General features: G+C 62.8%; 66 protein-coding genes (1 of these 66 cut by a window edge). 43 read left to right on the plus strand and 23 right to left on the minus strand.

Features of this window, described 5'->3' with window-relative positions:
• Nucleotides 1-380 (minus strand): thiolase family protein (locus AC5RTT_RS06260; protein WP_494144483.1); only part of this gene is annotated, 380 nt, incomplete at its 3' end.
• A 410-nt stretch (nt 381-790) separates the two neighbouring features.
• Between AC5RTT_RS06260 and AC5RTT_RS06265 the strand changes: the two genes are divergently transcribed.
• The 9 genes from AC5RTT_RS06265 to AC5RTT_RS06305 all read left to right on the plus strand — a co-directional run bounded on the left by AC5RTT_RS06265 (nt 791) and on the right by AC5RTT_RS06305 (nt 14,461).
• The gene (locus AC5RTT_RS06265; protein WP_494144484.1) at nt 791-1,069 is read left to right on the plus strand and encodes a hypothetical protein; all 279 of its coding nucleotides are present in this window, start codon (nt 791-793) and stop codon (nt 1,067-1,069) included.
• Nucleotides 1,070-1,377: 308 nt separating this feature from the next.
• Entirely contained in the window at nt 1,378-4,887 is a 3,510-nt protein-coding gene (gene rpoB / locus AC5RTT_RS06270) for a DNA-directed RNA polymerase subunit beta (protein ID WP_133345782.1), read from the plus strand.
• A 98-nt stretch (nt 4,888-4,985) separates the two neighbouring features.
• Complete coding sequence (locus tag AC5RTT_RS06275; protein ID WP_494144485.1) at nt 4,986-8,885, plus strand: DNA-directed RNA polymerase subunit beta'; 3,900 nt, start codon at nt 4,986-4,988, stop codon at nt 8,883-8,885.
• 376 nt (nt 8,886-9,261) lie between these two features.
• Nucleotides 9,262-9,636: a 30S ribosomal protein S12 gene (gene rpsL, locus AC5RTT_RS06280; RefSeq protein WP_009358312.1), complete on the plus strand. Its 375-nt coding sequence runs from the start codon at nt 9,262-9,264 to the stop codon at nt 9,634-9,636.
• A gap of 1 nt (nt 9,637) precedes the next feature.
• The gene (rpsG, locus tag AC5RTT_RS06285) at nt 9,638-10,108 is read left to right on the plus strand and encodes a 30S ribosomal protein S7 (protein ID WP_003803829.1); all 471 of its coding nucleotides are present in this window, start codon (nt 9,638-9,640) and stop codon (nt 10,106-10,108) included.
• 69 nt (nt 10,109-10,177) lie between these two features.
• A complete protein-coding gene (gene fusA / locus AC5RTT_RS06290; RefSeq protein ID WP_494144486.1) occupies nt 10,178-12,292 on the plus strand; it encodes an elongation factor G in 2,115 nt (704 codons plus the stop codon).
• A gap of 247 nt (nt 12,293-12,539) precedes the next feature.
• Nucleotides 12,540-13,730 (plus strand): elongation factor Tu, encoded by a 1,191-nt coding sequence (gene tuf, locus AC5RTT_RS06295; protein ID WP_009358310.1) that lies wholly within the window; start codon nt 12,540-12,542, stop codon nt 13,728-13,730.
• Between the two features lie 330 nt (nt 13,731-14,060).
• A complete protein-coding gene (locus AC5RTT_RS06300; RefSeq protein ID WP_494144487.1) occupies nt 14,061-14,306 on the plus strand; it encodes a hypothetical protein in 246 nt (81 codons plus the stop codon).
• Between the two features lie 29 nt (nt 14,307-14,335).
• The gene (locus AC5RTT_RS06305) at nt 14,336-14,461 is read left to right on the plus strand and encodes a hypothetical protein (RefSeq protein ID WP_494144488.1); all 126 of its coding nucleotides are present in this window, start codon (nt 14,336-14,338) and stop codon (nt 14,459-14,461) included.
• 51 nt (nt 14,462-14,512) lie between these two features.
• Here the strand turns inward: AC5RTT_RS06305 and AC5RTT_RS06310 are convergent, their stop codons facing one another.
• Nucleotides 14,513-15,952 (minus strand): GH1 family beta-glucosidase, encoded by a 1,440-nt coding sequence (locus AC5RTT_RS06310; protein ID WP_494144523.1) that lies wholly within the window; start codon nt 15,950-15,952, stop codon nt 14,513-14,515.
• 402 nt (nt 15,953-16,354) lie between these two features.
• Between AC5RTT_RS06310 and rpsJ the strand changes: the two genes are divergently transcribed.
• The 23 genes from rpsJ to map all read left to right on the plus strand — a co-directional run bounded on the left by rpsJ (nt 16,355) and on the right by map (nt 29,484).
• Nucleotides 16,355-16,663, plus strand: a complete 309-nt coding sequence (gene rpsJ / locus AC5RTT_RS06315; RefSeq protein WP_003803825.1) for a 30S ribosomal protein S10 — start codon at nt 16,355-16,357, stop codon at nt 16,661-16,663.
• Between the two features lie 17 nt (nt 16,664-16,680).
• Complete coding sequence (gene rplC / locus AC5RTT_RS06320) at nt 16,681-17,331, plus strand: 50S ribosomal protein L3 (protein ID WP_133345790.1); 651 nt, start codon at nt 16,681-16,683, stop codon at nt 17,329-17,331.
• A gap of 4 nt (nt 17,332-17,335) precedes the next feature.
• Complete coding sequence (gene rplD / locus AC5RTT_RS06325) at nt 17,336-17,956, plus strand: 50S ribosomal protein L4 (protein WP_133345792.1); 621 nt, start codon at nt 17,336-17,338, stop codon at nt 17,954-17,956.
• The gene (gene rplW / locus AC5RTT_RS06330; protein ID WP_009358306.1) at nt 17,953-18,258 is read left to right on the plus strand and encodes a 50S ribosomal protein L23; all 306 of its coding nucleotides are present in this window, start codon (nt 17,953-17,955) and stop codon (nt 18,256-18,258) included. The genes rplD and rplW overlap by 4 nt, the downstream gene beginning before the upstream one ends.
• A 29-nt stretch (nt 18,259-18,287) precedes the next feature.
• Nucleotides 18,288-19,127 (plus strand): 50S ribosomal protein L2, encoded by an 840-nt coding sequence (rplB, locus tag AC5RTT_RS06335; protein ID WP_009358305.1) that lies wholly within the window; start codon nt 18,288-18,290, stop codon nt 19,125-19,127.
• A 12-nt stretch (nt 19,128-19,139) separates the two neighbouring features.
• Nucleotides 19,140-19,421 carry a 30S ribosomal protein S19 gene (gene rpsS, locus AC5RTT_RS06340; protein ID WP_003803803.1) on the plus strand — a complete coding sequence of 94 codons (282 nt, stop codon included), beginning with the start codon at nt 19,140-19,142 and terminating at the stop codon, nt 19,419-19,421.
• Nucleotides 19,422-19,459: 38 nt separating this feature from the next.
• Complete coding sequence (gene rplV, locus AC5RTT_RS06345) at nt 19,460-19,825, plus strand: 50S ribosomal protein L22 (protein ID WP_009358304.1); 366 nt, start codon at nt 19,460-19,462, stop codon at nt 19,823-19,825.
• On the plus strand, nt 19,826-20,659 hold the full coding sequence (gene rpsC, locus AC5RTT_RS06350) for a 30S ribosomal protein S3 (RefSeq protein WP_009358303.1): 834 nt from the start codon (nt 19,826-19,828) through the stop codon (nt 20,657-20,659).
• Entirely contained in the window at nt 20,660-21,076 is a 417-nt protein-coding gene (gene rplP, locus AC5RTT_RS06355; protein ID WP_009358302.1) for a 50S ribosomal protein L16, read from the plus strand.
• Nucleotides 21,077-21,078: 2 nt separating this feature from the next.
• The gene (gene rpmC, locus AC5RTT_RS06360) at nt 21,079-21,408 is read left to right on the plus strand and encodes a 50S ribosomal protein L29 (protein WP_009358301.1); all 330 of its coding nucleotides are present in this window, start codon (nt 21,079-21,081) and stop codon (nt 21,406-21,408) included.
• Nucleotides 21,405-21,710, plus strand: a complete 306-nt coding sequence (gene rpsQ, locus AC5RTT_RS06365; protein WP_009358300.1) for a 30S ribosomal protein S17 — start codon at nt 21,405-21,407, stop codon at nt 21,708-21,710. The genes rpmC and rpsQ overlap by 4 nt, the downstream gene beginning before the upstream one ends.
• Nucleotides 21,711-22,349: 639 nt before the next feature.
• Complete coding sequence (rplN, locus tag AC5RTT_RS06370; protein ID WP_009358299.1) at nt 22,350-22,718, plus strand: 50S ribosomal protein L14; 369 nt, start codon at nt 22,350-22,352, stop codon at nt 22,716-22,718.
• 3 nt (nt 22,719-22,721) lie between these two features.
• Nucleotides 22,722-23,084, plus strand: coding sequence for a 50S ribosomal protein L24 (rplX, locus tag AC5RTT_RS06375; protein WP_009358298.1), 363 nt, complete (start codon nt 22,722-22,724; stop codon nt 23,082-23,084).
• Complete coding sequence (rplE, locus tag AC5RTT_RS06380; protein WP_009358297.1) at nt 23,084-23,665, plus strand: 50S ribosomal protein L5; 582 nt, start codon at nt 23,084-23,086, stop codon at nt 23,663-23,665. The genes rplX and rplE overlap by 1 nt, the downstream gene beginning before the upstream one ends.
• Before the next feature lie 80 nt (nt 23,666-23,745).
• The gene (rpsH, locus tag AC5RTT_RS06385) at nt 23,746-24,144 is read left to right on the plus strand and encodes a 30S ribosomal protein S8 (protein ID WP_043454616.1); all 399 of its coding nucleotides are present in this window, start codon (nt 23,746-23,748) and stop codon (nt 24,142-24,144) included.
• 18 nt (nt 24,145-24,162) lie between these two features.
• Nucleotides 24,163-24,699, plus strand: coding sequence for a 50S ribosomal protein L6 (rplF, locus tag AC5RTT_RS06390; RefSeq protein ID WP_494144489.1), 537 nt, complete (start codon nt 24,163-24,165; stop codon nt 24,697-24,699).
• A gap of 2 nt (nt 24,700-24,701) precedes the next feature.
• Entirely contained in the window at nt 24,702-25,085 is a 384-nt protein-coding gene (gene rplR / locus AC5RTT_RS06395) for a 50S ribosomal protein L18 (RefSeq protein WP_133345794.1), read from the plus strand.
• Nucleotides 25,082-25,798 carry a 30S ribosomal protein S5 gene (rpsE, locus tag AC5RTT_RS06400; RefSeq protein WP_133345796.1) on the plus strand — a complete coding sequence of 239 codons (717 nt, stop codon included), beginning with the start codon at nt 25,082-25,084 and terminating at the stop codon, nt 25,796-25,798. Before rplR ends, rpsE begins: the two co-directional genes overlap by 4 nt.
• A gap of 2 nt (nt 25,799-25,800) precedes the next feature.
• On the plus strand, nt 25,801-26,007 hold the full coding sequence (gene rpmD / locus AC5RTT_RS06405) for a 50S ribosomal protein L30 (RefSeq protein ID WP_009358731.1): 207 nt from the start codon (nt 25,801-25,803) through the stop codon (nt 26,005-26,007).
• A complete protein-coding gene (gene rplO / locus AC5RTT_RS06410; RefSeq protein ID WP_009358730.1) occupies nt 26,008-26,484 on the plus strand; it encodes a 50S ribosomal protein L15 in 477 nt (158 codons plus the stop codon). It abuts the gene before it with no gap.
• A 216-nt stretch (nt 26,485-26,700) separates the two neighbouring features.
• Complete coding sequence (secY, locus tag AC5RTT_RS06415) at nt 26,701-28,011, plus strand: preprotein translocase subunit SecY (protein ID WP_494050996.1); 1,311 nt, start codon at nt 26,701-26,703, stop codon at nt 28,009-28,011.
• A gap of 5 nt (nt 28,012-28,016) precedes the next feature.
• Complete coding sequence (locus AC5RTT_RS06420; RefSeq protein WP_494009004.1) at nt 28,017-28,586, plus strand: adenylate kinase; 570 nt, start codon at nt 28,017-28,019, stop codon at nt 28,584-28,586.
• Between the two features lie 70 nt (nt 28,587-28,656).
• The gene (map, locus tag AC5RTT_RS06425; protein ID WP_494144490.1) at nt 28,657-29,484 is read left to right on the plus strand and encodes a type I methionyl aminopeptidase; all 828 of its coding nucleotides are present in this window, start codon (nt 28,657-28,659) and stop codon (nt 29,482-29,484) included.
• Here the strand turns inward: map and AC5RTT_RS06430 are convergent.
• Both AC5RTT_RS06430 and AC5RTT_RS06435 read right to left on the minus strand, forming a co-directional pair.
• The gene (locus tag AC5RTT_RS06430) at nt 29,481-29,729 is read right to left on the minus strand and encodes a helix-turn-helix domain-containing protein (RefSeq protein WP_494144491.1); all 249 of its coding nucleotides are present in this window, start codon (nt 29,727-29,729) and stop codon (nt 29,481-29,483) included. The two genes, map and AC5RTT_RS06430, sit on opposite strands and share 4 nt — an antisense overlap.
• Nucleotides 29,729-30,172 (minus strand): DUF2975 domain-containing protein, encoded by a 444-nt coding sequence (locus tag AC5RTT_RS06435; RefSeq protein WP_494144492.1) that lies wholly within the window; start codon nt 30,170-30,172, stop codon nt 29,729-29,731. Before AC5RTT_RS06435 ends, AC5RTT_RS06430 begins: the two co-directional genes overlap by 1 nt.
• Nucleotides 30,173-30,280: 108 nt before the next feature.
• Between AC5RTT_RS06435 and AC5RTT_RS06440 the strand changes: the two genes are divergently transcribed.
• The 8 genes from AC5RTT_RS06440 to AC5RTT_RS06475 all read left to right on the plus strand — a co-directional run bounded on the left by AC5RTT_RS06440 (nt 30,281) and on the right by AC5RTT_RS06475 (nt 35,510).
• On the plus strand, nt 30,281-31,207 hold the full coding sequence (locus AC5RTT_RS06440) for a P1 family peptidase (protein ID WP_494144493.1): 927 nt from the start codon (nt 30,281-30,283) through the stop codon (nt 31,205-31,207).
• A gap of 177 nt (nt 31,208-31,384) precedes the next feature.
• The gene (infA, locus tag AC5RTT_RS06445) at nt 31,385-31,606 is read left to right on the plus strand and encodes a translation initiation factor IF-1 (protein WP_009358723.1); all 222 of its coding nucleotides are present in this window, start codon (nt 31,385-31,387) and stop codon (nt 31,604-31,606) included.
• Nucleotides 31,607-31,675: 69 nt separating this feature from the next.
• Complete coding sequence (rpmJ, locus tag AC5RTT_RS06450) at nt 31,676-31,789, plus strand: 50S ribosomal protein L36 (protein WP_009358722.1); 114 nt, start codon at nt 31,676-31,678, stop codon at nt 31,787-31,789.
• Nucleotides 31,790-31,972: 183 nt separating this feature from the next.
• Nucleotides 31,973-32,347: a 30S ribosomal protein S13 gene (rpsM, locus tag AC5RTT_RS06455; protein ID WP_003803743.1), complete on the plus strand. Its 375-nt coding sequence runs from the start codon at nt 31,973-31,975 to the stop codon at nt 32,345-32,347.
• A 54-nt stretch (nt 32,348-32,401) separates the two neighbouring features.
• Nucleotides 32,402-32,803 carry a 30S ribosomal protein S11 gene (gene rpsK / locus AC5RTT_RS06460; protein WP_018760435.1) on the plus strand — a complete coding sequence of 134 codons (402 nt, stop codon included), beginning with the start codon at nt 32,402-32,404 and terminating at the stop codon, nt 32,801-32,803.
• Nucleotides 32,804-32,932: 129 nt separating this feature from the next.
• Nucleotides 32,933-33,943, plus strand: a complete 1,011-nt coding sequence (locus tag AC5RTT_RS06465) for a DNA-directed RNA polymerase subunit alpha (protein ID WP_009358719.1) — start codon at nt 32,933-32,935, stop codon at nt 33,941-33,943.
• A gap of 68 nt (nt 33,944-34,011) precedes the next feature.
• Nucleotides 34,012-34,587: a 50S ribosomal protein L17 gene (gene rplQ / locus AC5RTT_RS06470; RefSeq protein ID WP_494008921.1), complete on the plus strand. Its 576-nt coding sequence runs from the start codon at nt 34,012-34,014 to the stop codon at nt 34,585-34,587.
• Nucleotides 34,588-34,619: 32 nt separating this feature from the next.
• Nucleotides 34,620-35,510, plus strand: coding sequence for a tRNA pseudouridine synthase A (locus AC5RTT_RS06475; RefSeq protein ID WP_494144494.1), 891 nt, complete (start codon nt 34,620-34,622; stop codon nt 35,508-35,510).
• Between the two features lie 7 nt (nt 35,511-35,517).
• On the opposite strand, the gene AC5RTT_RS06480 is transcribed toward AC5RTT_RS06475, so the two are convergent.
• On the minus strand, nt 35,518-37,185 hold the full coding sequence (locus AC5RTT_RS06480; protein ID WP_494144495.1) for a sensor histidine kinase: 1,668 nt from the start codon (nt 37,183-37,185) through the stop codon (nt 35,518-35,520).
• Between the two features lie 256 nt (nt 37,186-37,441).
• Here AC5RTT_RS06480 and AC5RTT_RS06485 point away from each other — a divergent pair, with 256 nt between their 5' ends.
• On the plus strand, nt 37,442-38,236 hold the full coding sequence (locus AC5RTT_RS06485; RefSeq protein WP_494144496.1) for a response regulator transcription factor: 795 nt from the start codon (nt 37,442-37,444) through the stop codon (nt 38,234-38,236).
• Here the strand turns inward: AC5RTT_RS06485 and AC5RTT_RS06490 are convergent.
• From AC5RTT_RS06490 to AC5RTT_RS06575, 18 genes are all read right to left on the minus strand, one after another.
• Nucleotides 38,233-38,697, minus strand: coding sequence for an Hpt domain-containing protein (locus AC5RTT_RS06490; protein ID WP_494144497.1), 465 nt, complete (start codon nt 38,695-38,697; stop codon nt 38,233-38,235). The two genes, AC5RTT_RS06485 and AC5RTT_RS06490, sit on opposite strands and share 4 nt — an antisense overlap.
• Before the next feature lie 92 nt (nt 38,698-38,789).
• Complete coding sequence (locus AC5RTT_RS06495; protein ID WP_494144498.1) at nt 38,790-39,674, minus strand: type II secretion system F family protein; 885 nt, start codon at nt 39,672-39,674, stop codon at nt 38,790-38,792.
• A gap of 6 nt (nt 39,675-39,680) precedes the next feature.
• A complete protein-coding gene (locus tag AC5RTT_RS06500; RefSeq protein ID WP_494144499.1) occupies nt 39,681-40,613 on the minus strand; it encodes a type II secretion system F family protein in 933 nt (310 codons plus the stop codon).
• A 9-nt stretch (nt 40,614-40,622) separates the two neighbouring features.
• Nucleotides 40,623-42,125: a TadA family conjugal transfer-associated ATPase gene (locus AC5RTT_RS06505; RefSeq protein ID WP_494144500.1), complete on the minus strand. Its 1,503-nt coding sequence runs from the start codon at nt 42,123-42,125 to the stop codon at nt 40,623-40,625.
• Nucleotides 42,125-43,321, minus strand: coding sequence for a CpaE/TadZ family protein (locus AC5RTT_RS06510; RefSeq protein ID WP_494144501.1), 1,197 nt, complete (start codon nt 43,319-43,321; stop codon nt 42,125-42,127). Before AC5RTT_RS06510 ends, AC5RTT_RS06505 begins: the two co-directional genes overlap by 1 nt.
• Nucleotides 43,318-44,073, minus strand: coding sequence for a Flp pilus assembly protein CpaB (cpaB, locus tag AC5RTT_RS06515; RefSeq protein ID WP_494144502.1), 756 nt, complete (start codon nt 44,071-44,073; stop codon nt 43,318-43,320). The genes AC5RTT_RS06510 and cpaB (AC5RTT_RS06515) overlap by 4 nt, the downstream gene beginning before the upstream one ends.
• Nucleotides 44,074-44,103: 30 nt before the next feature.
• Nucleotides 44,104-45,144, minus strand: coding sequence for a pilus assembly protein TadG-related protein (locus AC5RTT_RS06520; protein WP_494144503.1), 1,041 nt, complete (start codon nt 45,142-45,144; stop codon nt 44,104-44,106).
• Nucleotides 45,132-45,506 carry a TadE/TadG family type IV pilus assembly protein gene (locus AC5RTT_RS06525; protein ID WP_494144504.1) on the minus strand — a complete coding sequence of 125 codons (375 nt, stop codon included), beginning with the start codon at nt 45,504-45,506 and terminating at the stop codon, nt 45,132-45,134. Before AC5RTT_RS06525 ends, AC5RTT_RS06520 begins: the two co-directional genes overlap by 13 nt.
• 92 nt (nt 45,507-45,598) lie before the next feature.
• Complete coding sequence (locus tag AC5RTT_RS06530) at nt 45,599-45,805, minus strand: Flp family type IVb pilin (protein WP_494144505.1); 207 nt, start codon at nt 45,803-45,805, stop codon at nt 45,599-45,601.
• Between the two features lie 268 nt (nt 45,806-46,073).
• Complete coding sequence (locus AC5RTT_RS06535) at nt 46,074-46,952, minus strand: type II secretion system F family protein (protein WP_494144506.1); 879 nt, start codon at nt 46,950-46,952, stop codon at nt 46,074-46,076.
• 9 nt (nt 46,953-46,961) lie between these two features.
• Nucleotides 46,962-47,903, minus strand: coding sequence for a type II secretion system F family protein (locus tag AC5RTT_RS06540; RefSeq protein ID WP_494144507.1), 942 nt, complete (start codon nt 47,901-47,903; stop codon nt 46,962-46,964).
• 2 nt (nt 47,904-47,905) lie between these two features.
• Entirely contained in the window at nt 47,906-49,372 is a 1,467-nt protein-coding gene (locus AC5RTT_RS06545; RefSeq protein ID WP_494144508.1) for a TadA family conjugal transfer-associated ATPase, read from the minus strand.
• Nucleotides 49,369-50,568 (minus strand): CpaE/TadZ family protein, encoded by a 1,200-nt coding sequence (locus AC5RTT_RS06550; RefSeq protein WP_494144509.1) that lies wholly within the window; start codon nt 50,566-50,568, stop codon nt 49,369-49,371. Before AC5RTT_RS06550 ends, AC5RTT_RS06545 begins: the two co-directional genes overlap by 4 nt.
• Nucleotides 50,568-51,233, minus strand: a complete 666-nt coding sequence (gene cpaB / locus AC5RTT_RS06555; RefSeq protein ID WP_494144510.1) for a Flp pilus assembly protein CpaB — start codon at nt 51,231-51,233, stop codon at nt 50,568-50,570. The genes AC5RTT_RS06550 and cpaB (AC5RTT_RS06555) overlap by 1 nt, the downstream gene beginning before the upstream one ends.
• A gap of 166 nt (nt 51,234-51,399) precedes the next feature.
• Nucleotides 51,400-52,449 (minus strand): pilus assembly protein TadG-related protein, encoded by a 1,050-nt coding sequence (locus AC5RTT_RS06560; protein WP_494144511.1) that lies wholly within the window; start codon nt 52,447-52,449, stop codon nt 51,400-51,402.
• Complete coding sequence (locus AC5RTT_RS06565) at nt 52,437-52,844, minus strand: TadE/TadG family type IV pilus assembly protein (protein WP_494144512.1); 408 nt, start codon at nt 52,842-52,844, stop codon at nt 52,437-52,439. Before AC5RTT_RS06565 ends, AC5RTT_RS06560 begins: the two co-directional genes overlap by 13 nt.
• 124 nt (nt 52,845-52,968) lie before the next feature.
• Entirely contained in the window at nt 52,969-53,175 is a 207-nt protein-coding gene (locus tag AC5RTT_RS06570; RefSeq protein ID WP_494144513.1) for a Flp family type IVb pilin, read from the minus strand.
• A gap of 280 nt (nt 53,176-53,455) precedes the next feature.
• Nucleotides 53,456-53,929 carry a prepilin peptidase gene (locus AC5RTT_RS06575; RefSeq protein WP_494144514.1) on the minus strand — a complete coding sequence of 158 codons (474 nt, stop codon included), beginning with the start codon at nt 53,927-53,929 and terminating at the stop codon, nt 53,456-53,458.
• 486 nt (nt 53,930-54,415) lie between these two features.
• On the opposite strand from AC5RTT_RS06575, the gene rplM reads away from it, so the two are divergent.
• Complete coding sequence (gene rplM / locus AC5RTT_RS06580) at nt 54,416-54,859, plus strand: 50S ribosomal protein L13 (RefSeq protein WP_009358699.1); 444 nt, start codon at nt 54,416-54,418, stop codon at nt 54,857-54,859.
• A 38-nt stretch (nt 54,860-54,897) separates the two neighbouring features.
• Nucleotides 54,898-55,360, plus strand: the 5' portion of a protein-coding gene (rpsI, locus tag AC5RTT_RS06585; RefSeq protein WP_494144515.1) for a 30S ribosomal protein S9. The gene runs 41 nt beyond the window's last position; 463 of the gene's 504 nt are visible here — the first part of the coding sequence; the start codon lies at nt 54,898-54,900; its stop codon lies off the right edge, out of view.

Here is a 55,360-nt window from a genome sequence, read left to right on the forward strand (position 1 = left end):
GCCCGGGTCATCGACTCCTGGCCGCCGGCCACCACCACGGCGGCCTCGCCGGCCCGGATCATCCGGGCGGCGTCAATGACTGCCGTCAGCCCTGAGAGGCATACCTTATTGACCGTCACTGCCGGAACGTTCCAGCCGATGCCGGCACCGATGGAGCTCTGCCGGGCGGGATTCTGGCCGGCACCCGCCTGCAGGACCTGGCCCATGATCACCACTTCGACATCGCCCACATCCACCCCGCTGGCATCCAGCGCGGCCCGGATCGCGTGCGCGCCGAGGTCCACCGCGGAGAAGCTCGCCAGCTGGCCGTTGATGCGGCCGGTGGGAGTACGCGCTGCCCCGAGGATAACAACGTCATTGCTGTCATGAGAGTTGGCCATGGTTGTCTCTTCCACTCTGATTCGATGTAAGCCACCAAGGCTATCGTGACCCTGGTCACCTAACTATTCAACGCCGGGGCCGCTATGTGCATTCCGGTCTTTGCGTTTTGCGGCGGGGGAGGAGCCCCCATCGGTTCGGGATGCACGACGGCGGCGGCCTGCGTAGGGTGGGCGCCGGACAGGTTTTTGCCGGTGAGCACCGCCCCGGACGCGGGGGCGGACGGAGAAGTCACGAGAAGAAGACCCTGGTCCTTGTGGGCGCTGCCGGCCTGGCGGCGTTGACCGGCTGCTCCGTCTCATCCCCGGGCACCTTCCGGTGCGTCGCCGTCGGAATCCCCCGCGCAGTCTGCCGGCGGGATCGAACCGGCGCCATCGGCTTCCGGCGCTGCAGCCGGAGGTGCGAGGGAGGCGTGCGAGCGTTTCAACTCCCTGTTTGCCAGTATGGAGCCGTCCCGGCCGACGACCCCGGCGGCTATGAGGAAATCTACCTGCAGGCGGAGGATGCCACGGACACAGTGGCGGGGGACCTTCGGGGCCTGTTCGCTTCCCTCAGCCTTCTGGCTATCGACCATCCGTCGGCCGCCGAATCGGGCAGCGCGCCGGCCCAGGAATCCAAGGACGCCGTGCGTGACGCGGTGTTCGCGAACTCCGGAACCTGCACGGCGGAAGGGGTCACCCTCCGGCTCTGAATGGTCCAGGGGAGGTATCCGGCACCCCTAAAAACAAGTGCTTGCATTCCGGCCGGATGTGGGGTAGACACGTAGGATATTTTGCCGTATCGTAGATATTTGCGTCTTCCCTGTTTACCTTCAGCCTTCATATAGCGGTGGGCTTTGCCTGGCAGCTGACAATCAACGTGCCGTAACAACGTCACAGCATAGTCGGTGCAGGCCCCGGGTCATATAGCGGAACCGGATGGTAGCGCTGCGGACTCTGTCTGCAGGGTGCACAGCGGGGGAGATCTGAAAACGCCTGAAGGTCTGTGGAAGGATCCCTCTTGGTCGCCTCGAGCACCTCTAATAACGAAACCGCTAACACCGCCGACAGCACTGATGGTGCCACTCGCCGGCTTTCATTCGCAAAGATTCACGAACCTCTTGACGTTCCGAATCTGCTTGCCCTGCAGACGGACAGCTTTGACTGGCTGGTCGGCAACGAACGCTGGCAGGCACGCGTAGCAAAGGCTGTCGAAGAAAACGATCTCAGCGTCGCCACCACGTCCGGCCTCTCGGACATCTTCGAAGAAATCTCCCCGATCGAGGACTTCCAGGGCACCATGTCCCTGAGCTTCTCCGATCCGGAGTTCGCCGACCCCAAGTACACCATGGCCGAGTGCAAGGACCGGGACGCAACGTACTCGGCTCCGCTGTACGTCAAGGCCGAGTTCATGAACAACAACACGGGCGAAATCAAGCAGCAGACCGTGTTCATGGGCGACTTCCCGCTGATGACCGAGAAGGGCACCTTCGTGGTCAACGGCACCGAGCGTGTCGTCGTCTCCCAGCTGGTCCGTTCCCCGGGCGCCTACTTCGAGCGCGCCGCTGACAAGACCAGCGACAAGGACATCTTCACTGCCAAGATCATCCCGTCCCGCGGTGCATGGTTCGAGCTCGAAATCGACAAGCGCGACCAGGTCGGCGTCCGCCTCGACCGCAAGCGCAAGCAGTCCGTCACGGTCCTGCTGAAGGCCCTCGGCTGGACCGAAGGCCAGATCCTCGAAGAGTTCGGCCAGTACGACTCCATGCGCGCCACCCTGGAGAAGGACGCCACCGAGACCCGCGAAGACGCGCTGCTGGACATCTACCGCAAGCTGCGTCCGGGCGAGCCGCCCACTGTCGAGGCTGCCCAGTCCCTGCTGGACAACCTGTACTTCAACTCCAAGCGCTACGATCTGGCCAAGGTCGGCCGCTACAAGATCAACCGCAAGCTGGGCATCGACCGTTCCCTTGGCGACAAGGAAGCCTCGGTCCTGCACGTTGAAGACATCGTCGCCATGATCAAGTTCCTCGTCGCGCTGCACGCCGGCGAGAAGACCATCAAGGGCGTCCGCGACGGCCAGGAAGTTGACCTGCGCGTCGAGATCGACGACATCGACCACTTCGGCAACCGCCGCATCCGCGCCGTCGGCGAGCTCATCGAGAACCAGGTCCGCACCGGCCTGTCCCGTATGGAGCGCGTTGTCCGCGAGCGTATGACCACCCAGGACGTCGAGGCCATCACGCCGCAGACCCTGATCAACATCCGCCCCGTGGTTGCAGCCATCAAGGAGTTCTTCGGAACCTCCCAGCTGTCGCAGTTCATGGACCAGAACAACCCGCTCTCGGGCCTGACCCACAAGCGCCGCCTGTCGGCCCTTGGCCCCGGTGGTTTGTCCCGTGACCGTGCCGGCATGGAAGTCCGTGACGTGCACCCGTCCCACTACGGACGTATGTGCCCCATCGAAACCCCTGAAGGCCCGAATATTGGTCTGATCGGTTCGCTGGCATCCTACGGACGCATCAACCCGTTCGGCTTCATCGAGACCCCGTACCGCAAGGTCAAGGACGGCGTCGTGTCCGACGACGTCCAGTACCTGACGGCCGACGACGAGGCCGAGGTGCTGATCGCCCAGGCCAACGCGCCGCTGGACGAGAACAAGCGCTTCGCCGAAGAGACCGTCCTGGTCCGTGCCCGTGGTGGTGGAGGCGAGCCCGTCCTGGTCCCGGCTGAAGACGTCGAGTTCATGGACGTTTCCCCGCGCCAGATGGTGTCCGTGGCTACGGCCCTGATCCCGTTCCTCGAGCACGACGACGCCAACCGCGCACTCATGGGTGCCAACATGCAGCGCCAGGCCGTGCCGCTGGTCCGTTCCGAGGCCCCGTTCGTGGGCACCGGCATGGAGCGCGCGGCTGCCGTGGACGCCGGTGACGTGGTCATCGCCAAGAAGGCCGGTGTGGTCACCGAGGTCTCCGCCGAGCTCGTCATCATGCTTAACGACGACGGCACGGAAACCAACTACCGCATCAACAAGTTCGCCCGCTCCAACCAGGGCAACTGCTACAACCACCGTGTCCTGGTGAACGAAGGCCAGCGCCTCGAGGTCGGCGGCATCATCGCCGACGGCCCGGCAACGGACCAGGGTGAGCTTGCCCTCGGCAAGAACCTGCTCGTGGCATTCATGTCCTGGGAAGGCCACAACTTCGAGGACGCCATCATCCTCTCGCAGCGCATCGTTGCCGAGGACGTCCTTTCCTCCATCCACATCGAGGAGCACGAGATCGATGCCCGCGACACCAAGCTTGGTGCCGAGGAAATCACCCGTGACATCCCCAACGTGTCCGAGGAAGTCCTGGCAGGCCTGGACGAGCGCGGCATCATCCACATCGGTGCCGAGGTGGAAGCCGGCGACATCCTGGTCGGAAAGGTCACCCCGAAGGGTGAAACCGAGCTGACCCCGGAGGAGCGCCTGCTGCGCGCCATCTTCGGTGAGAAGTCCCGCGAAGTGCGCGACACCTCCCTGAAGGTGCCCCACGGCGAGTCCGGCACCGTCATCGGCGTCCGCGTCTTCGACCGCGACAATGACGACGAGCTGCCCCCGGGCGTCAACCAGCTGGTCCGCGTCTACGTGGCTGCCAAGCGCAAGATCACCGACGGCGACAAGCTCGCCGGCCGCCACGGCAACAAGGGCGTCATCTCCAAGATCCTCCCGGTCGAGGACATGCCCTTCCTTGCCGACGGTACGCCCGTTGATATCGTCCTGAACCCGCTGGGTGTTCCGGGCCGTATGAACGTCGGCCAGGTGCTCGAGACGCACCTTGGCTGGGTCGCCAAGACCGGCTGGAAGATCGAAGGCGAGCCCGAGTGGGTCAAGCAGCTGCCCAACCTGCCGCGCGAGAGTGGCCCCACCACCGTTGCCACGCCGGTGTTCGACGGCGCCCGTGAAGAGGAAATCACGGGCCTGCTGGACTCCACCAACGTGACCCGCGACGGTGAGCGCCTGATCAATTCGTCCGGCAAGACCCGCCTGTTCGACGGCCGCTCCGGCGAGCCGTTCCCGGATCCGATCTCGGTCGGCTACATGTACATCCTGAAGCTCCACCACCTGGTGGACGACAAGATCCACGCCCGCTCCACCGGCCCGTACTCCATGATCACGCAGCAGCCGCTGGGTGGTAAGGCACAGTTCGGTGGCCAGCGCTTCGGTGAGATGGAAGTGTGGGCGCTTGAAGCCTACGGCGCCGCCTACACGCTCCAGGAACTCCTCACGATCAAGTCCGATGACATTCACGGCCGCGTGAAGGTCTACGAAGCGATCGTCAAGGGCGAGAACATCCCGGAGCCGGGTGTTCCCGAGTCCTTCAAGGTGTTGATCAAGGAAATGCAGTCGCTGTGCCTGAACGTGGAAGTCCTCTCCACGGACGGAACCACAATTGAAATGCGTGACTCTGATGACGCAGTCTTCACGGCTGCGGAGGAACTGGGCATCGATCTGTCTCGTGCAGAGCCCAGCTCCGTAGAAGAGGTCTAAGGAGTCCGACGACGGCGGGCCCCGTCCGCCGTCGTCCTCCTTCCTTCTCCCGCACCCAAGACTTCAGAATTTAGAGAACAAGAGAGAACAGGGACCATATGTCCAGCGAATCCTCCTTCGGCCTCATGCAGATCGGCCTCGCCACCGCGGAAGACATCCGTGGCTGGTCTTACGGCGAGGTTAAGAAGCCGGAAACCATCAATTACCGCACGCTCAAGCCCGAGAAGGACGGCCTCTTCTGCGAGAAGATCTTCGGCCCGTCCCGCGACTGGGAATGCTACTGCGGCAAGTACAAGCGCGTGCGCTTCAAGGGCATCATCTGTGAGCGCTGTGGCGTCGAAGTCACCCGCGCCAAGGTCCGCCGCGAGCGCATGGGCCACATCGAGCTGGCCGCACCGGTCACGCACATCTGGTACTTCAAGGGTGTTCCGTCCCGCCTGGGCTACCTCCTTGACCTGGCACCGAAGGACCTCGAAAAGGTCATCTACTTCGCTGCATACATGATCACCAGCGTTGACGAGGCTGCCCGCCACGAGGAACTGCCCAACCTGCAGGTTGAGCACGACATCGAGAAGAAGCAGCTGATCGACAACCGCGATTCCGATATCGCGGCGATTGCCCGCGACCTCGAAGGCGAAATCGCCCGCCTGGAGGCCGAAGGCGCCAAGGCTGCCGACAAGAAGAAGGCACGCGACTCCGCCGACCGCCAGATGGCGAACGTGCGTAAGCGCGCCGACGCCGACATCGAGCGCCTCGAGCAGGTCTGGGACCGCTTCAAGAACCTGAAGGTCGCCGACCTCGAAGGTGACGAGGGCCTGTACCGCGAACTGCGCGACCGCTACGGCATGTACTTCGAAGGCTCCATGGGTGCCGAAGCCATCAAGAAGCGCCTTGAGAGCTTCGACATGCAGGCCGAGTCCGACCTGCTCCGCGATGTCATCGCCAACGGCAAGGGCCAGCGCAAGACCCGCGCCCTCAAGCGCCTCAAGGTGGTCAACGCGTTCCTGACCACCAACAACAGTCCGCTTGGCATGGTCCTCGACGCCGTCCCGGTGATCCCGCCGGAACTGCGCCCCATGGTCCAGCTGGACGGTGGCCGCTTCGCGACCTCCGACCTCAACGACCTGTACCGCCGCGTGATCAACCGCAACAACCGCCTCAAGCGCCTGCTTGACCTGGGCGCCCCGGAGATCATCGTCAACAACGAGAAGCGCATGCTTCAGGAAGCTGTTGACAGCCTCTTCGACAACGGCCGCCGCGGCCGTCCGGTCACGGGTCCGGGCAACCGTCCGCTGAAGTCCCTGAGCGACATGCTCAAGGGCAAGCAGGGCCGTTTCCGCCAGAACCTCCTCGGCAAGCGCGTCGACTACTCCGGCCGTTCGGTCATCGTCGTCGGCCCGCAGCTGAAGCTGCACCAGTGCGGCCTGCCCAAGCAGATGGCGCTGGAGCTTTTCAAGCCGTTCGTGATGAAGCGCCTGGTTGACCTCAACCACGCCCAGAACATCAAGTCGGCCAAGCGCATGGTGGAGCGTTACCGTCCGCAGGTCTGGGACGTGCTCGAAGAGATCATCACCGAACACCCGGTGCTGCTCAACCGTGCACCTACCCTGCACCGCCTGGGTATCCAGGCGTTCGAGCCGCAGCTTGTTGAAGGCAAGGCCATCCAGCTGCACCCGCTGGTTTGTGGCGCGTTCAACGCCGACTTCGACGGCGACCAGATGGCAGTCCACCTGCCGCTGAGCCCCGAAGCCCAGGCTGAGGCCCGCATCCTGATGCTGTCCTCGAACAACATCCTGAAGCCCTCGGACGGACGTCCGGTCACCCTGCCTTCGCAGGATATGATCATCGGCCTCTACCACCTGACCACCAAGCGGAAGGGTTCGGCCGGCGAAGGCCGCATCTTCGGTTCGGTCTCCGAGGCCATCATGGCGTTCGACGCCCGCGAGCTGCACCTGAACTCGCAGGTCAAGATCCGCCTCGAAGGCTTCGTGCCGTACTCCGGCTGGGAAGCCCCCGAGGGCTGGGAGCCGGGCCAGCCCGCGCTTGTCCAGACCTCCCTGGGCCAGGTGCTCTTCAACGAGACCCTGCCTGAGGACTACCCGTGGGTTGAGGCTGTTGCCGACAAGGGCGAGCTGTCCCGCATCGTCAACGACCTCGCCGAGCGCTACCCGAAGGTCGTCACGGCTGCCACGCTGGACAACCTGAAGGATGCCGGATTCTACTGGGCCACCCGTTCGGGCGTCACCGTCGCCATCTCCGACATCGAGGTCCCGGCTGCCAAGCCGGAAATCCTTGCCGGGTACGAGGAGCGGGCCGCCAAGATCCAGGGCCAGTACGACAAGGGCCTGATCGACGACGACGAGCGCCGCCAGGAACTGATCGAGATCTGGAACAAGGCAACCAACGAGATCGCTTCGGTGATGCGTGAGAGCCTGTCCCCGATGAACACCATCAACCGCATGGTGTCCTCCGGTGCACGTGGTAACTGGATGCAGGTCCGCCAGATCGCGGGTATCCGTGGCCTGGTGGCCAACCCGAAGGGTGAGATCATCCCGCGCCCCATCAAGTCCTCCTACCGTGAGGGCCTGTCGGTGCTGGAATACTTCATCGCCACGCACGGTGCCCGAAAGGGCCTCGCCGATACCGCTCTGCGTACCGCCAACTCGGGTTACCTGACCCGTCGTCTGGTGGACGTGTCCCAGGACGTCATCGTCCGCGAAGAGGACTGCGGCACCGAGCGCGGCCTGGTCACGCCCATCGCCGTCGCCGATTCCAACGGCGAGCTGGTGCTGGACGAGAACGTGGAGAACAGCGCCTACGCACGTACGCTGGCTGTCGACGTCGTGGACTCCGAGGGCAAGGTCCTCGCCGCGGCCGGCACCGACTGCGGCGACGTCGTCATCGACGAGCTGTTCAAGGCAGGCATCACCGAGGTCAAGGTCCGCTCCGTGCTCACCTGTGAGTCCAGCGTCGGCACCTGCGCCCTGTGCTACGGCCGTTCGCTGGCCACCGGCAAGACCGTGGACATCGGCGAGGCCGTGGGCATCATCGCCGCACAGTCCATCGGTGAGCCCGGTACCCAGCTGACCATGCGTACGTTCCACACCGGTGGTGCAGTCTCCGCCAGCGGTGGCGACGACATCACCCAGGGTCTGCCCCGTATCCAGGAGCTCTTCGAAGCCCGTACTCCGAAGGGTGTTGCGCCGATTGCCGAGGCAGCCGGCCGCATCACCATCGAAGAGTCCGAGCGCCAGATGCGTCTGGTCATCACCCCGGATGACGGAACCGAAGAGATCGCGTACCCGGTCCTGCGCCGTTCACGCCTGCTGATCGAAGACGGCGACCACGTCACCGTCGGCCAGAAGCTGATCAACGGTCCTGTGGATCCCAAGCAGGTCCTGCGCATCATGGGTCCCCGTGCCGCTCAGAAGTTCCTGGTGGACGAGGTCCAGGGCGTGTACCGCAGCCAGGGCATCGGTATCCACGACAAGCACGTCGAGGTTATCGTCCGCCAGATGCTGCGCCGCGTCACGGTCATCGAGTCCGGCGAGTCGGACCTGCTCCCCGGCGAACTCGCCGAGCGCAGCCGCTTCGAGGACGCCAACCGCCGCGTTGTATCCGAGGGCAAGACTCCGGCATCCGGACGTCCCGAGCTCATGGGTATCACCAAGGCGTCGCTGGCCACCGAGTCCTGGTTGTCTGCGGCTTCCTTCCAGGAGACCACCCGCGTCCTGACGCAGGCGGCCATGGAAGGCAAGAGCGATCCGCTGCTTGGCCTCAAGGAAAACGTCATCATCGGTAAGCTGATCCCGGCCGGCACGGGCCTCCCGCGCTACACCGAGGTCACCGTCGAGCCCACTGAAGAAGCGAAGGCCAACCTGTTCACAGGCCCCAGCGCGTTCAGTGACTTCTCGTACGACTCCCTGGGCGGCGACGGAGCTCCTGAGTTCCACGCCATCCCGCTGGATGACTACGACCTGGGCAACGACTTCCGGTAGTCGCTGCCCGTGAAGGGATGGTCCCGCACCGCACGGTGCGGGACCATCCCCGTTTAACGGACCGATTAAGGCATGGAGGCCGTCCATGCTAGACTTGTTACCAATTGTTATTGTGGCAGTGGATGAGTGCGCCGGCCCCAGCTGAAAGGCTGAGCCAGAGCGACGTTTCCGGTTTGCAGGGTTCTTGTGCAACGTATGCCACATTTTCGCATGCCTAGGGACATTTTGACGCGAGTCGGGTCATGGGCATGGGATCCGACTATTAAGGCTTCGCCTTCGCCGCCTTCGGAGATTCCTCCAAGGGCCCGGGCGGCGGGGCAACGCAACAAGAGAGCGGCCGGAAGCGGCTGTTCCGGATAAAACGGAGAACACGAGAGTGCCTACGATTAACCAGCTGGTCCGCAAGGGCCGCACGCCTAAGGTCTCAAAGACCAAGGCTCCCGCGCTTAAGGGCAGCCCGATGCGCCGCGGTGTTTGCACCCGCGTCTACACCACCACCCCCAAGAAGCCGAACTCGGCTCTGCGTAAGGTGGCACGTGTGCGCCTCAACGGCGGCGTGGAAGTAACCGCCTACATCCCCGGTGTTGGCCACAACCTGCAGGAGCACTCCATTGTGCTCGTTCGCGGTGGTCGTGTTAAGGACCTCCCGGGTGTCCGCTACAAGATCGTCCGTGGCGCCCTCGATACCCAGGGCGTGAAGAACCGTAAGCAGGCCCGCAGCCGCTACGGCGCAAAGATGGAGAAGAAGTAATATGCCTCGCAAGGGTCCGGCCCCCAAGCGGCCGCTCGTTTCGGATCCGGTTTACGGCTCCCCGCTGGTAACCCAGCTCATCAACAAGGTGCTTGTTGACGGCAAGAAGTCCACGGCAGAGCGCATCGTCTACGGTGCCCTCGAAGGCGCACGCGCCAAGTCCGGCGGCGACCCCGTTGCAGCCCTGAAGAAGGCCATGGACAACGTCAAGCCTTCCCTCGAGGTCCGCTCCCGCCGTGTCGGTGGCGCAACGTACCAGGTTCCGGTTGAGGTTAAGCCGGGCCGCTCCACCGCACTCGCCCTGCGGTGGCTGGTGGGCTACTCCAAGGCCCGCCGTGAGAAGACCATGACCGAGCGCCTTCAGAACGAAATCCTGGATGCCTCCAACGGTCTCGGTGCCGCTGTGAAGCGTCGCGAAGACACCCACAAGATGGCCGAGTCCAACAAGGCCTTCGCACACTACCGCTGGTAATACTCCCCGGACGCCGCCGGCTCAAAAGAGCCGGCGGCGAACGCGTAGTCCATCCCAAAAGGAGACCCCGTGGCACAGGACGTGCTTACCGACCTTAGTAAGGTCCGCAACATCGGCATCATGGCCCACATTGATGCCGGCAAGACCACCACAACCGAGCGCATCCTGTTCTACACGGGTGTGAACCACAAGATCGGCGAAACGCACGACGGCGCTTCGACCACTGACTGGATGGAACAGGAAAAGGAACGCGGCATCACCATCACGTCTGCCGCCGTGACCTGCTTCTGGGAGAACAACCAGATCAACATCATCGACACCCCCGGCCACGTTGACTTCACCGTTGAGGTAGAGCGCTCTTTGCGCGTCCTCGACGGCGCCGTTGCCGTCTTCGATGGCAAGGAAGGCGTTGAGCCGCAGTCCGAGACCGTGTGGCGCCAGGCTGACAAGTACAACGTCCCGCGTATCTGCTTCGTCAACAAGATGGACAAGCTGGGTGCTGACTTCTACTTCACCGTAGACACCATCATCAGCCGCCTCGGTGCCAAGCCGCTGGTCATGCAGCTGCCCATCGGTGCCGAGAACGACTTCATCGGCGTCGTGGACCTGCTCTACATGCGTGCACTGGTGTGGCCCGGCGATGCCAAGGGTGACGTGACCATGGGCGCGAAGTACGAGATCCGTGAGATCCCGGCTGACCTCCAGGAAAAGGCTGAAGAGTACCGCGCGAACCTGGTTGAGACCGTCGCGGAGTCCTCCGAGGAACTCATGGAGAAGTACCTCGAAGGTGAAGAGATCACGATCGACGAGCTCAAGGCCGGCATCCGCAAGATGACGATCAACTCCGAGCTCTACCCGATCTTCTGCGGTTCCGCGTTCAAGAACCGTGGCGTTCAGCCGATGCTCGATGCAGTTGTCGATTACCTGCCGAACCCGCTCGACGTCCCCCCGATGGTCGGCCACGACCCTCGCGACGAAGAGAAGGAACTGACCCGCAAGCCTTCCGCCGAAGAGCCGTTCTCCGCACTGGCCTTCAAGATTGCTGCGCACCCCTTCTTCGGCCAACTCACCTTCATCCGCGTGTACTCCGGTCACGTGGAAGCAGGTGCCCAGGTGGTCAACTCCACCAAGGGCAAGAAGGAGCGCATCGGCAAGCTGTTCCAGATGCACGCCAACAAGGAAATGCCTGTTGAGGGCGCTACCGCCGGCCACATCTACGCAGCCATCGGTTTGAAGGACACCACCACGGGTGACACCCTGTGCGATGCAAACCACCAGATCGTGCTCGAGTCCATGAGCTTCCCTGAGCCCGTGATCTCTGTCGCCATCGAGCCGAACACCAAGGGTGACCAGGAGAAGCTGTCCACCGCCATCCAGAAGCTCTCCGCTGAGGACCCCACCTTCCAGGTGTCCCTCAACGAAGACACCGGCCAGACCATCATCGCCGGCATGGGCGAGCTCCACCTGGACATCCTGGTGGACCGCATGCGCCGCGAGTTCAAGGTCGAGGCAAACGTGGGCAAGCCCCAGGTCGCCTACCGCGAAACCATCAAGCGGGCCGTGGAACGCCACGACTACACGCACAAGAAGCAGACCGGTGGTTCGGGCCAGTTCGCAAAGATCCAGATTGCGATCGAGCCGCTGGACACCGCCGAGGGCGAGCTGTACGAGTTCGAGAACAAGGTCACCGGTGGCCGCGTTCCCCGCGAGTACATCCCGTCTGTTGACGCGGGTATCCAGGATGCGCTGAACGACGGCGTCCTGGCCGGTTACCCGGTTGTGGGCATCAAGGCCACCCTGGTTGACGGCGCGTACCACGACGTTGACTCCTCGGAAATGGCGTTCAAGATCGCTGGCCGTATGGCTTTCAAGGAAGCTGCACGGAAGGCGAACCCTGTCCTGCTCGAACCGCTGATGGATGTTGAAGTCCGCACCCCTGAGGAATACATGGGTGAAGTTATCGGTGACCTCAACTCCCGCCGTGGCCAGATGCAGTCCATGGAGGATGCACAGGGTGTCAAGGTTGTTCGTGCGCACGTTCCGCTGTCCGGCATGTTCGGCTACATCGGCGACCTGCGTTCGAAGACCCAGGGCCGTGCTGTGTACTCCATGACGTTCAACAGCTACGCCGAGGTCCCGAAGGCTGTTGCCGACGAGATCATCCAGAAGAGCCGCGGCGAGTAGTCCTCACGGATTCTCAAAGCGAACATCCCGGGTGCGCGGGCCGGAAACGGAAAGCGCAGCCAGTACAGGTGGCCGGCTTGGTCCCGGCCGGGTCCGGCCACCTGTACGAACAGGCTCAAGGGACTAGTATTAGTTCCTGAATCTGCAATTTCACCAATCCAAAGCCCCCAAGTAGACTTGCCTGAGTTTCTGCCGCGAGAAGCGCGGTTAGAGGGCAAGCCATTTGAAATCGTTCTAGGAGGAACCTGTGGCAAAGGCAAAGTTCGAGCGGACTAAGCCGCACGTCAACATCGGCACCATCGGTCACGTTGACCACGGTAAGACGACGCTGACGGCCGCCATTTCCAAGGTGCTGTACGACAAGTACCCGGATCTCAACGAGAAGCGCGACTTCGCGTCGATCGACTCTGCTCCCGAAGAGCGTCAGCGCGGTATTACCATCAACATCTCCCACGTGGAGTACCAGACCGAGAAGCGTCACTACGCACACGTTGACGCCCCCGGTCACGCTGACTACATCAAGAACATGATCACCGGTGCTGCCCAGATGGACGGCGCAATCCTCGTGGTTGCTGCTACCGACGGCCCCATGGCACAGACCCGCGAGCACGTTCTGCTCGCCCGCCAGGTTGGTGTTCCCTACCTGCTGGTCGCGCTGAACAAGGCTGACATGGTTGAGGACGAGGAACTCCTCGACCTCGTTGAAATGGAAGTTCGTGAGCTCCTGAGCTCGCAGGGCTTCGATGGCGACGACGCTCCGGTTGTTCGCGTTTCCGGCCTGAAGGCCCTGGAAGGCGATCCCGAGTGGGTCAAGTCCGTTGAGGACCTGATGGCTGCTGTGGACGAGTCCGTTCCGGACCCCGTTCGTGACCGCGACAAGCCGTTCCTGATGCCGATCGAAGACGTCTTCACCATCACCGGTCGTGGAACCGTTGTTACGGGCCGCGCCGAGCGTGGAACCCTCGCCATCAACTCCGAGGTCGAGATCGTCGGCATCCGCCCGGTCCAGAAGACCACGGTTACCGGTATCGAGATGTTCCACAAGCAGCTCGACGAAGCATGGGCCGGCGAGAACTGTGGCCTCCTGCTCCGCGGTCTGAAGCGCGACGACGTCGAGCGTGGCCAGGTTGTCGTCAAGCCGGGTTCCATCACCCCGCACACCGACTTCGAGGCCAACGTCTACATCCTCTCCAAGGACGAAGGCGGACGCCACAACCCGTTCTACTCGAACTACCGCCCGCAGTTCTACTTCCGTACGACGGACGTTACCGGCGTTATCACCCTGCCCGAGGGCACGGAAATGGTTATGCCCGGCGACAACACTGAGATGACCGTTGCGCTCATCCAGCCCATCGCTATGGAAGAGGGCCTCGGCTTCGCTATCCGCGAAGGCGGCCGCACCGTTGGTTCGGGACGCGTCACCAAGATCATCAAGTAGTCCTTGCTGATCAACGGGTCATCGGGGCACCGTCCCGCATAATCCACAGAAAGCCCCGCTGCCATGTGCAGCGGGGCTTTCTCTTGCTCGCATTAATCCAATCATTGGATAATTTGCAGTACAGCCCTGTACCCTCTTCCGCCTGGACGCGGGGGGCCTGCCGGAGCCCTTCTGGGCAGCCCAGTGGTACGTGGTGCTGGGAGCCTTGCTCGCCGCCTTGGGGTACCTGGCAGGACAGCACGGGCGTGGCCGGGCATATGCAACGGCATCGGCTGTCCTGCTCACCCTGTCCGGCGCCGGCGTGGGTACGAGCGGGGCTGGGGCCAGCAGTTGTGGCTCCTCCTCCTGCTGGCCGCGCTGCTGGTGGCAGGCCTGGTCCTTGCGGACCGGTTCTTTGTCCGGCGGGGCGCCGGCGGCGTTGCTGCCTGCATCCTATGGGCAATGCGGGAGTACACCTTCGCGCTGCTGGCGATGGTCGCCGTCGGACAGATTGCCTTTGCGGTGTGGCGCCTCAGCCGCAGCGCGGGCACTGAATCGGCTGGCGGGCAGGACGGCCCCGCACAGAAGCTCCCCTGATACTGTGGCAGCATCGAGAGGAGATCATCATGGGATGGCTTATTTTCCTGATCATCGTGGTCGCGGTGGTGGCAGGCGTGTTCTGGGCCAAGAGGCACTTCCGCCACGAGATCGACCGCGCCAAGCGGATCAACCGGGCAAACAGGAACCAGTAGCAGGCCGCTCTGCCGGCCTCGGCTGATAAGGAAATACCGTGCGGGCCCGGGCTACTGGCCGGCCGGGGTTTTCCGCGCCCGCGAAAGGGCCTGGTACCAGTAGAAGGACTGTTTCGGGGTCCTCTGCTGCGTCTCAAAGTCAACGTGGACCAACCCGAACCGTTGGGAGTAGCCGGCAGCCCACTCAAAGTTGTCCATCAGTGTCCACACGTAATAGCCCCGCAGGTCAACGCCTGAAGCCATGCCGCCCGGGGCGGTTGCATCGAGGGCAGCGCGCAGGTGGGTGGCCAGGTATTGCACCCGCTCCTCGTCCTGGAGGGTGCCCTCAACCTTGTCCGGCTCCGGAAAACTCGCACCGCCTTCCGTGATGTAGACAGGCGGGAGGGCGTCCCCGTACCGGTCCTGGAGTTCCTTGAGCAGGATGCCCAGATGTTCGGGGGCCACGGGCCAGCCGAATCCGGTGTGGTTAAGTTCCGGATAGCCCACCTCGTGATACGGCAGGGTGACAACTGCTTCGTCCGGTTCGGCAGGGATGGGGGTCACACCGCGGCCGATGGCCACCTTGACCGGGAAGTAGTAGTTCAGTCCGTAGAAGTCCAGCGGCTGGTGGATGGTGCGCAGGTCGGCGTCGGAGATGCGGCCAATTGAGCGCAGCCACGGCCGGGCGTACAGGGGAAGGTGCGGGTAGCGGCCCAGCAGGACAGGGTCGGCGTAGATCCGGTTCATCAGTAGGTCGTACATCCGGGCCACCATTCGGTCGCCGATGCTCCGGCTGGCGGGCCGGACGGGGGCATGGAGGTTGGTCACCCCAACGCCGCCGGTTACGCCGGCAGCCCGGAGTGCCTGTACGCCCAGCCCGTGCGCCAGCAGCTGGTGGTGGATGGAGGGGAGGGCATCGAACATCAGCGCGTGGCCAGGGGCATGGACGCCCAGGGCATAGCCGTTCAGAGTTACCGAGAGGGGCTCGTTGAGCGTGACCCACTGGGCCACGCGGTCGCCGTAGCGCCCGGCGGCTGCAGCGGCGTACTCGCCAAAGCGTTCGGCGGTCTCCCGGTTGAGCCAGCCGCCGCTGTGCTCAAGGGGCAGGGGTGTGTCCCAGTGGTAGAGCGTGGCCATGGGGGAGACGCCGGCCTCCAGCAGCTGGTCGATCAGCCGGTCGTAGAAGTCCAGTCCTTCCGGGTTGAAACTGCCCCGGCCGTCCGGCTGGATCCGCGGCCACGACAGCGAGAAGCGGTAGGAATCCACGCCCAGGTCCTGCAGCAGCGCCACATCCTCCGGCAACCTGTTGTAATGGTCGCAGGCCATGGCAGGGGAGTGGCCGTCCACAATGGCGCCGGGCTTCTCCGCGAACGCGTCCCAGCCGGAGGGCCCCCGGCCCCCTTCACCGAGGGCGCCTTCAATTTGGAAGGCGGCCGCCGCCACGCCAAGGGTGAACGACGGCGGCATCCGGCCGGCCAGTTCCGTCACCGATTCAGTGCTTTCCAGCGTCATGTCCTTATCATCCATTCGGATGCAGCCAAGGGCAATGATCCCGCCATGCCCCGGCCCCACGAGGGACGATTCGCATCTGCCGGGGATTTCCGGCATACTAGATGAGTTGTTCAAGCGCTTCTTCGCGTCCCGATCCGGATAATGCCGGATGCAGGGTCCAGGTTGAAGACCAAACATAACCCACCCCAATGGAATTGCGGATTTGTATGCGTGTTGAGCGCGACACGCCCGACCGCGGGGGTCGGTTACGCCGGCAAGGTGAGGAACCCGGATTCATCCGGATTCAGTTTGTGCGGCGGGTGGTAGTTACGACTTCAAATGCTTCGGCAGCCACATACAACAGGAAAGTGAACAGGGCAGCCCTAAACCGGGGAAGCACAGACTGAAAGAGAGTCAGGCGACATGGCGGGACAAAAAATCCGCATCCGGCTGAAGTCATACGACCACGAGGTCATTGACGTTTCAGCACGGAAGATCGTTGAGACGGTCACGCGCGCAGGCGCAACGGTAGTGGGCCCCGTGCCGCTGCCGACGGAGAAGAACGTGTACTGCGTTATCCGCTCTCCGCACAAGTACAAGGACAGCCGCGAGCACTTCGAAATGCGCACGCACAAGCGTCTTATCGACATCATCGATCCCACGCCGAAGGCTGTTGACTCGCTCATGCGTCTCGACCTGCCGGCTGACGTGAACATCGAAATCAAGCTGTAGGGAGGTGCTGAGAAACTATGACCGCAACCCGTAACGTAAAGGGCCTGCTGGGCACGAAGCTCGGCATGACCCAGGTCTGGGACGAGAACAACAAGCTCATCCCCGTCACTGTGGTCCAGGCAGATTCGAACGTCATCACCCAGCTGCGCAACGCAGAAGCTGATGGCTACGTCGCCGTTCAGATCGGCTACGGCCAGATCGATCCCCGCAAGGTCACCAAGCCGCTGGCTGGTCACTTTGAAAAGGCAGGCGTCACGCCTCGCCGTCACGTCGTCGAACTTCGTACCGCAGATGCTGCCGAGTACGAGCTGGGCCAGGAGCTCTCCGTAGAGCTCTTCGAAGCCGGCCAGAAGATCGACGTCGTAGGCACCACCAAGGGTAAGGGCTTCGCCGGTGTTATGAAGCGTCACGGCTTCCACGGCGTTGGAGCTTCCCACGGTGCCCACAAGAACCACCGTAAGCCCGGTTCAATCGGTGGTGCATCCACCCCGAGCCGCGTCTTCAAGGGCATGAAAATGGCCGGCCGCATGGGCGCCGTTCGTCACACCACGCTGAACCTGACGGTTCACGCGGTTGACGTCGAGAAGTCGCTGCTCCTGATCAAGGGTGCCGTTCCCGGCGCCCGCGGCCAGGTCGTACTCGTACGCACCGCCGTGAAGGGAGCCTAGTTCAATGGCTAACACTGTCCAGGTTGACCTGCCTGCAGAGATCTTCGACGTCCAGACCAACGTGCCGCTGCTGCACCAGGTTGTCGTTGCCCAGCTCGCTGCTGCTCGCCAGGGTACCCACAAGACCAAGACCCGCGCTGAAGTTTCCGGTGCAGGACGCAAGCCGTTCAAGCAGAAGGGTACCGGCCGCGCCCGCCAGGGTTCGATCCGTGCTCCGCACATGACCGGCGGTGGCATTGTCCACGGTCCCACCCCGCGTGACTACAGCCAGCGCACCCCCAAGAAGATGATTGCTGCTGCCCTGCGCGGCGCACTGTCTGACCGGGCCCGCAACGGACGCATCCACGTTGTCTCCGAGCTGGTTGCAGGCGACAAGCCTTCGGCCAAGACCGCACTGGCAACGCTCCGCGGTGTTTCCGACCGCAAGAACCTGCTGGTCGTCATCGAGCGCGCCAACGACGTTGCTGCACTGTCCGTGCGCAACCTCGCCGGTGTTCACGTTCTGTACGCAGACCAGCTGAACACCTACGACGTTCTCGTGTCTGATGACGTTGTCTTCACCAAGGCTGCCTACGACGCATTCGTTGCCGCCAAGGCAGCTAAGAACGAGGAGGATGCCAAGTGAGCGCAGCCACCATCAAGGATCCCCGCGACGTCGTGCTTGCACCCGTCGTGTCGGAAAAGAGCTACGGCCTGATCGACGAGGGCAAGTACACCTTCCTGGTGGACCCCCGGTCGAACAAGACCGAGATCAAGCTGGCCGTGGAGAAGATCTTCTCCGTCAAGGTCGAATCGATCAACACCATCAACCGTGCCGGTAAGCGCAAGCGCACCAAATTCGGATGGGGTACCCGCAAGAACACCAAGCGTGCGATTGTCACCCTCAAAGAAGGCACCATCGACATCTTCGGCGGTCCGCTCTCGTAGCGGAGACCACTTTAACGAGGAAATAAATTATGGGAATCCGTAAATACAAGCCGACTACCCCGGGCCGTCGTGGCTCGAGCGTAGCGGACTTCATCGAAATCACGCGGTCGACGCCGGAAAAGTCGTTGGTACGTCCGCTGCCCAAGAAGGGCGGCCGTAACAACACCGGTAAGATCACCACCCGTCACAAGGGTGGCGGACACAAGCGCCAGTACCGTCTGATCGACTTCCGTCGCCACGACAAGGACGGCGTTGACGCCCGCGTAGCCGAAATTGAGTACGATCCGAACCGTACGGCCCGCATCGCGCTCCTGCACTACGTTGATGGCACCAAGCGTTACATCATCGCCCCGAACAAGCTGTCCCAGGGTGACTTCGTGGAAGCAGGTGCCAACGCTGACATCAAGCCCGGCAACAACCTGCCCCTGCGCAACATCCCCGTGGGTACCGTTATCCACGCAGTTGAACTGCGTCCTGGTGGCGGCGCCAAGATGGGCCGCTCCGCCGGTGCATCCATCCAGCTCGTTGCCAAGGAAGGCCGCTTCGCCCAGCTGCGCCTGCCTTCCGGCGAAATCCGCAACGTTGACGTGCGCTGCCGCGCAACCGTCGGCGAGGTCGGCAACGCCGAGCAGTCGAACATCAACTGGGGCAAGGCCGGGCGTATGCGGTGGAAGGGCGTTCGCCCGACCGTCCGTGGTGTCGCCATGAACCCGGTTGACCACCCGCACGGTGGTGGTGAAGGTAAGACCTCCGGTGGTCGTAACCCCGTCAACCCGAACGGTCAGCGGGAAGGCCGCACCCGGCGCCCCAACAAAGAGAGCGACAAGCTTATTGTGCGTCGCCGTCGTACTGGCAAGAACAAGCGATAGGAGCCTGGACACATGCCACGCAGCCTGAAAAAAGGTCCTTTCGTTGACCAGCACCTCTTTGTGAAGGTAGCCAGGGAAAACGAAAAGGGCACCAAGAACGTCATCAAGACCTGGTCCCGCCGTTCGATGATCATCCCCGACATGCTCGGACACACGATCGCCGTACACGACGGACGCAAGCACATCCCGGTGTTTGTCACTGAGTCGATGGTCGGGCACAAGCTCGGCGAATTCGCTCCCACGCGGACTTTCCGCGGCCATGTCAAGGACGACCGTAAGGGCAAGCGCCGCTAGGCGCCTGCGCTTACGTCATAGACGAGAGAAGGAAAGCAATGGAAGCCAAGGCAATTGCGCGCCACATCCGCGTAACGCCTATGAAGGCCCGGCGCGTCGTCAACCTTGTTCGTGGATTGCAAGCGAATGAGGCTCTGGCAATTCTGAAGTTTGCCCCGCAGGCAGCTTCGGAGCCGGTATTCAAGGTAGTACAGTCGGCAATCTCCAACGCCCGGGTCCTCGCGGACCGCGACGGCGTGGCGTTTGACGAAGGTGACCTCATCATCAGCGAAGCGTTTGTTGATGAAGGCCCGACCATGAAGCGGTTCCAGCCGCGCGCCCAGGGTCGTGCATTTCAGATCAAGAAGCGCACCAGCCACATCACCGTGGTAGTCGCTACCCCGGAGAAAGAGGAGGCTCGCTAAGTGGGACAGAAAGTAAACCCGCACGGGTTCCGACTCGGCATCACCACCGATCACGTATCGCACTGGTTCGCTGACAGCACCAAGGCCGGCCAGCGGTACAAGGACTTCGTTCGCGAAGACATCCGCATCCGCCAGCTCATGTCCACGGGCATGGAGCGCGCCGGTATCGCGAAGGTCGAGATCGAGCGCACCCGTGACCGCGTCCGCGTGGACATCCACACGGCCCGTCCCGGCATCGTCATCGGCCGCCGTGGAGCTGAAGCAGACCGCATCCGCGGCGAGCTCGAAAAGCTCACCGGCAAGCAGGTCCAGCTGAACATCCTCGAGGTCAAGAACCCCGAGATGGAAGCCCAGCTTGTTGCCCAGGGCGTTGCAGAGCAGCTGACTTCCCGTGTGGCATTCCGCCGCGCCATGAAGAAGGCCATGCAGTCCGCGCAGCGTGCCGGTGCCAAGGGCATCCGTATCGCCTGCTCGGGTCGACTGGGTGGCGCTGAAATGTCCCGCTCGGAGTTCTACCGCGAAGGCCGTGTGCCCCTGCACACCCTCCGCGCGAACATCGACTACGGCTTCTACGAAGCCAAGACCACCTTCGGCCGCATCGGTGTGAAGGTCTGGATCTACAAGGGTGACGTCACCGCCAAGGAACTGGCCGCCCAGGCTGCTTCCGCCCCGTCCCGCGGCCGCTCCGGCGACCGTCCGGGCCGTCCGGGTGGCGCTGACCGTGGCGATCGCCGCCGTCGCAACGACCGTCCGGCCGCTGACGCAGCTCCTGCTGCCGAAGCACCGGCAGGTGAGGCTGCACCCGCTGCAGCAGTAGAAGGAGGACAGGCTTAAATGCTTATCCCACGTCGAGTCAAGCACCGTAAGCAGCACCACCCGGGTCGTTCCGGCGCTGCCACGGGCGGCACCAAGGTCTCGTTCGGTGAGTACGGCATCCAGGCCCTGAGCCCGGCATACGTCACCAACCGTCAGATCGAGTCCGCTCGTATCGCGATGACCCGCCACATCAAGCGTGGCGGTAAGGTCTGGATCAACATCTACCCGGACCGTCCCCTGACCAAGAAGCCTGCCGAAACCCGCATGGGTTCCGGTAAGGGTTCGCCGGAATGGTGGGTCGCCAACGTCAAGCCGGGCCGGGTTCTCTTCGAACTCGCCGGTGTCAATGAAGAGGTAGCTCGCGAGGCCCTGCGCCTGGCAATCCACAAGCTGCCGTTGAAGGCACGCATCGTGCGTCGCGAGGGTGGTGAATAGAAATGGCAGTAGGATCCAAGGATCTGGCTCCCGCAAAGCTGGACGGTTTCGACAACGAGCGTCTCGTTGAAGAACTCCGCAAGGCCAAGGAAGAGCTGTTCAACCTGCGTTTCCAGTCCGCCACCGGTCAGCTGGAGAACCACGGTCGCCTGCGCGCGGTAAAGAAGGACATCGCCCGCATCTACACCGTTCTCCGTGAGCGCGAGCTGGGCATCCGTGCCGAGGTTGCCGCACCGGTTGTGGAAGCCAAGGAAGAGAAGAAGTCCAAGAAGGCTGCAACCAAGAAGGCCGAGAAGGCTGAAACGGTTGAGACCGAGGAGGATGCCAAGTGAGTGAAAAGGACCAGAACGTGACGGAAACTGCTACCGCAGCCACGGCTGAGCAGCGCGGTTACCGCAAGACGCGTCGCGGCTACGTGGTCTCGGACAAGATGGAGAAGACCATCGTTGTCCAGGTTGAGGACCGCGTGAAGCACGCCCTGTACGGCAAGGTCATCCGCCGTACCTCCAAGGTCAAGGCACACGATGAGAACAACACCGCCGGCATCGGCGACCTGGTTGTCATCGCCGAGACCCGTCCGCTGTCCGCCACCAAGAACTGGCGGCTCGTGGAAATCCTCGAGAAGGCCAAGTAGCACCTGCTGCTTCGCTGTTGCAGCCCCTGCTCCCACCGGGAGCGGGGGCTGCCTCGTTTAACGCAACCCTGCGTCACGCGGTGCACGCTTCTGGTGGGCTTACGACCGCGGTGCCGCGGCTTTCCGGGGGAGCGGCACCTTCGGCGGGCCGAAAGGCTGCCGTGCGTGGTGCCGTCGTGCACCGGAACGCCCTTCACTCACGGCGCCTGGACCCAAACGCCCGCTCACTTCTGGCTGCTTTCGAGCCGACGCTCTCTCACTCTTTTCAAGCGAGTGAGAGGGCGTTGGAAGAATGCGCACTATAAGTGGGAGAGCGTTGGTGGTGGCGTCGTGTTGCTTGCGGGGGAGCGGCCTGGGGTGATATGGGGAACGGGCCAATCTGTGCTAAGATTTTGAGTTTGTATGGCGCCTTTCGTGCGCCGTTCACCAAACTCGTAAACAAGCGTGCCACAGCATAGTGCCCCTGTGCGCCCGGGATCCTTCCCGGACAGATGGGAGCAACTGCTTCTGGCACGGGCGTTTAGGCCTGGTCTGGCAAAATCCAGGCAGGTCAAGAGACACCCCGATCAACCGTTCCGCAAGGCTCATTCCGTAGGAAGATTTTCGGTCTGAGAACCGGCGCGACGCAAGGAGTAAATAGTGATTCAGCAGGAGTCGCGACTCAAGGTCGCCGACAACACGGGTGCTAAGGAAATCCTTACCATTCGCGTTCTCGGTGGATCCGGCCGTCGCTACGCAGGCATCGGTGACGTCATTGTCGCCACCGTCAAGGATGCAATCCCGGGCGGCAACGTAAAGAAGGGCGATGTTGTCAAGGCAGTCATCGTCCGTACCAAGAAGGAACGCCGCCGTGCGGATGGTTCCTACATCAAGTTTGACGAGAACGCAGCTGTGATCCTGAAGGGCGACGGTGACCCCCGCGGTACCCGTATCTTCGGACCGGTTGGTCGTGAACTCCGTGACAAGAAGTTCATGAAGATCGTTTCTCTGGCTCCGGAGGTGCTCTAGTCCATGGCTGCAAAGATCAAGAAGGGTGACCTGGTCCAGGTCATCACTGGCGCCAAGGCTGAGCGCGGCGGCGACCGCGGCAAGCAGGGCAAGGTCCTGCGCGTGTTCACCGACACCAACCGCGTGTTGGTTGAAGGCATCAACCGCGTCACCAAGCACACCAAGGTCGGTCAGTCGCAGCGCGGCACCAAGACCGGTGGCATCGAGGTTGTTGAAGCCCCGATCCACATCTCCAACGTGGCGCTGGTTGACCCGTCGACCAAGAAGCCGACCCGCGTGGGCTTCCGCCTCGACACCGTAGAGAAGGACGGCGTCAAGAAGACCGTCCGCATCCGCGTGTCCAAGAGCACCGGGAAGGACATCTAATGACTGAGACTCTCGAGACTCCGGCAACGAAGATCGTTCCTCGTCTGAAGACCAAGTACGCAGAATCCATCAAGGCCCAGCTCCAGGATGAATTCAAGTACGCGAACGTGAACCAGGTTCCCCGCCTCGTCAAGGTCGTTGTGAACATGGGTGTTGGAGATGCCGCTAAGGACTCCAAGCTGATCGACGGCGCCGTCCGCGACCTCACCCAGATCACCGGCCAGAAGCCGCAGGTTACCAAGGCCCGCAAGTCGATCGCACAGTTCAAGCTGCGCGAAGGCATGCCCATCGGCGCACACGCTACCCTGCGTGGCGACCGCATGTGGGAATTCGTGGACCGTCTGGTCACGCTGGCTCTGCCCCGTATCCGCGACTTCCGCGGCCTCAGCGGCAAGCAGTTCGATGGCAACGGCAACTACACCTTCGGTCTGACCGAGCAGGTTATGTTCCACGAAATCGACCAGGACAAGATCGACCGCGTCCGCGGTATGGACATCACGGTTGTGACCACTGCCAAGACCGACGACGAAGGCCGCGCGCTGCTCAAGGCGCTTGGTTTCCCGTTCAAGACCGAAGCTTAATTACTACGTAAAAGGTCCGGCCGCCGGCTTCATCAGAGGCAGACGGCGGAAACCGTTACGAGGAAGGGCAAGAGCCCACCATGACAATGACAGATCCTGTCGCAGACATGCTTACGCGCCTGCGTAACGCAAACTCCGCATACCACGACACCGTGTCTATGCCTTACAGCAAGCTCAAGGCTCGCGTTGCCGACATCCTCAAGGCCGAAGGCTTCATCGCCGGCTGGAAGGAAGAGGACGCTGAGGTCGGCAAGAAGCTGACCCTCGAGCTCAAGTTCGGTCCGAACCGCGAGCGTTCAATCGCCGGTGTTCGCCGCATCTCCAAGCCGGGTCTCCGCGTTTACGCGAAGTCCACCAACCTGCCGCACGTGCTGGGTGGCCTGGGTATCGCAATCCTGTCCACCTCTTCCGGCCTCCTGACTGACAAGCAGGCCGGCAAGAAGGGCGTGGGCGGCGAAGTCCTCGCGTACGTCTGGTAACGGGAAAGGAAGAGAATAATGTCACGTATTGGACGTCTCCCCATCACCGTTCCTGCCGGCGTTGAGGTCAAGGTTGACGGCTCTGTCGTCAGCGTCAAGGGTTCCAAGGGGGAACTGAGCCACACTGTGGTCAGCCCCATCGAGGTTGCCCTGGAAGACAACACCCTGACCGTCACCCGCCCGAACGACGAGCGCGCCTCCCGTTCGCTCCACGGCCTGACCCGCACCCTGATCGCCAACATGATCCAGGGCGTCACCGCAGGCTACGAGAAGAAGCTTGAAATCGTCGGTACCGGTTACCGCGTTCAGGCCAAGGGATCTGACCTGGAGTTCGCTCTGGGCTTCAGCCACCCGGTCAACGTGTCGGCTCCGGCCGGCATCACCTTTGCAGTAGAGGGACCGACCAAGCTCTCTGTCTCAGGCATCAACAAGCAGCAGGTCGGCGAAGTTGCTGCCAACATCCGCAAGCTGCGGAAGCCTGACCCGTACAAGGGCAAGGGCATCCGTTACGCCGGCGAGGTTATCCGCCGCAAGGTCGGAAAGGCTGGTAAGTAACCATGGCCATCGCCATTAACAAGAAGCGCACGAACAAGAGCAAGGCTGCCGCGCGCAGCCGTCGCCAGCTTCGTATCCGCAAGCGCATTGCAGGAACGGCCGTTCGCCCCCGCCTGGTGGTCAACCGGTCCGCCCGCCACGTATTTGTCCAGGTTGTCGATGACAGCATTGGCCAGACCGTAGCAAGCGCGTCCACTCTGGAAGCCGACCTCCGTGCATTCGACGGTGACAAGACTGCCAAGGCCAAGCGCGTTGGCGAGCTCGTTGCCGAGCGTGCCAAGGCTGCCGGCGTCGAGGCAGTTGTCTTCGACCGTGGTGGTAACAAATACCACGGCCGTATTGCCGCCGTCGCTGACGGTGCACGCGAAGGTGGGCTGTCACTGTGACCGAAGCAAACAAGGAAAAGGACACTGTGTCTGCAGATCAGAAGGCTCCTGAAGCCGCAGCTGCTGAGACCACTGCCCCCGCTGCCGACGACCGCCGTGGTGGCGCCCGTCGTGGCGAGCGTGGCGACCGCGGCCAGGGCCGCGGCGACCGCGGTGGCCGTGGCGGCCGCGACGGTGGCCGTGAAGCCGAAAAGAACCAGTTCGTAGAGCGCGTTGTCACCATCAACCGCGTTTCCAAGGTGGTCAAGGGTGGTCGTCGCTTCAGCTTCACCGCACTGGTCGTCGTTGGTGACGGTAACGGCATGGTCGGCGTGGGCTACGGCAAGGCCAAGGAAGTTCCCGCTGCTATCGCCAAGGGCGTTGAAGAGGCCAAGAAGTCCTTCTTCCGCGTTCCCCGCGTTGGCAACACCATCCCGCACCGCGTTCAGGGTGAAGCCGCTGCCGGCGTCGTAATGCTGCGTCCGGCTTCCGCCGGTACCGGTGTTATCGCCGGTGGCCCGGTCCGTGCAGTACTGGAGTGCGTGGGCATCCACGACATCCTCTCCAAGTCGCTCGGTTCCTCCAACGCCATCAACATCGTCCACGCGACCGTTGATGCCCTGAAGCGCCTCGAAGAGCCCGCATCCGTGGCAGCACGCCGCGGCCTGCCGCTGGACGAGATCGCTCCGCAGGCACTGGTGAAGGCCCTCCTGGCTCCGAAGGCAGGTGTTTAGTCATGGCTAAGAACCTGGTCCCCTCCGACGCGCAGTTGGAGATCACTCAGATCAAGTCCGCCATTGGCGGCAAGCAGAACCAGCGCGACACCCTGCGGTCCCTCGGCCTGAAGCGGATCGGACACACTGTTGTCCGCACCGCCGACGCCGTGACCGTCGGGATGCTCAACACGGTTCCGCACCTGGTAAAGGTAGAGGAGGCGAAGTAAATGGCAGAGAACGAAAAGGCTCAGGCTGAAAAGCAGAACGCCCTGAAGGTTCACCACCTGCGTCCCGCCCCGGGTGCAAAGACCGCCAAGACCCGTGTTGGTCGTGGTGAGGCATCCAAGGGTAAGACCGCCGGTCGCGGTACCAAGGGTACGGCAGCCCGCTACCAGGTGAAGGCTGGCTTTGCCGGCGGCCAGCTGCCGCTGCACATGCGCCTGCCCAAGCTGCGTGGCTTCAAGAACCCGTTCCGGGTTGAGTTCCAGGTTGTGAACCTGGACAAGCTCAACGAGCTGTTCCCCGAAGGTGGCACTGTCACCGTGGAGAACCTGGTCGAAAAGGGTGCCGTTCGCAAGAACCAGCCCGTCAAGGTGCTGGGCACCGGCGACATCACCGTCAAGGTTGACGTCACCGCCCACGCATTCTCGGCCAGCGCAGCTGAAAAGATCGCAGCAGCAGGCGGAAGCACCACCGCTCTCTAGAGCCGGTGGGCGACAGCCCGTTGTTCAACTCCCGATGACCGGGGCCAACGCCCCGGTCATCGGGAGTTTTTCACATCCGCAGGCCGTATTTTTCCCGCCACCCGGCGCAGCAGCGCTTCCCCGGATTGTTCGCATGGCGCATCCAACCGTTAGACTCGGTTGTTGGGATTTATTGGGCCCCATCACACCACTCTTATAAACACCACAGGAGGACGCTTGCTTAGCGCATTTGGCCGGGCCTTTCGCACGCCTGATCTGCGACGCAAGTTGTTGTTCACGCTGGGAATCATCACCATCTTCCGCTTGGGTGCTTTCATTCCCTCGCCTGGTGTGGACTACCAGAATGTCCAGCAATGTTTGCAGAACGGTCAGACGGCAGGCGGGCTGTACCAGCTCGTCAACCTGTTCAGCGGCGGCGCGTTGCTCCAGGTGTCCATCTTCGCCCTGGGCATCATGCCGTACATCACGGCCAGCATTATCGTCCAGCTGCTCCGGGTGGTTATTCCCCGCTTCCAGCAGCTGTATGAAGAGGGCGCGTCGGGCCAGTCCAAGCTGACCCAGTACACGCGGTACCTCACCATCGCCCTGGGCCTGCTTAATGCCACAACCTTGGTGTCCCTGGCGCGGTCGGGCCAGCTGCTTCCCGGCTGTGCACTGCCGATCATCCCTGACGACAGCGTCATCACCACCATCCTGCTCATCATCACGCTGACGGCCGGCACCGGCCTGATCATGTGGATGGGCGAGCTCGTCACCGAGAAGGGCGTGGGCAACGGCATGTCCCTGCTCATCTTCACCTCGATTGCAGCGACGTTCCCCACGTCCCTGGGTGCCATCTGGACCTCGCAGGGACCGGCCACGTTCTTCACCGTCCTCGCCATTGGCCTGCTGACCGTGGCACTGGTGGTCTTCGTGGAGCAGTCACAGCGCCGCGTTCCGGTGCAGTACGCCAAACGGATGATCGGACGCCGGACCGTGGGCGGCACCAGCACCTACATTCCCATCAAGGTGAACATGGCCGGTGTTATTCCGGTGATCTTCGCTTCCTCCATGCTCTACCTGCCCGGCCTGATTGCGCAGTTCAACCAGCCGCAGCAGGGGGAGCAGCTCCAGCCGTGGGTCGAATGGATCAACAACAACCTGGTCCGCGGCGACCAGCCGATCTATATGGTTCTGTACTTTGCCATGATCGTCTTCTTTACCTACTTCTATGTCGCGATCACCTTCAACCCTGAAGAAGTGTCCGACAACATGAAGAAGTACGGCGGCTTCATTCCAGGTATCCGCGCCGGCAAGCCGACCGCTGACTACCTGCAGTACGTGCTCTCCCGGATCACCCTGCCCGGCGCCCTGTACCTGGGCTTCGTTGCACTGATTCCGCTGGTGGCACTGGTACTGATCAACGCAAACCAGAACTTCCCGTTCGGTGGCACCTCGATCCTGATCATGGTGGGCGTTGGCCTGGAGACCGTAAAGCAAATTGATGCGCAGCTACAACAACGTCACTACGAAGGGCTTTTGCGATGACGAGAATGCTGATTATTGGACCTCCCGGTTCCGGAAAAGGGACGCAGGCGGAGCGGATTTCAGAGCGCCTCGGCGTTGTGGCGATCTCCACCGGCGACATCTTCCGCGCCAATGTAAAGGGCGAAACGCCCCTTGGCATCGAGGCCAAGAAGTACATGGACAACGGGGATTTCGTTCCGGACAGCGTGACCAACAAGATGGTCCGTGACCGCCTCAGCGAGGCCGACGTCGAAAACGGCTTCCTGCTGGACGGCTACCCGCGCACCACCGCGCAGGTGGACTACCTCGACGAGATCCTCGCCAAGGGCGACGAGAAGCTCGACGTCGTCCTGCAGCTCACTGCCGACGATGAGGAACTGGTGCACCGCCTGCTGGGCCGGGCCAAGGAAACGGGCCGGAGCGACGACAACGAAGCCGTCATCCGCCACCGCCTTGACCTCTACCACGAGCAGACCGAAGCTGTGGTGGCCAAGTACGCCGAGCGCGGCATCCTCACCCAGGTTGACGGCATCGGCGCCATCGATGACGTGACCGACCGCGTGATGCAGGCCATCAAGGCAGCACAGGCAGCCTGATCCAGGCACCGTTTTTCTGAGGCTCCTCCCGGAACAGGGGAGGAGCCTCAGCCATTTGAAAGGACACACCATGGGCTTCCGCCAGCCCCGCATCGAACTCAAGAACAACGCCCAGATGCGCACCATGCACGAGGCCGGGCTGGTCCTGAGCCGAGCCCTTGATGCAGCCGTTGCCGCCGCCGTGCCGGGCGTCACCACCAAGCACCTCGACGACGTCTTCGCTGCCGTGCTCAACGAGGCCGGCGCCAAGTCCAACTTCCTCGGCTACCACGGCTTCCCTGCCACCATTTGCACGTCCGTGAACGAGGAAGTGGTCCACGGCATCCCGGGCAGCCGCGTTCTGCAGGACGGCGACATCATCTCCATCGACGGCGGTGCGATCGTCAACGGCTGGCACTCCGACTCGGCCCGGACCGTCATCGTGGGCACACCCGATTCGGAGGACCAGCGGCTCTCCGACGTCACCCGCGCGGCCATGTGGCGTGGGATCGCAGCCCTGGCCACCGGGACGCATGTGGGCGACATTGGCGCCGCCATCGACGACTACGTCTCGTCAGTGCCCGGCAAGCCGCTGGGCATCCTGGAGGACTATGTAGGGCACGGCATCGGCTCCGAGATGCACATGGCCCCCGACGTCCTGAACTACCGCACCAGCCACCGGGGCCCCAGGATCAAGCCCGGCCTGTGCCTGGCCATCGAGCCGATGCTGGTCCGCGGCGGCATTGAAACCGCCGTCCTCGAGGATGACTGGACAGTGGTCACCACCGACGGCAAGCGTTCCTGCCAGTGGGAGCACTCCGTGGCGGTGCACGAGAAGGGCATCTGGGTGCTGTCAGCACCCGACGGCGGCGCGGAGCACCTTGCCCCGCTCGGCGTCACCCCAGTTCCGATCCCCTAGCTATCCGCCGGGGGAGTGCCTGCCTGCCCGCCCGCCTGACCGTCCGGTTCCCACCGGAGCAGATCGCCGGGCTGGCATTCCAGCACCTCGCACAGCGCCTCAAGCGTTGTGAAGCGCACGGCTTTGGCGCGTCCGTTCTTGAGCACCGCCAGGTTGGCTGGGGTGATGCCCACTTTTTCCGCCAGCACCCCCACGGGCATTTTGCGCTTGGCCAGCAGCACGTCGATGTCCACGACGATGGCCATCAGATCACCTCGTCGAGTTCGTCGCGCAGGTGCCTGGCCTCGGCATCACGCGCCACAGCCTGGGCCAGGAGGGTCCGGAGCACCAGGACAATCAGTGCCACGCCGCCAATCATCAGGGCAGCGCCGCAGATCAGCAGCACGATGCCGGGCGCGACTTCCCCGGGAGCCAGCAGCACGGCAATCCCGAAGACAAGGACGGCCGCCGCGGCAATAGCCCAGAAGATGATGTCCACATAGCGGAAGGCCCCGTGGGAGAAGACCGTTTCCCGCCGGACCATGGTCAGCAACTGCCAGACACATACCGCCGTGATCTGTACGCAGATGATCCCCAGGACCACAATCGCCAGGAACGCGATGCGCAGCCCGTCCGGGGCTCCGGCTTCCTGGAGGTCGATGGACACCAGCGGCACCATCCACACCTGGACGAACAGTGAACCAGCCAAAACCAGCGCGATGACGATGCGCAGCGCGAGGACCGCCAGCTTTCAATAGATTAAGTAAATGCGCCTCGGTTGCGGCGGCGAAGCAGCATTCGCAGGCAGAATTGGCGCATGGGTTCTTTGACTGACGTACCGGGTATACGCGTGGGGCAGGTCTCCAAAACGGGCGCCGGCTGGCTGACTGGCGTAACCGTTGTCCTGCCCCCTGCGGGCACTGTCGGCTCGGTTGACGTCCAGGGCGGCGGACCCGCAACCCATGAGACGGATGCGCTCGATCCCACCAGCCTTGTCAGCCAGGTGGATGCGGTGGTCCTCACCGGCGGAAGCGCCTACGGCCTCGCCACCGCCGCCGGCGTGCAGCGCTGGTGCGAGGAGAACGGCCGGGGGTTCGCCGTCCCAGGGGGAGTGGTGCCCATCGTTCCTGCCGCCGCGATTTTCGACCTTGGCCGCGGTGGCGACTTTTCAGCCCGTCCGACGCCGGACATGGGTTACGCGGCAGCGGCTGGGGCGGCCGCCGAGAATGACGGGCACGACGTCGGACGCGGCAACGTGGGCGCCGGCACCGGCGCGCTCATCGGCCGGGCATTCAAGGGCGGGGTGGGTACCGCGTCCGTGACCCTGGAAAGCGGCGTTGTTGTCGCGGCGCTGGCGGTGGTCAATGCTCTTGGCCTGCCATTCGTTGAACACTCAGTGCTTGAGGAGACTGTTGTCCCACCTCCGCTCAACACAACTCTTGTTGTGGTGGCGACGAACGCCGTGCTCGATGTTGCCGAGTGCAAGAGAACAGCCGCTGCTTCCCATGCGGGGATCGCGCGGGCACTCAATCCTTCGCATACCCTCGCTGACGGGGACACTGTCTTCTGTCTTTCCACTCGTGCCGTGGCACTCGACCGCTCGGACGAAACCGCCCGGCAGATCAGTCTTGTGACGATGCAAAGTGCGGCAGCCGACGTCGTACGCCTGGCCATCCTGGACGGCATTGCCAGCGCGGAGCCGGTCAGCACTCCTGCCGGTGACTATCGTGCGTACAGCGGGTAGATGCGCTAGCATGGCTGGATTTAACTTTCGCCGCACAATGGCGTAGTGTTGTTTGTTGGTTGTCTGGACTGCCGCGCCCTTTTGGGTCCTGGAGCAGACAATCGATCCAACAAAAACGTTCGTGGCAATGCCCGGTGCAATCCGGCAGGGCTGCGGCAACAACAGTTAGCGGAGGGTATGGCCAAGAAGGACGGGGTCATTGAGATCGAAGGCGTTGTGACCGAGGCGCTGCCTAACGCGATGTTTCGCGTTGAGCTCACCAACAAGCACATCGTCCTGGCACACATCTCTGGAAAGATGCGTCAGCACTACATCCGGATCCTCCCCGAGGATCGCGTAGTGGTGGAGCTGAGCCCGTACGACCTCACCCGTGGTCGTATCGTCTACCGCTACAAGTAAATTGCTGGGCGGCGTCAGTGTGAACTGGCTGCTGCTCCAGTTGACCACTGTTACACGCAAAGGAATGCCATGAAGGTCAAGCCGAGCGTCAAGCAGATCTGCGAAAAGTGCAAAGTGATCCGCCGTAATGGCCGGGTCATGGTGATCTGCGAGAACCCGCGCCACAAGCAGCGCCAGGGCTAATTCCCTCCATCGGGGAATTCCTGGGTTGCTAACCCACGCAAGTAAATAAAGGCAGCACAAGCTGATCTGGAACATTGAGCTCGACAGAGTCCGGACAGCTAACCCCCGGTCGGAGGCTGGGGCCGCACAGAACGTGCGGGTGTACTGCCTACGACCTCCGGTTTATCAAGGAGTACTGCCACTATGGCTCGTCTCGCTGGCGTAGACATTCCCCGCGAAAAGCGGCTGGAAATTGCGCTTACTTACATCTACGGCGTGGGCAAGACCCGTGCACACGAAACCCTGGCTGCCACTGGCATCAGCGCTGACGTCCGCGTTAAGGACCTCACTGACGCCCAGCTGGTTGAACTGCGTGACTACATTGAAGGCAACTACAAGGTTGAGGGTGACCTTCGCCGCGAAGTAGCAGCCGACATCCGCCGCAAGGTTGAAATCGGCAGCTACGAAGGCCTGCGCCACCGCAAGGGCCTGCCCGTACGCGGTCAGCGTACGAAGACCAACGCACGTACCCGCAAGGGCCCGAAGCGTACCGTCGCCGGCAAGAAGAAGGCCCGTTAAAATCCCGGCCGGGATTAACGGAGCTTTCCCCAATAACTTTCTGTAGGAGAAAAAATGCCCCCGAAGACTCGTGGCGCGGTACGCAAGCCGCGTAAGAAGGACAAGAAGAATATCGCGCTGGGCCAGGCGCACATCAAGAGCACCTTTAACAACACCATCGTTTCCATCACGGATCCGTCCGGCGCTGTTATTTCCTGGGCTTCCTCTGGTGAGGTCGGCTTCAAGGGCTCGCGTAAGTCCACCCCGTTCGCTGCCCAGATGGCTGCCGAAGCCGCTGCAAAGCGTGCGCAGGAGCACGGCATGCGCAAGGTAGACGTTTTCGTCAAGGGACCGGGTTCCGGACGCGAAACCGCAATCCGTTCGCTGCAGGCCGCAGGCCTCGAGGTTGGCTCCATCCAGGACGTCACCCCCGCAGCCCACAACGGCTGCCGCCCCCCGAAGCGCCGCCGCGTCTAATTCTTTTCCGCAGCAGGAGCTTGCCCGGACCAGCAATGGTCCGGGCAAGCCCAGCGCGTTAAGTCTCAGACCGAATTTCCACCACCTGTGTTGCGTCATATAGCGGATGCTCGCCGAAAGGAAACCTAAGTGCTCATTGCACAGCGCCCCACCCTCTCCGAAGAGGTAGTCTCCGAAAACCGTTCCCGGTTCGTCATCGAACCGCTGGAACCGGGCTTCGGCTACACCCTCGGAAACTCCCTCCGCCGTACCCTGCTCTCCTCCATCCCCGGTGCTGCCGTAACCAGCATCCGGATCGATGGCGTGCTGCATGAGTTCACCACGGTTCCGGGTGTCAAGGAAGATGTCACCGAGATCATCCTGAACATCAAGAACCTGTCGGTTTCCTCCGAGCACGACGAGCCTGTTGTGGCTTACCTGCGCAAGCAGGGTCCCGGAGTCGTCACCGCCGCGGACATCGCTCCGCCGGCCGGCGTCGAATTCCACAACCCGGATCTGCACATCGCCACGCTGAACTCGAAGGGCAAGTTCGAGCTCGAACTGACCATCGAGCGCGGCCGCGGCTACGTTTCGGCAGCTCAGAACAAGTCCGGCGATGCAGAGATCGGCCGCATCCCGGTCGACTCCATCTACTCGCCGGTGCTGAAGGTTACTTTCCGCGTGGAAGCAACCCGTGTTGAGCAGCGCACCGACTTCGACAAGCTGATTGTCGACGTCGAGACCAAGCAGGCCATCGCCCCGCGCGATGCGGTTGCTTCCGCAGGCACCACCCTGGTGGAACTGTTCGGTCTGGCCCGTGAGCTGAACACCGCAGCTGAAGGTATCGAGATCGGCCCGTCTCCCACCGACGCTGCCCTGGCAGCCGACATGGCACTGCCGATCGAGGATCTGGACCTCACCGTCCGTTCCTACAACTGCCTCAAGCGTGAGGGCATCCACACCGTGGGTGAACTCGTTGCCCGCTCCGAGGCTGACCTGATGGACATCCGCAACTTCGGTGCCAAGTCCATCGACGAGGTCAAGGCAAAGCTGGTTGAACTGGGCCTGTCCCTCAAGGACTCGCCTCCCGGTTTTGACCTCGCAGCACGCGCCGCAGCAATCGAAGAGGACGACGCCGCTTTCGGCGACGACGAACTCTAAACCAGACCTTGGCCGGCGGGCAGCACCATGGTGTGCCGCCCACGGCTTCCACATGAGGAGAAACAATTATGCCTACCCCCACTAAGGGTCCGCGCCTCGGAGGCGGCCCGGCTCACGAGCGCCTCATGCTCGCGAACCTGGCATCTTCCCTGTTCGAGCACAAGCGGATCACCACCACGGTGACCAAGGCCAAGCGCCTGAAGCCGTACGCAGAGCGCCTGGTGACCTTCGCCAAGCGTGGCGACCTGGCTTCCCGCCGCCGCGTCCTGGGCCTGATCAGCAACAAGGGCGTTGTCCACGAGCTGTTCACTGACATTGCCCAGGCAGTGGAGAACCGCGACGGCGGCTACACCCGCATCACCAAGATCGGCAACCGCAAGGGCGACAACGCTCCCATGGCTGTCATCGAGCTGGTTCTTGAGCCGGTTTCCGCCAAGCAGGCCGTCGTCGCCGAGGCTACCCAGGCTGCTGCCAAGGCTGCTCCGGCTGCCGAGGAAGCTCCCGAAGCTGAGGAGACCACCGAGGCTCCCGCCGCTGAAGAAGCTGCAACCGAAGAGGCCGCTGCTGAAGAAGCTCCGGCCGCTGAGGAAGCTCCTGCAGAAGAGGCTGAGGCCCCCGCTGCCGAGGAGAAGGACGCGAAGTAATTCGCTGACCGGCTTCGCATAGACTTGGGTCTATGAACGACCAAAAACCCGCGGCCCCCGCTTTAGGGGGCGGCGGGTTTTTGCGTATCCGGCTTGATCTTTCGTACGACGGCGGGCCTTTCAGCGGGTGGGCCGTGCAGCCGGGCCTGCGCACGGTCCAGGGTGTCCTCGAGGAAGCCCTGGCGCTGCTGATCCGGCGTCCCGTCCGGGTGACTGTCGCTGGCCGGACCGACGCGGGGGTGCACGCCCGCGGGCAGGTGGTCCACCTGGACCTTTCCCAAGCCGAGTGGCTGGGACTGGCCCGCGGTCACGAACTTGATCCCGCCGTCGCCATGATGCGGCGGATCCGCGGGGCACTGAACCGCGTGCTGGGGGACCTGCACGGCGCAGTGGAGGTGCACCGCGGGGCGCCCGCGCCGGAAGGGTTTGACGCCCGCTTCTCCGCCCTCTGGCGGCGCTACAGCTACCGCATTGCCGACGGCCCGGCCCTCTGGGATCCGCTAGGCCGGTACTCCACGCTCTGGCACAAGAATCCGCTGGATGTCGCTCTGCTCAACGAGGGCGCCGCCCAGCTGCTCGGGCTGCAGAACTTCTTGGCCTTCTGCAAGCCCCGCGAGGGTGCCACCACCATCCGCGACCTGCAGCGGTTCGAGTTCGCACGCGGGGAGGACGGCGTCATCGTTGCCACCGTTCAGGCCGACGCGTTCTGCCACAACATGGTCCGTGCCCTGGTGGGTTCGGCGCTGTACGTGGGCGAAGGAGTAGTGGAGCCAGGCTGGCTTTATGAACGGCTGCTCGCCCAAAAACGTGACGCGAAGTCCGTGCTGGCCGCGCCGCACCCACTGGTCCTGGAGGAAGTGGCCTACCCGTCCGACGGCGAGCTGCTGGCGCGCGCCGAACTCACCAGGGCGCTGCGGGAGTAGCGTCAGCCTAGAACGACGGCGGGGGTCCGTCCGCGGGCAACGTGAGCGTGAAGGTGCTGCCTTTGCCCTGGCCGCTGACGCAGGTGATGCTGCCGCCGTGGCGTTCCACAATCATTTTGGTGATGGACAGCCCCAGGCCGGCGCCGGGGATGGCAGCCTCGCGCGCCGCGTCGGTGCGGAAGAAGCGCCGGAAGACCTGGCCGGCGTCGGCGCTGTTGATGCCCATCCCCGTATCGCTGACGCTCAGCTGGACCCAGTCGCTGCCGGCGCTGGCGCTGATCCGGACGCGGCCGCCGTCGGGGGAGTACTTGATGGCGTTGGACACCAGGTTGTCCAGCGCCTGGCCGATCCGGATGGGGTCCGCGTAGGCCCACAGCGGCGAGGGAACGTCCGCGGTGAGCTTGATGTGCGCCTGCTCGGCCTGGGCCTGCGCCGAGCCCATGCTGGTTTCCACGAGGCTGGCCAGATCCGTGCGCTTCGGGTGCACGTTCAGGGCTGTGGACGCGGAAGCGGTCAGGTCTGCGACGAGGGCCAGCATCCGCTCTGCATTGCGCTGCACCACAGTGAGCCGCCGTTCCACCTCCGGCGGCAGGCCAGCGGCGTCGTCCAGGACCAGGTCCACGTTGCCGATGATGGAGTTCAGGGGCGTCTTGAACTCGTGCGACACGTTGGAGATCAGCTCCTGGTGGGCCGCCAGGGCCTCCACCCAGCCGGTGACGTCGCTGTAGACCACCACGGCGCCGGTGAGGCTGCCGTCCTCGCCCACCAGGGGGCGGGCAGCGGTGGACATCGCCCGCTGTTCCGGTCCCTCGCCCGCCCAGACCAGGTAGTCCGCGAAGGATTCACCGGCCATTGCCCGGCTGATGGGCCGCCTCTCGGGCGGGAGCAGGGATCGCCTGTCCGGACCGAAGATCAGCTGGTGCCCCTGCCCGGGGGCGGCGTCGTCGTCGCCCGTTGCCCGACGGAAGTCGCGTTGCCGGTCGTTCGCAACAAGGAAGCGCCCGGAACGGTCGACGGCGGCAATGCCGACGTCGGTGGCCTCCAGCACCGTCTCCAGCAGCTTCTCCCGTTCCCGGCTTTCGCGCAGGAGTTGCCGGAGTTCACGGTCCTTCTCGGCCAGTTCGCGCTGCTGCAGCCGCAGGTTCATGCTCGCGAACCGGATGGCCAGCGAGACGGCCAGCATCATCAGCGGGAAAAGGAGGACGGGGGTGATGTCCGAGGCCGTGAGATTGGGGAAGCGTCCTGCGGCTGTTGGCAGCATGATCAGCATCGGGCCCGTGAAGCTGAGCACCAGGCTGCTCCGCGCCAGCATCCCTGAGGCGGACAGCCAGATCACCGGGAAGACCACCAGCACAGCGAGGCCGGGAAGGAGCGGGGCGGCGCCGTTGCGCAGCAGCCCGATGGCCAGGAAGTCCAGGACGGGAATGAGGAGGTAAGGCTGGTGCGGCAGGCGCTCCCAAGGAACCAGGAAGCAGGCTGCGAACAGGACGGCATGCAGGACGATGCCGGACATGTAAAAAGGATTGTGCAGCAGCGTTGGCCAGGCGAACGGCGTGGCCACGGCAAGGGCAGCCACCACCAGTGTCAGCGGCAGCTGGCAGAGTGCGACTTGTGCGCGGGTCCCCAATTCCCGGAAAAAGCGCAGCGGACCGCGCCGGAACAGGGGATCAGCCATGGAAGCCTTTCAGCACTCCCGCCCCGGCAATGGAGGCAAAGTTCCCCTTTGGTGCCGAATTCCTGCAGGTCACCGTCATGCACATCCTTTCCCAGCCGATAATGCACATGTCTTGTCATGATAATTGACTTTGGAAGATGAATGTCGAATTAGATGTGATCAGCCCGGCTTACTAGTAGCGTATAAATGGTTGGAGCGGATATGGCATTGGCGCTGGGCCGATGGGGGGTCATATCCGCCTGGCGCGGGGATAGCAATGGACGACGATCTTGGTGTAGCTGTGGTCATCGAAGACGATGCCGACGTTCGGAACCTCCTCGAAGGGGTCCTGAGCCAGGCCGGCTTCGAAGTCCATACAGCATGTGACGGGCGGGCCGGGGTTGAGGTGGTCCGCAGCAAGCAGGCCAACGTGGTGACCCTGGACATCGGCCTGCCGGATATTGACGGGTTTGAGGTGCTCCGGAGGATCCGCCATTTCAGCAACGCCTATGTGGTGATGCTGACGGGCAGGACCGAGGAGCCGGACCTGCTCTCCGCGCTGAATGCCGGAGCTGATGACTACATTGCCAAGCCCTTCCGGCCAAGGGAGTTGCGGGCCCGTGTTGCGGCAATGATGCGCCGGCCGCGGCATGAAGCCACCGGACAAAGGCCCGCACCCGCCACGTGGGCGTCCCCGCCCGCTGCCGCTGCAACGCGGACGCATGATGTGGCCGTCCTGCAGCACAACGGCCTGGTCCTGAATCATCGGACCAGGACCGTGGAGGTGAACGGCCAGCCCCTGGCACTCACCCGCAGCGAGTTCGACCTTCTCCATGTACTGCTGAAAGGCGGTGGCGCCGTGTGTACCAGGGCGGACCTGGTGAAGGCGGTGCGCGGCGACTTTTACGACGAGGACACCTATATCAGCGAGGCGGACGAACGCGCCGTCGAGGTGCATATCGGCAACCTGCGGCGGAAGCTCAAGGAGGACCAGGTGCAGCCGCGCTGGCTGCAGACGGTGCGCGGGGTGGGATACCGGCTGGCACCGGCAAGGCCGGTGGGGAAGGCCTAGTCCGTTTCCAGGATGTACGTGGCCTGGAGCTCGGTGATGGTCAGGCCGCCATCCTTGGCCACGCGCTCCATCAGGACCTTTCCCTGGCCAAAGTCGCCCAGGCGGATCAGGGTTTCCAGCAGCTCTGCCAGTTTGGCAAGGCGCATGCCGCCCACCATGGCGGAGCTGATCTTCAGGCTGATGACTGCATCCAGCGCCGACTCGCTGTCCTGGCGGTGTACGGCGGCCGCCAGGCGCGTATAGCGCTGGTTCCACATGGCCGCATAGTCACGGGCGAAGCGTTTGGCCAGTCCGGTGCCGGCCAGTTCGTCTTCGAGTTCCTCCAGGACGGCGGCGTCAACGAGCGGCAAGAGCCCGGCCGCTTCCTGTGAGGGGGCGGAAAGGCTGGGCGCGTTGATCCCGGCCGGCAAGGGGCCGGCAGAAAGGCCCTCGCTGCTGGAGCCGGAATCTGGACTGTGCATTGTTCAAGGCTACTTCCTGGAATTCTTTCGTTGGCCTATTTCGGATGAACCTGTGTAAACCTTGACCGACTCTTCAGCGGTCCTTGTGCCTGTCACTGGCCGCTGAACGTCATCACCGTATTGACCACGGCCGGGCCCAGGATGGCGATGAAGAGGACGGGGAATATAAAGAAGAGGAGCGGAAAGAGGATCATCACCGGAAGTTTCATGGCCTTTTCCTCTGCCCGCTGGCGGCGCTTCACGCGCATCACTTTGGCCTGGACCCGAAGCACCCGGCTGATGGCGATGCCGTAGGTGTCCGCCTGGACCACGGCCTGGACAAAGCTCCGCAGCTCCGGGATGTTGGTCCGTTCCGCCAGGGCGATGTAGGACTCGCGGCGGCTGCGGCCCACCTGCATGTCCTGCAGGGTGCGCACCAGTTCCTCCGCCAGCGGGCCCTTCCCGTTCTCGCCGGCGCGGGCCATGGCGCCCTCGAACCCGAGGCCCGCCTCCACGGAAATCAGCATCTGGTCCAGCGTGTTGGCAAGCTCCAGCTGGATGACCTTCTGCCGCTCCTGCCCCTTGCTGTAAAGCAGCAGGTCCGGAATGAAGTAGCCCAGGAACAGCAGGAAAAGACCTGACAGCTTCATCAGAGGGGTGCTGCCGATGGCGGTCAGGTAGATGCCGACGGTGATGCCTGCCAGGCCGATGGCGAGTTTGGACCCCAGCACCTTGCCCAGCGGCATGGAGACCGGGCGGCCGGCCAGGGCCAGCAGGCGGTCAAGGAATGCCACGTAGGCCGGGGGCGTGAGGCGGCGGCCGATGCCTTCGAGCAGCCCCGGCTTGGTTTCCTGGGCCACGGTGACGGACGGGGCGCCCCGGCCAAGGAGCTCGCCGACGGCCAGCCGGCCCTGCCTGTCCACGGTGAGGGCGGACCAGGCGAGGACCGCCACCGGGACTGAGACCAGGAGGACGGAGAGGAGGATGATGACGTTCACGGTTCCTCAGAACTTCAGGTTGATGATCTTGCGCATCCACAGCGCGCCGATGGTCATGAGGACGAAGGACGCGCCGATCATTGCCCAGCCCAGCGGGTGGGTGAACATTGAGTCCATGTAGGTGGGACTCACGGTGAGCAGCATGGCCACGATGCCAAACGGCATGGCAATCAAGATGTAGGCGGAGAACTTGCCTTCCGCCGCGAGCGCCTTGATGTGGCCCTTGATCTCCGCGCGCTCGCGGATGGTTTCGTTGACCTGGTCCAGGACGTCGGCCAGGTTGCCGCCCACTTCCCGGTTGATCTGGATGGCCTGCGAAATCCACACGAAGTCCTCATTTTTCATTCGGTCCGCCGTGTCGTTGAGCGCGGCCAGCAGGTCGCGGCCCAGGCTGGTTTCGGTGATCACCCGCCGCATCTCCTCCGACGTCGGCTTCTGCGACTCGGCCGCTGCGGCGTCGATGGCGCGCAGGATGCTGTGCCCGGCGCGGAGGCCGCCGGAGAGGAGCTGCAGGGTGTCCCCGAGCTGGCCGTCGAAGGCCGTCCGGCGTTTCCCGGCCAGGAACCCGAGGACGAGATTTCCGATGAAGGGTGCCAGCAGGGCAAGGAGCAGCCCCACCAACGGGCCCACCGTGACAGTTCCCACCAGCATGCCGAGGCAGGCACCGATCCCCACCAGGAGGAGGAATTCCGCCTGGCTGAGGCGCAGCCCGGCGTTCTCCAGCTGGGGGCGGGAGAAGAGGGTGAGGTTCCGCCCGGCCAGGAGCCGTTCGAAGGACCGGACGGCGGTCAGCGAGAACCGTGCCAGGGAGGATGGCGGGTCGGCATCGAACGGACGACGGCGGTCCAGCGGCACCGAGGGGGCGCCCGGCAGGATCACGGCGACGCCCAGCAGGCAGACGGCGGTGAGCAGGATGACGGCTCCGGCTGCGAGGATCACGATGGCGCCCTATCTTCCGGGAGAGGTGGTGCCGGCGGGGTTCAGGGGTGACGCAAAGACCGACGGCGACACGTGGATGCCCAGGTCCTCGAAGCGGTCGATGAACCGGGGCCGGATTCCCGTGGCCACGGGCTTGCCCAGGAACCGCCCCTGCGCATCCACCCCGGCGGAGTAGTCGAACACGAACGCGTCCTGGAGCGTGACGATGTCCCCTTCCATGCCCTGCACCTCCGTGACGTGCGTGATGCGCCGTGAGCCGTCACGGAGGCGGGAAATCTGCACGATGAGGTTGACGGCGGAGGCAATCTGTTCCCGGATGGCCCGCAGCGGCAGGTCCATGCCGGCCATGAGCACCAGGGTTTCGAGCCTGGCCACGGCATCGCGCGGGGAGTTGGAGTGCACGGTGGAAAGCGAGCCGTCGTGGCCGGTGTTCATCGCCTGCAGCATGTCCAGTGACTCGCCGCCGCGAACCTCGCCCACCACAATCCGGTCCGGGCGCATACGCAGCGAGTTCCGCAGCAGTTCGCGGATGGTCACTTCACCCTTGCCTTCGGTATTGGGCGGGCGGCTTTCGAGCCGGACCACGTGCTCCTGCTGGATCTGGAGCTCCACGGCGTCCTCGATGGTGACGATCCGTTCATCATGCGGAAGGAAGGATGAGAGCACGTTCAGGAGCGTGGTCTTGCCGGTGCCCGTGCCCCCGGACACGATGATGTTGAGCTTGGCCTTGACGCAGGCGTTGAGGAGCTCGGCCATTTCCGGCGTCAGGGTGCCGAAGTCGATCAGGTTGCGGACCGTCAACGGGACCTTGCTGAACTTACGGATGGTGAGCGAGGATCCGCCCACGGCCAGCGGCGGGATGACGGCGTTCACGCGGGAACCGTCCTCGAGCCGGGCATCCACCAGGGGGGACGACTCGTCGATACGGCGGCCCACCTTGGACACGATCCGCTCGATGACCTTGCGCAGGTGCTCCTCGGAGCTGAACCGGGATTCGGTGAGCGTCAGCTTGCCCTTGCGCTCGACATAGATCTGGTCCATCCGGTTGACCATGATTTCCGTGACGGCCGGGTCGTCCAGCAGGCGCTGGAGGGGGCCGTAGCCCAGGACGTCGTCGGCAACGTCGCGGACCAGCCGGGTGCGTTCCTCGGACGTGAGCGGAACCTGCTCGGCGTCAATGATGCGGGAGAGTTCCTCCTTGGCGGTGCTCCGGAGCTCCTGCTCGGTGACCGCGGCGTCATTGAAGCGGGCGCCCATCCGTTCGAAAAGGGCGTTGGCCGCCCGAAGCTTCATGGCGGCGAAGACGTCCACCTTGGGTGTGGTGGGCACCTGCTGGGTGCCGGCGTCGTGCGCTGGAATCACGACGGCGGGGCGCGCGGGAAGGTGCCCCTCCGCCGTCGTGCCCGGAAGGGTGTCCGGGGACGCGGCGGCGGGACGCTCCAGCACGGCCGTGGCGGTGCCGGATGCCTGGCCGCGGTCCTGGGCCGCGTTGATCCGTTCGGAGAGTTTCATCAGATGACCACCCTTCGGTGAAGCTTCCGCTGTGTCTGGGTACGCCACGCCGGGTTGAACCGCTCCACCAGCTGGCGGAGGCTCTTCACGGCGGGGTCTTTCCTTGATTCCTGGAGGACTGGGATGCCCCGGTTGGTGGAGAGGGCAACGGCTCGGGACCGGGGGACGCTGACATCCACGGGCGCGCCGATAGTGGACTCGACGTCCTGGACGTTGAGGCCGGCCTTGGCGTCCGCCATGTTCAGGACAACGTGCCGGGATTCGGGCATGATGTCCAGCTGGCGGAGGACTTCCAGGCCGGAGCGCAGGCCGCGGAGGCTGGGGACGTCCATGGCGCTGACCCACACCACGTCGGTGCACTGTTCCATGGCGGCCAGGCCGATTTCCGGCATGCCAGGTGCGGTGTCGATGACTACGTACTGGAATTCCTGGGCCAGCTGCTCGATGAGGCGGCTGATCTGTTCCGGGGTGATGTGGTCTGCGTCCACCGGGTTGGGCGGGGCGCAGAGCGCGTAGATGCCTGCCGGGTGCACGGTGAGGAACGCCTTGAGGACCAGGGGGTCCTGCGCGGCCGCCGGGGTCACGGCGTCAGTGACGGTGTGCTCCGGGTTCAGGTACAGGCCGGAGGCGACGTCGCCGAACTGCAGGTCCAGGTCCACGATCACCACGCTCATGGGAGCGACCTGGCCGAGGCCAATGGCGATGTTGGTGGCGAGGGTGGTCTTGCCGACGCCGCCCTTGGGGGAGAAGACACCGATGACCAGGCCCTTGCCGCCGTTCTCCGTGGGCGGGGCCTCGTGGTTGCGGTGCCGGGTGGCGAAGGACTGGCAGGCACGTTCCAGGAGGACGCGGATTTCCGCTGCGTCCGCTTGGGGGCTGAGGATGTCCCGAATGCCGGCGCGCATGGCGTGCAGCAGGAAGTCCGGCTCGATGTCGCTGACCAGGACCAGGCTGAGGCCGGGGAGCTGGACGTCGAACACCTTGGCGAACCGGAGTGCCTCCTCGTAGGGCACGTCCGGGCCGATGATCAGGACCTCGGGCTGCTCCTGGTTGAGCAGGGAGAACAGTTCGGCGGGGCCGGCCGGGAGGATGTCCGAGGCGATGGTCTGCACGGTGCCGCGGAGGCCGTTGGCGACGGCGGCGCGCAGCTTCTGGTCGAACTCGCCGTTGGGGGAGAGGAGGACGAAGCGGCTCACTTGTAGACCACCTCCTTGCGTTCGACCCGGGGGCCGTTGTCCTGGGCGTCCAGGGGTTCCTTGGTGAGCCAGAGCTCGCCGTTGATGGACGTGAAGATGATTTTGGCGGCGTCCACGTCGGTGACGGCGACGGTCAGCATGAGTGAGCCTTCGGGGAGGGTGGTGTCCTGCGGGTTGGTGCCGTCCTCCGCCTTTTCGGCGCTCGCGGCCTGCGGGGCGCGCTGGACAGCGGTGACCAGGACCTTGCGGAGGGTGAGCTGGGTGGTGGCGTCTTCCAGCTTTGCCTTGTAGGCGCCGTCCTTGAAGTTGAGGGCGATGCCCACGTGGTCGCCCACGTTTATCCTCCCGCCGGCAACGCGCTGCGGCTCCAGCTGGAAGGAGACTTCCTGCAGCCCCGCGGGAACTTCCACGGCGCCGCTCTCCTTGGCTTCCTCCGGAGCGACCAGCCGCTCGGCCAGGAGCTGCTCGCCGGGGACCAGGTCCACGGCGGCGACCGTGCCGGCCTTGCCGTCGAGGGTGCTGAGGGCGGTATCGGAGACGCCGGCTGCGGGGACGGTCTCAATGACCAGGGAAGCAGCCATGTCATTGACTGGGGTGCCGGCTGGGACGGCTTCCTTGACCACCAGGACCTCCCGGGGTTCGGTGGAGGCCAGTGCCCGCTGGTCTGCACCGTTGGCGTAAAAGATGATGAGGATGGCTCCCACGAGCGCCAGGGCGACGGCGGCCGTTCCGGCGAGCAGGCGAGACTTCACTGTGGTACTCCGTGGGTTCGTGGGGCGTGTTCAGAGGGTGAGGCGGGCGATGGTGGCGCCGTACTGGTCCACCGGACCGAGGGTGTAGCCGTCGGCGAGGGAGACGTACTTGACGAATTTGCCGATGATGCCGCGGCACTCACCCTTGCATTCGGTGGCGGTGGTGACGCCCGTCGTCGTCGACCTTTCGCTGCGGAACTCATGGGGGAGGCCGGTGCCGCCGCTGAACTTCCAGCCGGTGACGTCGAAGGCGGCGAAGGACACCAGGCCGTAGATGGCGCCCGCGCCGGTTCCGGTGACCTTGTTGAAGACCGGGAGGAGGACGATGACCTTGCGGCCTGCGGCGATTTCGCTGGCCCAGCGGTTGAGCTCCGTTGAGCAGTTGCCGGGGGCGTTGTTGCCGGGGTCGCTGCCGCCTTCGCTGACGGCGAGGTCGATGGTGCCGCCGCACTTGCCGGCGTCCTGGACCAGCCAGCCGAAGCCGCCCTGGACTGCGGCGCCGGACGGGCCGTAGTTGCAGTCGGCGTTCTGGTTCTTGCCGTGTTCCTGGAGGAGCTGGAGTGCGCCGCCGATGTTGTCCTTGACCTGGCAGACGGAGAACGCCAGGGGGAACGCGGTGCGGCCGGCCTTGGGGCTGCCCCACGCGGCCGAGGACCGGGCGCCCACCTCCATGGAGGGGATGCCGATGGCGTTGGCGAAGAAAAGCGAGACAGAGTTGTCTTTCCCGCTGGTTTCCTTGGCGCTGGTGGTGACGCTGACCGTGCGGGCGGTCGTGTTCAGCTGGATGCTTTGAACCTTGCTCATGCCGTCCAGGGCGTTCTGGTTGGCGAGGCTCCCGGCGAGGGTGGACGTCGTGGAACATTCTGTGTCTGTGGCATCGCGGGCGCATTTCTGTGCCAGGGCGATGGCGGAGGCGTCCGCGCCGCTTTGCAGCTGCGCGCGTTCGGAGTAGATGACCCCCACGTCGACGGCGATGGCCGTGAAGCCGAGGAGGGTCACCAGGAGGAGGGCGATGATGACGCTGACGGCGCCCTGTTCGTCTGTTGCTTGGTCGTTGGTCAGCCGCCGCACAGCATGACCCCCTTGCCTGTCATCAGGAACGGGCCCGCAATGCCGGTGATAGTGGACAGATTGTACTTGATGGTGAGGGTCACCTGGTTCCCGGTGCTGCACGCGTTGGTGCTGAGGGTGATGTCTGAGGCGGGGATGGCGGCGCTGACAGAGGCCGCCGCGTTTCTTGCCGCCGTTTTGGCGCCGGCCGGATCGTTGGCGATGGCCATGACGCGCACGCCGTCGCGCGCTGCGTTGGTGAGCGTGATCTGGGCGTTGTAGGCGCGGCCGAACTCGATGGTGCCCAGGACCAGCATCAGGAGGAGGGGCAACAGGATGGCGAATTCGACGGCGGCTGCTCCGCGCTCGGAATCGTGTGGCACCTGCTGCACCTCCTCCTGGATTTGCTGGTTGTACTTGAGCCTTGTTGGGGGTGCGGTTCCGATATGGGGTCCGGAACCGGACGGGGGATGTGTTAGCCGTTGCTGACGACGGGGGCTGCGGGTACCGGCACTTTGCCGGCGACGTCGTTGAACATCTTCGAGAGGTTGCCGCCGAGCAGCGTCACTGCGACGATTACCGCGACAGCGATGAGGGCAACCATGATGCCGTATTCGACGGCGGTGGCCCCCGTCTCTTCACGGCGAAGGCGGATCATGAGGTTGGTGTAGAGAGAAAGCATTTGAGACTCCTGTGCGAGACGAATGGCTGGTCCTGCACCAGCACTGAAACGAAGTTAGCAACCGAAATTGGTCCTAATCCCGGATCTTGGAGCATCCTGCGCAAACGCTTTCACTCCCGCACTTTTCCTGCGCTTTTGCTTGGTTTCCGCTGCGCTGATGCTGGGAATCCCTGTGGTGCGGGCACACACAAACGGACCCCCTCGGTTCTGGGTGCCGAGGGGGTCCGGTCTATGGGGCGCCGGTGGCGCTTTTTCTTTCCGCGAAGGTTCAGTTGAAGGCTTCGACTATGTTGATGGCCGCGGGTCCAAGGAGAACGATGAACAGAACGGGAAAAATGCAGAGAAGGAGGGGAAAGAGGACTTTCACTGGCAACTTCATCGCTTTCTCTTCGGCCCGCTGGCGCCGCTTCACTCTGGCCTGCTTGGCTTGGGTCCGAAGGACTTTCGCAATTCCAATGCCGTACTTGTCAGCCTGTATCACTGCCCTTACGAAGCTGCGCAAGTCTTGTACCGAAGAGCGACTGGCGAGGGCTTGGTACGCCTCCTGCCGGGGGCGCCCCACCTGCAGGTCTTGGAGGGTGCGCATGAGTTCCTGTGCAAGAGGTCCGCCCCCGTAACCGCCGGCCCTGGCCATCGCCGCCTCGAACCCAAGCCCCGCCTCGACTGATATAAGCAATTGGTCCAGGGTGTTGGGCAATTCGAGTTCGATGTCCTTTTGACGCTTGACACCCTTGTTGTAGACCAACAGATCGGGGAGGAAATAGAGGAAGACCGACAGAAAGAGCCCCAGGGCCATAACTTGTGGTGACGCGGATCGGGCGAACATCAGAAGACCGAGGATAGCGCCAGCCAGGGCGAGTAGAGGTTTGCCGATAATCACTCGTTCTAGGGGCAGCGATGCAGGCCGTCCAGCGAGTGACAACCAGCGATCCAACTTTGCCTCGTAGCCTGTGGGAGTCAAGCGTTTGGATAGGTCAAGAAGTGCAGGCGGGCGTTGGATAGCGGCGCCGCCCTCCTGCGTAAACCCCTGGGTCAGATTCGTCTGCACTGCAAGTGCCGCTTTCCGGTCGGTCGTAAACAGTGCCCAGATGAGGTAGGCCAGAGGAAGCACTACCAGCGATATGAACAGCAACGCTAACGGTGTCACGGTGTCCCCCTAGAATTTGATCTTCACGACGCGGCTCATCCAAAAGCCGCCTACAGCAAACATGGCCACCGCGCCCACCAGCATTACCAAGCCCATGGGATGCTCCACGAATACGTTGAGGTAACCGGGATTGATGAAGGCCAAGATGAGGGCCACACCTACCGGCATTGCCATCAAGACGTATGCCGACATTTTTCCTTCGGCGCTGAGAGACCTTACCTGCCCCTTTATTTCACTACGCTCGCGTATCGTTCCCGCTACCTGCTCGAGTACTTCCGCGAGGTCACCGCCCACCTCGCGGTTAATCTGGATTGCCTGGGATATCCAACGAAAGTCCTCGCTGTCCATCCGGTCGGCCACATCATCAAGGGCCAAGCGAACATCCTTACCAATCCGGGTCTCGTTGACGATGCGGAGAAGCTCTTCGGATGCTGGTGCGTCGGCCTCCTGAGCCGCAGCCTCGATCGAGCGAAGGATACTGTGGCCCACCCTTAGCCCACCGATCAGCATCTGGATTGTGTCCGTCAGTTGAGCTTCAAACTTGGCCCTGCGTTTGTCACGAAGGACGGCCAGCATCAACTTGGCAAGGAATGGGGTGGCTACCCCGGCCAAGAGCCCTAAAAACGGGTGTGTCAGGAGTGCAACGAAGGAAGCCAGCAGAACGGAGGCTACAGCAACCCCTACCGTAAAGTCTGCAGGTGCCATTTTGACCCCGGCGTTGTACAACACCTCGCGGTTGTAGGGCCCACCGGATTCTCCGATGACATTCTCCATAGCGTTGACGGCTGACTGCGAAACACGGGATACGGCGGATTTATCTTGCTGTAGACCTAGCCGGCGCCGTTCCAAAGGAATTGAGCTGAACCTTGGCTTGAAGACGACGAAGAACACGAGAACTATCGCGGACAGACAAAGTGCCACAGCCAGGACCAACATCATGGGAGAGTCCACAGTCATCGCCTTCCTGCCGGCGCCAAACCAGCACCGAAGACCGCCGGTGATACAGCAATGCCAAGGTCGGCGAATCGATCCAGGAAGCGGGGGCGGATACCTGTCGGCACGGGCTTACCCAGAAAGCGTCCGTGGGCATCCATGCCGGCTGAATAGTCGAACAGGAAGGCATCCTGCAACGTGACGATATCTCCCTCCATCCCCTGAACCTCGGTCACGTGCGTGACGCGACGGCTGCCGTCACGGAGGCGCGTCACCTGGACGATCAGATCTACCGCCGATGACACTTGTTCGCGGATTGCCCGGAGGGGAAGGTCCATGCCTGCCATAAGAACCAGGGTCTCCAGCCGTGCGACGGCGTCCCTTGGCGAGTTTGCGTGGACTGTGGACAATGAACCGTCGTGACCGGTGTTCATTGCCTGTAGCATGTCCAGCGATTCCCCGCTGCGGACTTCTCCGACAATGATGCGGTCAGGCCGCATACGGAGGGAGTTGCGCACGAGTTCACGGATCGACACAGCGCCCTTTCCCTCAATGTTTGGTGGGCGGCTCTCCAAACGGACAACATGCTCCTGCTGGAGCTGCAGTTCAACTGCATCCTCGATGGTCACGATACGGTCATCGGGCGGAATGAAGGAGGAGAGCACGTTGAGCAGGGTGGTTTTGCCAGTGCCTGTGCCGCCCGAGACGATGATGTTCAAGCGTGCGCGCACACAGGCGCTCAGCAACTCGGCCATCTCGGGAGTTAACGAACCCCAATCGATAAGATTCTGCACGGTCAGCGGAACCTTACTGAACTTCCGGATGGTCAGGGACGGTCCGTTCACTGCGAGCGGCGGAATAATTGCATTGACTCTGGAGCCGTCTTCGAGCCGGGCATCCACCAACGGGGACGATTCGTCGATCCGGCGGCCTACTTTAGAGACGATACGTTCGATAACTGTTCGAAGGTGGTCGTCGGAGCTGAATCGGTTGCCAGTCAGCGTCAACCGACCATGACGCTCGATGTAGATCTGGTCGAAACAGTTGACCATGATCTCTGTGACAGAAGGATCTTCCAGGAGTCGCTGAAGCGGACCAAGGCCCATCACTTCGTCAGCAATTTCGCGAATCAGCCGGCGGCGCTCCTCTGGCGACAGCGGGACCTGCTCCTCATCAATGACGGCTGAAAGCTCTTCGACAGCTGAGCTACGGAGAGACTCTTCTGACGAGGAAGTGTCGCCGAAGCGGGTACCCATCCTCTCGAAAAGGGCCTGGGCTGCCCTTTGCTTAAGTCCCGCCAGCGCATCGACGGCCGGGGATGCGGCTGCAGCCACAAACCCTGCTGACCCTGACAAGGTTGGCGTAGGTGCAACAGCCGTTGCGGCTGCTATTGGTGCTGATTGTTGTGGTGAGGTACCGGGTACTGCATCCTGCGCTGAAGCTGCTGGGCTGCCGCTATTTCGTGACAAACGATCCGAGAGTTTCATGACACCACCACCCGTCGGTGAACCTTGGTTTGAGGTGAAGCGATCCATTGAGGGTCGAAGCGGTCGACCAACTTCTTTAGCCCCTTGGACGCAGAATCCCTGACGTTACTCTGCAGGATCGGGATTCCCCTGTTTGTGGAAAAGGGGAGGGTTTTTGAGCGCGGAATGACAGTGTCAACCGGTACCCCGATGGTCGCTTCAACATCCTGTACGGAGATTCCGCTTTTGCGATCGGCGAAGTTTAATACCGTGTGCCGTCCCTGGGGGAGGAGTTGGAGTTCCCGCAGAACGGCGAAACTCTTGTGCAGTCCACGGATGCTTGGGACGTCCATCCCGCATACCCATACACCGTCGGTGGCCAACTCCAGCGTGGCCAGTACATGCTCGCCCAGCCCGGGAGCGGTATCAACCACAACATACTTGAACTCACCGGCGAGCTGGTTGATGAGCCGGCCGACATGCTCTGCCGCTATTGAATCCGACTCTGCTGGAGTCTTCGGGCCGCAAAGAGCATAGATGCCAGCCGGGTGCACGGTAAGGAATGCCTTCAAGACCATGGAGTCCTGGGAAGCAGCCCCGTGCACTGCATCTGTAATCGAGTGTTCCGGTTCCAGCAGAAGGCCGGAGGCAACATCACCGAACTGAAGGTCCAAGTCCACGAGCACCACACCCATGGGGGCTACTTTGCCCAGCCCGATGGCCAGATTGGTGGCGACGGTTGTCTTCCCCACTCCGCCCTTCGGGGACATAACCGCGATGACCCTCCCGCGGTCCTGTGTGCTTTCTGTTGCCGGAGCCATTCCACGTCGCCGGCTTGCGGACGCTAGACATGCACGTTCGAGGAGGACCCTCAATTCGCTGAGGCCTATTTCTGATGTGACCACGTCCCGAATCCCCGCGTGCATTGCGCGGAGCACTAGGTCGGGGCTGGGGTCTGCGATCAGGACGAGGCTGATTTCCGGGTATTGCAGGTCAAATACGGTTGCGAGTTTCAAGGCATCATCCGGCAACACACCGGGGCCGAGGATGAGAACCTCGGGCGGTGCGCCGCTGAGCTGCTTGAAGACATCGTCGGGTCCGCCCGTCATGACATCCGGAGACAGAGTCTGCAATTCTCCGTGAAGCGCACCTGTGATTGCCTGGCGTATGTGGCTTTCGAAATCGCGTACTGCTGTGACGGCTACAAAACGGCTCATCAGTACAGCCCACCAAAGGTCGTCACGGGCGGATCGCTCTTAGCGCTGGTATCGGTTTGCTTGGCCAGCCAGATGGTGCCAAATTCGGCTCCAAAGACGAGTTTGGCGGCGTCTGCATCGTTTCTTGCGACTGTCACGAAAGCCGAGCCGTTAGGCATTTCGACCTCGGAAGCTGGGTTGCCATCCCCTCCGCTGTTGGAGGACTTCTTGGTGTCTGGTGCTGCCTTTTGTACTGCCGTCACGAGAACATCGTGAAAGAGAAGGCCGGTTGATTGTTTCCAACCTTTGACTTCTGCTGGTACGGGAGCCTCTGCCGGCATGTTCTCCTCAGTTTTGAAGGAGGTATAGACGGTTACCTTGTCGCCAGCCTCAATACGGCCGCCCAGGAGACGTTCCGGGGTGAGGAGGATGGTAACTTCTTCCAGTCCCTCGGGAACCGGTACCGTACCGGGCACGAGTTCGCGAGGATCGACTAGACGAGCGGCCAGCAATTGTTCTCCGGGCTCAAGTGCCACCCCGGTAACTTTTCCGCTCTGCTCGTCGAGCGTTGAAAGTGCTCCTTCCGGCACCGCTGATTTAGGTAGGGTTTCCGACCGTACTTTATTTGTTAGGTCTGAGGACTTGGTCCCAGCGGCGACCTTTTCAGTGACAACTAGGACGTTCACAGGCTCGAGTCCAGCCTGGGCTCGCGCTGAAGCGCCTTGAACATACACAAAAAGGAGAACAGCTCCTACTACTGCCAGTAGTAATGCAGCTAAGCCTCCCAGTAGGCGTGATTTCACTTTCTTGCTCCTTTGATGGTGTCTTAGTTTTCAAGCGGAGCGCTTGAGGCTAATTCGTGAGTGCGACCACGGTCGCGCCGTAGTTTGGCCCGCCGCCGGTTGCTGACAGACCCTCTTCAAGGGAGACGAAGCGGGTGAAATAGCCCTGGACGCCGCGGCAGTTGCCTGTGCAGCTCGGAGCTGCAGGGTCTAGGTCTGTCATGCCAGGTCCGCCACCGAATTTGAAACCTGTCACTTGGAAAGCGATGAAACCCACGAGCGTATATTTCGTCTTCTGGCCGTTTTGAACAGCTGTGGAGAAAAGTGGGATAAGAATGGGGGAGTCTTTGATTGTGGCGGGCATCGCGCTGCATACGGCAGGAAGGTCGTTGCCGGGGTTGCTTCCAACCTCACTGTTGGCAACGTCGATATTTGCGGAGCACCCGGTGTCCGTATCCAGCCATCCAAACCCTCCAGGTGCATAGCCATTCTGCGCTGCGCACCCAGGGTACGCTGGCACATTCTGGTCGTAGCGAAGCAGGATATGAGTCGGAGTGGGATCGCCTGTGAAGTTGCCTGTTGAGTTGAGTTCAGCCAATTGACTAGCCGACAGATACTTTTCAAAAACGCATTTGCTGACAGTCCATGGCAATGTCTCGGCACCGGATGGTGCGCCCCACGATGCAACAGCGGACGCATGGATCACCGCTGTTTCAACCCCGAGTACCCTTGCAAAGAAAAGCGCGAAGCTGTCATCTGTTGATCCGGCAACTTGAGCGTTGGTCTCGACACGAACGCTAGTAGCCGTGGGTTGTGTGACTGAGAAAACTCCGCTGGAGTCATCATTCGCGTTATCGTCCGCGAGGCGGTTATCGGTATCTGCCATTGCGGTAGCGCAGTTGATACCTTGTGCACAGTCGCCGGCGATAGCCAGTGCAGTCGCGTCGGCACCATTTTGTAGTTGCGCTTTTTCGGCGTACAGGGCGCCCACGTCGACGGCAAGGGCGGTGAATCCAAGGAGTGCAACTAGGGAAAACGCCACGAGGACGGCTGCTGCGCCACGTTCGTTGCCGTGTTGGCCGGCCTCCTCTAGATTGTCCGAAGCCTTCAGCCACCGCATCTCATCACCCCTACGCCTGTCAATGTCATGGGAAAAAGTCCTGGGGAGCCAAACCAGCCGATGTCAAGGAAGCCCGTCATTGAGGCCAGATTGACGCTGGTTGTGACTTCTACGTTTGCGCCGGGAGCACAATCACTGGCGTTGTCCGACACCCCAACCCCCAATCCATCTAAGGAAGGCGCAGCACCAAGTGCTGTCCCTTCGACGTCCATGGTGCCGTCGCTGTAGTGGATAGCTGCGTGACGTGCACCCTCGCGCGCCGCTTGGGTCAGGGAATTCTGGACGTTGAACACGCGGCCAAACTCGATGGTGCCAATGAGAATTACCAGGAGCAGCGGAAGGACAATGGCCATCTCAACTGCTGCTGCACCGCGTTCTTTTGGTTGTCGTTTCAAGACTGTCCCCTGATCGAGTCTGCAACGTTGGTTATTCCTGCCGCCGGCGGCTGCAGGCTGGTAAGTAACTGAACACAAGTGGGGCGAGACCGCGGGGTGCAGTCTCGCCCCACTTGCGTGGGACCTACGGAACGGCCGGAAGAGCGTCAGAAACTCCCTCGAACAATGCAGCGATCTGCGGCCCGAGGATGATGACGGCTGCCATAACCAGGACTGCGATGAAGGCGACCATGATGCCGTATTCGACCATCGTGGCGCCCTTTTCTTCACGGGTGAAGCGATCCTTGACGCCGGCGATGAAAGCAGTCATAGAGACCATGAGAGAAGTCATTGTAATTTCCTTTAATTCGGTGAAATTGGTTATGTGATTTCAACGAATTTCCAGCTGCCCCCATAGATCCTTAGCGGCTGGATTTCGCTAAGAAGAGATTGTCATTGGGGGGATGTGGGCAACAATGAGTAGCAGTACTCGACTTTTTGAAAGTCGGTCTAAATTTCGTACCCGAAACAAGGGAGTAGTACGCAGAAGGAGGCCGATACTGCACGATCGACTACTTGGATCGGGGGTTATGGAAGGCCCGGGAAGTTGACGGAGGACCGAACTGTTGTAGCTACGGGATGAAGAGGCTAACGACGACGACGGCGCCGAGCATCGAAGGCCCGTGTGCCACTTCTGTCGCTTTTTTCCGGCCGCTTCTGCCGATGAGGGCTACGGTGACAAAGCCGTTGAGGATGAACCCGAGCAGGCCGCCGTACAGCAGTTGGCTCCAACCTAGGTACCCGAGGTACAGGCCGACGGGAGCCGCGAGCTTCACGTCGCCCATTCCGATGCCGCCTGGGGAAATCAGCCCCAAAATAAGGTAGCTGGCAAACAAAATGACCGCTCCGAGTGCAGCTCTCAACAAATCATCTGCCTGCTTATCGAGCAGTATTGGCGTCAAGAACAATAAAAAGCCGCCGGCGAGGAGCATTAGTACGAGCGGGTTGGGCAGTAAGTGAAGTGCAACGTCGATGCGTGCGAGCTGTATGCCCAGTACGGCCAAGAAAAGAAAAGCCGGCAGTTCAAACGTAATTCCCAAGCGCATGGCGAAGGTCAGGCAGGCTAGTCCGGTGAGCGCCGCCGTCGTAAGTCTGACGGGGCGGGACGGGAGCCCCCCCAGCCGTGGAAGGCGCCATGCAATCAGGGACTCGGCAGCGGGGGAGAGGGCGGAGCCAAGGAGTGCCGCTCCGAGGATAAGAAGCCAGCCCGCTGAACCGTCATCTCCCATAACCAACACCACGACCCCCTGCGTTCGTCAGGCCGGCGGGGCTGAGGTTCCGTCCGGCTACCCCATTTTGACCCTGAACCCCCTGACGCGCTAATCTTGGTAGTCGTTGTGCGTGTCCTATTCCGATGGTGCGTGCCCGCTTGAGAATCCGGTTGCAGGATGACTACTCAACGGTCACATTCGGAACCACAGGATGACTGGTTACATAGAGCCCTCACCTCTGTTCCGGTAGCGCGCAGACAGTAGGTGCACGAGCTAGTGACACCTAAACAAGAACGCCAGAACAAGAACGAGGCAAACACCGTGCGTACGTACACCCCGAAGCCCGGCGATATCAACCGCCAGTGGCACGTCATTGACGCCACAGACGTTGTCCTTGGTCGTCTTGCAAGCCAGACCGCAATCCTGCTGCGCGGCAAGCACAAGGCCACCTATGCATCCCACATGGACATGGGCGACTTCGTCATCATCATCAACGCTGAAAAGGTAGCCCTGACCGGCGCCAAGCTGGAGCAGAAGCGCGCTTACCGCCACTCCGGCTACCCGGGCGGCCTGACCTCCGTCAACTACGCGGAACTGCTGGAATCCAACCCGGTCCGCGCCGTTGAGAAGGCCATCAAGGGCATGCTCCCCAAGAACTCCCTCGCTGCACAGCAGCTCGGCAAGCTGAAGGTGTACCGCGGTGCTGAGCACCCGCACGCCGCACAGCAGCCCAAGACTTTCGAAATCACCCAGGTCGCCCAGTAGTCCTGGCCACCAAACAACTTATCTATACAAGGAGAATCGTGGCTCAGAACGAAGAGACCACCGAAGCCGTTGAGGCTGAGGAAACCCTGACCAGCTACACCTCTGAGAGCTCGGCTGCCGAAGCCGCTCCCAAGAAGGAACGCCCGGCCCTGACCGTTGCCGGCGCAGCTGTTGGCCGCCGCAAGGAAGCCGTTGCACGCGTCCGCGTTGTGCCCGGCACCGGCAAGTGGACTATCAACGGCCGCGAGCTGGCGAACTACTTCCCGAACAAGCTGCACCAGCAGGACGTCAACGAGCCCTTCAAGATCCTCGATCTCGAAGGCGCCTACGACGTCATCGCCCGCATCCACGGCGGCGGCATCTCCGGCCAGGCCGGCGCGCTGCGCCTCGGCATTGCCCGTTCCCTGAACGAGATCGACGTCGAGAACAACCGCGCCACCCTGAAGAAGGCCGGTTACCTGTCCCGCGACGCCCGCGTCATCGAGCGTAAGAAGGCCGGTC

It is taken from the genome of Arthrobacter sp. Y3221157 (assembly GCF_059089865.1).

What these genes read in the sequence shown, in the direction of transcription:
- AC5RTT_RS06275 (WP_494144485.1), top strand. Translation starts at nt 4,986, where the DNA reads ATGTCCAGCGAATCCTCCTTCGGCCTCATGCAGATCGGCCTCGCCACC.
- rpsG (WP_003803829.1), top strand. Translation starts at nt 9,638, where the DNA reads ATGCCTCGCAAGGGTCCGGCCCCCAAGCGGCCGCTCGTTTCGGATCCG.
- AC5RTT_RS06305 (WP_494144488.1), top strand. Translation starts at nt 14,336, where the DNA reads ATGGGATGGCTTATTTTCCTGATCATCGTGGTCGCGGTGGTGGCAGGC.
- AC5RTT_RS06310 (WP_494144523.1), bottom strand. Translation starts at nt 15,952, where the DNA reads ATGACGCTGGAAAGCACTGAATCGGTGACGGAACTGGCCGGCCGGATG.
- rpsJ (WP_003803825.1), top strand. Translation starts at nt 16,355, where the DNA reads ATGGCGGGACAAAAAATCCGCATCCGGCTGAAGTCATACGACCACGAG.
- rplC (WP_133345790.1), top strand. Translation starts at nt 16,681, where the DNA reads ATGACCGCAACCCGTAACGTAAAGGGCCTGCTGGGCACGAAGCTCGGC.
- rplD (WP_133345792.1), top strand. Translation starts at nt 17,336, where the DNA reads ATGGCTAACACTGTCCAGGTTGACCTGCCTGCAGAGATCTTCGACGTC.
- rplB (WP_009358305.1), top strand. Translation starts at nt 18,288, where the DNA reads ATGGGAATCCGTAAATACAAGCCGACTACCCCGGGCCGTCGTGGCTCG.
- rpsS (WP_003803803.1), top strand. Translation starts at nt 19,140, where the DNA reads ATGCCACGCAGCCTGAAAAAAGGTCCTTTCGTTGACCAGCACCTCTTT.
- rplV (WP_009358304.1), top strand. Translation starts at nt 19,460, where the DNA reads ATGGAAGCCAAGGCAATTGCGCGCCACATCCGCGTAACGCCTATGAAG.
- rplP (WP_009358302.1), top strand. Translation starts at nt 20,660, where the DNA reads ATGCTTATCCCACGTCGAGTCAAGCACCGTAAGCAGCACCACCCGGGT.
- rpmC (WP_009358301.1), top strand. Translation starts at nt 21,079, where the DNA reads ATGGCAGTAGGATCCAAGGATCTGGCTCCCGCAAAGCTGGACGGTTTC.
- rplX (WP_009358298.1), top strand. Translation starts at nt 22,722, where the DNA reads ATGGCTGCAAAGATCAAGAAGGGTGACCTGGTCCAGGTCATCACTGGC.
- rplE (WP_009358297.1), top strand. Translation starts at nt 23,084, where the DNA reads ATGACTGAGACTCTCGAGACTCCGGCAACGAAGATCGTTCCTCGTCTG.
- rpsH (WP_043454616.1), top strand. Translation starts at nt 23,746, where the DNA reads ATGACAATGACAGATCCTGTCGCAGACATGCTTACGCGCCTGCGTAAC.
- rplF (WP_494144489.1), top strand. Translation starts at nt 24,163, where the DNA reads ATGTCACGTATTGGACGTCTCCCCATCACCGTTCCTGCCGGCGTTGAG.
- rplR (WP_133345794.1), top strand. Translation starts at nt 24,702, where the DNA reads ATGGCCATCGCCATTAACAAGAAGCGCACGAACAAGAGCAAGGCTGCC.
- rpmD (WP_009358731.1), top strand. Translation starts at nt 25,801, where the DNA reads ATGGCTAAGAACCTGGTCCCCTCCGACGCGCAGTTGGAGATCACTCAG.
- rplO (WP_009358730.1), top strand. Translation starts at nt 26,008, where the DNA reads ATGGCAGAGAACGAAAAGGCTCAGGCTGAAAAGCAGAACGCCCTGAAG.
- AC5RTT_RS06420 (WP_494009004.1), top strand. Translation starts at nt 28,017, where the DNA reads ATGCTGATTATTGGACCTCCCGGTTCCGGAAAAGGGACGCAGGCGGAG.
- map (WP_494144490.1), top strand. Translation starts at nt 28,657, where the DNA reads ATGGGCTTCCGCCAGCCCCGCATCGAACTCAAGAACAACGCCCAGATG.
- AC5RTT_RS06430 (WP_494144491.1), bottom strand. Translation starts at nt 29,729, where the DNA reads ATGGCCATCGTCGTGGACATCGACGTGCTGCTGGCCAAGCGCAAAATG.
- AC5RTT_RS06440 (WP_494144493.1), top strand. Translation starts at nt 30,281, where the DNA reads ATGGGTTCTTTGACTGACGTACCGGGTATACGCGTGGGGCAGGTCTCC.
- infA (WP_009358723.1), top strand. Translation starts at nt 31,385, where the DNA reads ATGGCCAAGAAGGACGGGGTCATTGAGATCGAAGGCGTTGTGACCGAG.
- rpmJ (WP_009358722.1), top strand. Translation starts at nt 31,676, where the DNA reads ATGAAGGTCAAGCCGAGCGTCAAGCAGATCTGCGAAAAGTGCAAAGTG.
- rpsM (WP_003803743.1), top strand. Translation starts at nt 31,973, where the DNA reads ATGGCTCGTCTCGCTGGCGTAGACATTCCCCGCGAAAAGCGGCTGGAA.
- rpsK (WP_018760435.1), top strand. Translation starts at nt 32,402, where the DNA reads ATGCCCCCGAAGACTCGTGGCGCGGTACGCAAGCCGCGTAAGAAGGAC.
- rplQ (WP_494008921.1), top strand. Translation starts at nt 34,012, where the DNA reads ATGCCTACCCCCACTAAGGGTCCGCGCCTCGGAGGCGGCCCGGCTCAC.
- AC5RTT_RS06475 (WP_494144494.1), top strand. Translation starts at nt 34,620, where the DNA reads ATGAACGACCAAAAACCCGCGGCCCCCGCTTTAGGGGGCGGCGGGTTT.
- AC5RTT_RS06480 (WP_494144495.1), bottom strand. Translation starts at nt 37,185, where the DNA reads ATGGCTGATCCCCTGTTCCGGCGCGGTCCGCTGCGCTTTTTCCGGGAA.
- AC5RTT_RS06485 (WP_494144496.1), top strand. Translation starts at nt 37,442, where the DNA reads ATGGACGACGATCTTGGTGTAGCTGTGGTCATCGAAGACGATGCCGAC.
- AC5RTT_RS06490 (WP_494144497.1), bottom strand. Translation starts at nt 38,697, where the DNA reads ATGCACAGTCCAGATTCCGGCTCCAGCAGCGAGGGCCTTTCTGCCGGC.
- AC5RTT_RS06505 (WP_494144500.1), bottom strand. Translation starts at nt 42,125, where the DNA reads ATGAAACTCTCCGAACGGATCAACGCGGCCCAGGACCGCGGCCAGGCA.
- AC5RTT_RS06530 (WP_494144505.1), bottom strand. Translation starts at nt 45,805, where the DNA reads ATGCTTTCTCTCTACACCAACCTCATGATCCGCCTTCGCCGTGAAGAG.
- AC5RTT_RS06545 (WP_494144508.1), bottom strand. Translation starts at nt 49,372, where the DNA reads ATGAAACTCTCGGATCGTTTGTCACGAAATAGCGGCAGCCCAGCAGCT.
- AC5RTT_RS06550 (WP_494144509.1), bottom strand. Translation starts at nt 50,568, where the DNA reads ATGAGCCGTTTTGTAGCCGTCACAGCAGTACGCGATTTCGAAAGCCAC.
- AC5RTT_RS06560 (WP_494144511.1), bottom strand. Translation starts at nt 52,449, where the DNA reads ATGCGGTGGCTGAAGGCTTCGGACAATCTAGAGGAGGCCGGCCAACAC.
- AC5RTT_RS06570 (WP_494144513.1), bottom strand. Translation starts at nt 53,175, where the DNA reads ATGACTTCTCTCATGGTCTCTATGACTGCTTTCATCGCCGGCGTCAAG.
- AC5RTT_RS06575 (WP_494144514.1), bottom strand. Translation starts at nt 53,929, where the DNA reads ATGCGCTTGGGAATTACGTTTGAACTGCCGGCTTTTCTTTTCTTGGCC.